This window comes from Picosynechococcus sp. PCC 8807 (assembly GCF_001693295.1).
In the GTDB taxonomy this organism is placed as follows: Bacteria; Cyanobacteriota; Cyanobacteriia; order Cyanobacteriales; family MRBY01; genus MRBY01.
Genome location: NZ_CP016483.1, coordinates 2,048,765 through 2,104,396, shown reverse-complemented (window position 1 = coordinate 2,104,396; position 55,632 = coordinate 2,048,765). Strand labels below are relative to the sequence as shown.

Genomic DNA, 55,632 nt, shown 5'->3' with positions numbered 1-55,632 from the left:
GCTTAATATTGGCGATCGCCCCAGGGATCAAAAAAAATTTTTATGGCAGCCTAACCACTCACAGAGAAGGTATCAGTTTCGCCGTACCAACCCGCTAAACTCTGGCCAGAAGCGACGGTGTAGGGAAGTGGGCAACCTTCTAGGGCTTCACGCTCCGTTAAGGGGGTTTCGTCGATGAGGCTATAGTCTGGCTTCACATAGGCGTGTTTTGTTTCGTCGTAGGCTAACACTTCGCCATTTTCGATGTTGTAGATCCAGCCATAGATTTTCAGCTTGCCCTGGTGGAGCCGCGATCGCACCACGGGATAGGTTTTGAGATTATCAATCTGAACAAGGACATTTTCCGCAACGAGGGTTTCGACCAGTTCTTCCCCTTCGCAGTGGGGGTAAGTATCCCGGACGAGGCGACGGGTGGCTTCGGCGTGCTTGAGCCAATCGTAAACCAAAGGCATATCCGCTTGGAGTTTATTTAATTTAAGCAGCCCTTTCATCGCGCCACAGTGGGAATGGCCACAGACAATAATTTGCCGAATATCGAGGCCTTGGAGAGCATATTCTAGGGTGCCCCCTTCGCCGCCATTGGCCGCACCATAGGGAGGAATAATATTTCCGGCATTGCGGATGACGAAGATTTCACCAATATCCGTTTGGGTAATCAGCGCCGGGTCAACACGGGAGTCGGAGCAACAAATGAACAGAACGCGGGGCTTTTGGCCGTGGGAAAGTTGTTCAAAAAGATCCTGGTGGCTCGCAACATAGCTTTGCTTAAATTTGTCCAGGCCGCGAATAAGTTTTTTCACTGTTCGATCGTCCGATGTCAAAACGAGGTGACTACTGAGGAATCATAGTAAACCAAAATAATCCATTTAGATAAATGAGGATGGCACATATTTTTCATAAGGTAGACCAATCACCTGGGGAGATTTTTGGCGATCGCCGACTCAATAATCCCGTTAATTTCCCCCCTAGATGCCGCTAAAATAAGCTTGATTTAATCGGTCGAGCCTATGGATTCAGCCATCCCCATCCTCAACGTCCAACATTTAACCCGGCGCTTCGGGGGCCTGGTGGCGGTGCATGATGTGTCTTTTCAGGTGGCCCCAGGGGAAATTTTCGGCTTGATTGGGCCGAATGGGGCGGGCAAAACAACTTTTTTTAATCTGTTGACCGGGATGATTCCCCCTTCCCAAGGAAACATTCTGTACCAAGGCCGCAAGATTCACGGTCTGGCTCCCCACCAAATTGCCGCCTCTGGTATTGCGCGGACGTTTCAGAATCTGCGCTTGTTTGGAAATTTGTCGGCCCTCGAAAATGTGGCGATCGCCCGCCATTTGCACCAAAAAAACAATATTTTTGAAGGAATTTTAGGTTTACCCAAAGCGAAAAAAGCTGAGCAAGAAACCTACGACCGGGCGAAGGAATTGCTAGATTTGGTCGGTTTAACCGGAAAATACCGTCAACAGGCGAAAAATTTTTCCTATGGTGATCAGCGGCGTTTAGAAATTGCCCGCGCCTTGGCCCTAGAACCCCAGCTTTTACTCCTCGATGAACCCGCTGCCGGGATGAACCCCAACGAAAAAGGCGCTTTGAGTGATTTAATTCGACAAATTCGGGCGCAATTTGACCTGACGATTCTGTTGATTGAGCATCATATTCCCCTGGTGATGGGACTGTGCGATCGCCTGGCGGTGTTGGACTTTGGCGAACTGATTGCCCTCGGTTTGCCAGAGGATGTAAAGGCAGATCCAGCGGTGATTGAAGCGTATTTGGGAGATGAGTAAATGTTGGAACTCATTGATGTCTCAGTCAATTATGGTGGTATCGAAGCCCTGAAAAATATCCACTTAACGGTCAATGCCGGGGAAATTGTCACCCTGATCGGCGCGAATGGGGCAGGAAAAACCACCACTCTCAAGGCCATTTCGCGGCTGGTCAATCTCCGCCAAGGCCGAATTCTGTATCATGGCACTGAGATCACCAAAAGTGCCCCCCATGCCGTTGTCAGGGCTGGCATTGCCCATAGTCCAGAGGGAAGACGAATTTTAGCGCGGCAAACAGTTTTAACGAATTTGGAATTGGGGGCCTACACGCGCCAGGATCGGTTAGGGATTAAGGCGGATCTCGAAAAACAATTTGCCATTTTCCCGCGCCTCGCAGAACGAAAAAATCAAATTGCGGGCACCCTCAGCGGTGGGGAACAACAAATGTTGGCGATCGCCAGGGCGGTGATGGGGCGGCCAAAACTTTTACTCCTTGATGAACCGAGTCTTGGTTTAGCGCCCCAAATTGTGAAGGAAATTTTTCAGGTAATTCAACAACTCCACGCCGATGGCACCACGATTCTTTTAGTCGAACAAAATGCGAGTCTGGCCCTCGAATGTAGCGATCGCGCCTATGTTTTAGAAGCGGGTTACCTTAAAATTAGCGGCAACGCCCGGGATCTACTCACCGATGAACGGGTTAAAGCAGCCTATCTTGGCTAGGTAGGTGCTCACTTCTTTCCTGCGGTACCCATTGTGAAAGCTGTTCGTTTTGTTCCCCTGCGCCCTAAGGCTTGGCAGAAGGTCATTCGTTTATTTTTCGCCACGGCGATCGCCTTGATCTTAGTGCGAAATGCGTTGCCTTTGATCAGACAGATTAGCTTTTTTGGCCTGTACCAAGTCGCCACCCCAGAGAAAGTTGTTGCTTTGACCTATGATGACGGCCCGGCACCGCCCTATACCGAAGCCATTTTAGAGATTCTCGACGACTACCAAGCGAAGGCCACCTTTTATGTGGTGGGGCAAAATATCGAACTCTATCCAGACACCGTCCGCCAAACCATCGCCGCTGGCCATGAACTGAGCAACCATTCCTACGAGCACAAATACATGGCCTTCCGTTCCTGGGACTACATCACCAACGAAGTGGACAAAACGGATCAACTGCTGCGAAATTTGGGGGTCACGGGCCAGATCGATTTTCGGCCGCCCTGGGGTCGTCGTTTTCTCCTGCTTCCCCTTTATCTCCATCAGCAACAGAAACGCCTCGTGATTTGGGATGTGGATTCTTTTGATTGGGAAATTGAGGCTAGTCCTGTGGACATTGCGGCACGGGTCATTGGGGCTGTACAACCCGGATCGATTGTTCTGATGCACGATGGTGGCGGCGATCGCCAACGCACCGTAGAAGCGACAGATTTGATTTTGAGTCAGTTGACCGAAGCTGGCTATCGCTTTGTGACCGTGGCTGAACTCTTTGAATTGTCCTAAAAAATCAAGCCGATTGCACCGAATCTATTTCCCCCTGCAAAGGACAAACGCAAGTCTCTTGTTCCAACCATTGGGAGCCGACTTGATGGAGGGCGGTCATTACAGGCTGAATTTCTCGTCCCTTTGCTGTTAACGAATATTCCACCCGGGGGGGAATCTCTGCGTAAATGCGCCGTTCCACCAGGCCATGGGCTTCTAGTTCTCGCAAGCGTACCATTAACGTTTTGGTACTGATCCCCGGTAAAGCCTTGAGCAGTTCATTGGTGCGGCGATCGCCTGTAAAAAGCTCCCGCAACACTAAAATTGACCATTTATTTCCCAACAAATCCACCACAAATTGGATCGGACATTGGAAATTAACATCATTACAAGGGTTGGGGTCAGTCATTGGCCAAACATACTTCATTGCTAAAACTTTAACATTTCTTCAATGTCCCCGGAATCCTAACAAAGGCAATATTTTTTTACCCCAGGTAACTATAGGCTAGCCGGAGAAACCCTCTTGAAACTTCAGGATAATTCCGAAAAGATAAGTCCCAGAAAGATTTAAAAAACACCTTTTAATCAGCCTATGGTTACGCTCACTGACCAGCCGAGTCCAGAACTTCTCAGACCAGGGGTTAAAAAACCAGTTCAAGAAACCCTCCTGACACCCCGCTTTTACACCACGGATTTTGATAAAATTGCCAACATGGTGCTCTCTTCCCACGAGGAAGAAATTTTGGCTGCCCTCGAAGAATTGCGGGCCGATTATAACCGCAATCATTTCATCCGTGACGAAAGTTTTGAGCAATCTTGGGATCATTTCGACGAGAAAACCCGCAGTATTTTCATTGACTTTTTAGAACGTTCTTGTACTTCTGAGTTTTCTGGCTTTCTTTTATTTAAAGAGCTGTCCCGCCGCCTCCGCGATCGCAGTCCGATTTTGGCCGAAGCTTTTCACCTGCTGGCCCGGGACGAGGCACGCCATGCGGGATTTATCAACAAATCAATGGTGGATTTTGGTCTCTGTTTAGACCTGAAATATCTCACCCAAAAACGAACCTATACTTTCTTTCCGCCGGAGTGGGTAATTTATACCGTTTACCTGTCAGAAAAGATTGGCTATTGGCGTTATATCCTCGTGTATCGCCACCTGGAGAAACACCCAGAACACAATATTTATCCGCTGTTTAAGTATTTTGAAAGCTGGTGCCAGGACGAAAACCGCCACGGAGACTTTTTTAAAGCCCTATTGCGATCGCAAAAATCCCTGTGGAAAACTTGGCAATCTCGCTTGTGGTCGCGCTTTTTCTTGTTAACGGTATTTGTCACCCATTCCCTGACAACCCTGGAACGGTCTGATTTTTACGAGATGATTGGCCTTGATGCCCACCAATACAATCGGGACGTGATTCGCAACACCAACGAAACGTCTCTACGGGCTTTCCCGGAAGTGCTCGACACAAACCATCCCCAGTTTTTCACCCGCCTAGAAGCCTGCGCCGCCGCCAATGAACACCTAAAGGCGATCGCCACCAACGGCAACCCCAAAGTGATTCAGTTTTTCCAAAAAATCCCCTGGATCACCAACATCGTTTGGCATATGGCTTTGATCTTCTTCACCAAGCCTGTGGATGCCGAAGCCCTACGGGCCGAGGTTCACTAAAAATTCCCCTCAGCATTTTTCCGCTTATTTACCCCATGGAGTAGCCATGACGACCCTATCCCAACGCCTCCGCTTTGGTACCCAAACCTCCCATACCCTCTCAGAAAATACAGCTTTTATGAAGTGCTTTTTGAAGGGCATTGTGGAACGGCAACCCCTCCGGAAATTGATGGCCAATTTGTATGCGGTCTATTACACCCTGGAGACGGCTTTTGAACAGTACAAAGACCACGAAATTCTAGGGGAAATCTATTTCCCGGAGTTGAACCGAGTGCCCCATCTAGAAGAGGATCTTGCCTTTTACTACGGTGAGCATTGGCACAGGCAACTGGAACTACTCCCGGCGGGTAAAGTCTACCAAGCGCGCTTACAAGAACTGGCCGCCACTGATCCGCTGCTCCTGATTGCCCATGCCTATGTGCGCTATATGGGAGATCTGTCTGGGGGTCAGAGTTTAAAGAATATTATCCGCTCGGCTTTAGAGTTACCCGATGGTCAGGGCACCAGATTTTATGAATTTGACTCCTGGCCGACCCCAGGCGATCGCCGCAATTTCAAGTTGCAATATCGAGACGCCCTGGATCGGTTGAATCTAGACGAAGTAACGATCCAGAAGATTATCAACGAAGCGAATTATGCCTTTGCCCTCAACCGGGATGTGATGCACGAGTTGGAGCCAGACGTAAAAGCGGCCATCGGCGAACACACCTTTGATTTGTTAACTCGCCAAGATCGCCCGGGCAGTACCGAAAACCGCGATCGCCAGCCCGATGATCCGGCCCTTATCGCGTCTTCCTAGAACCAGTTTTAATCCTCTATTCCTACGAGTTTCCCCGAGCGCTTTTAAGTGTCGTTTGAAAGCATTATTTCTCACTGAAATTAGAAGTGCTAGGGGATTTTTTTTGAAAAATCAACTTTAATTAATCTCTTTTTCCGATGAATTTAGCCAGTCAAAATGTCCGCTTTAATGGGCCGCTCCTCCAAAAATATAATCAATCGGTTCCTCGCTATACCAGTTACCCCCCCGCAACGGAATTAACCCCTGATTTTGAGGGGGCTCTTTTCCGCCAGGCGATCGCCATGGGGAATTATAAAAAAACGCCCCTTTCCCTCTACTGCCACATTCCTTTTTGTGAAAAGCCCTGCTATTTCTGTGGCTGCAATACGATCATTACCCAGTACAAACCCGCCGCCGCTACCTATCTGGACTACCTGATTCGTCACATTCAACAGGTTGCCCCCCTCGTCCAAGGCGATCGCCTGGTGCAACAACTCCACTGGGGTGGCGGCACACCCAATTATTTAAACTTGGAGCAAGTGACGCGTTTGTGGCAAACCCTCCAGGACAATTTTCAATTTGCGCCCGATGCGGAGATTTCCATCGAGATCAACCCCTGCGAGGTGAGTCGCGAGTATATTTTTGTCTTGCATCAACTGGGTTTTAAGCGGATCAGCTTTGGCATTCAGGATTTTAATCCCCAGGTACAAGCGGCGGTCAATCGCATCCAACCGGAGGAAAAACTCTTTGAGGTGATGGCCTGGATTCGGGAAGCAGGTTTTGAAAGCGTCAATGTGGATTTGATCTACGGCCTGCCCTACCAAACCCTGGCGACGTTTACAGAAACGGTAGAAAAAACGATCCAACTGAACCCCGACCGGATCGCCGTCTTTAGTTTTGCCTATGTGCCCTGGCTGAAACCTCTGCAAAAACGGATGCCCGAAGCGGCGATGCCCCCCACCGCCGAAAAGCTAGAAATCCTCAAGATGACCATCGCCAACCTCACCTACCACGGTTATGTGTTCATCGGCATGGATCACTTTGCCAAGCCCAACGATGAATTGGCGATCGCCCAACAGGCCGGGGAATTGCACCGGAATTTCCAAGGCTACACCACGAAGCCAGAATCCGACCTTTTAGGGTTTGGCATGACTTCGATCAGTATGCTCCAGGATGTGTATGTCCAAAACCACAAACGCTTGAAAGATTTTTACGCGGCCATTGATCAACGGGTTCTCCCCATCGAAAAGGGTGTCCAGCTCACCCAGGATGACCTGATTCGCCGCACCGTGATTATGGAATTAATGTGCCAGTTTCGCCTGTCGGCCCCGACGCTGGAGAACAAATATCACCTGGGCTTTGATTTGGACTTTAACGACTATTTCCAAGCCGAATTGAGTGCTTTAAATGATTTGGAAGCCGACGGGTTGATTCACCGTTCCGGGGATGGCTTCCAGGTGACGCCCAGCGGTCGGCTCTTGATCCGCAATATTGCGGCGGTGTTTGACACCTACCTACAACACAAAACCGAGAAAACTTTCTCCAAGGCGATTTAGCGATCGCCACCGTTTCCCCTGGGACTGATCATCAACCGGGTTCGCCCCATTGTCTTGTTCTATTGTTTGAGAATTCATGACCCAATCTGTGCAATTACCCACCCAAAAACCGACCCTAGACTGGGTTGCCGTGTTCTTTTTTGGCGCGGTTCATCTCCTGGCCCTTGGTTTGGCCCCCTTCTTTTTCTCTTGGTCGGCGATCGCCGTTTGTCTGTTTCTCCACTGGCTCTTTGGCAGTATTGGCATTTGTTTGGGCTACCATCGCCTGTTGAGCCACCGCAGCCTCAAAGTCCCGCAATGGCTGGAATATACCCTGGCGTTTATTGGTGCCCTGGCTCTCCAGGGTGGCCCTATTTTTTGGGTGGCGGGCCACCGGCTGCACCATGCCCACACGGAAGATGAAGTTAAAGACCCCTATTCCGCAAAACGGGGTTTTTGGTGGAGCCATATGCTCTGGATTTTCTACCCCGATCAACAATTTTTTGATGCGGATCAATACAGCCGCTATGCCCAAGATCTCGCGAAACAGCCCTTTTATCGTTGGCTAAATCGCAATTTTCTGTTGCTACAAATTCCTTTGGCGATCGCCCTTTATCTCCTCGGCGGTTGGTCTTGGGTCGTGTATGGGATGCTGGTGCGGGCGGTGTTACTATGGCATAGCACCTGGTTTATCAACTCTGTCACCCATGTGTGGGGCTACCGCAGTCACGCAAGCGACGACAATTCCCGTAATCTCTGGTGGGCGGCAATTCTCACCTATGGCGAAGGCTGGCATAACAACCACCATGCCTATCCTAATGTGGCGAAAGCCGGTTGGCGCTGGTGGGAAGTCGATGTTACCTGGTGGGCCATCTGGCTCCTACAACGGCTTGGTCTCGCCACGAAAGTTATTTTGCCGCCAGCCGTCGTCACAGAATAAATTTGCGTTTGATCATTACCGCCAATTCAAAAAAATAACCCCCCATTTTCCGTTTGGCATGGGGGATTTTTGTAGCATTATTAATCGTGGTTAGCCTAGCGAATCCCAAGCAATTCCACATCAAAGATCAAAGTTGCATTGGGGGGGATCACACCACCAGCACCACGGGAACCATAGCCCAGTTCTGCAGGAATAATCAGCGTGCGCTTACCACCAGGCTTCATGGTAATGACACCTTCGTCCCAACCTTTAATCACTTGCCCAACACCGATCACAAAAGAAAAGGGTTCATTGCGCTTGACGGAGCTGTCAAACACGTCGCCGTTTGTCAGTTTGCCAGTGTAATGAACCGTCACCATTTCCCCTTCCATGGGGGATGCCCCTTCACCGACAACTTCATCGATGTACTGGAGGCCGGATTCGGTTGTGACTGCTTTTGATAAATCAATATCCATATCTTTGAGTTCCTCGGTGGGATTGGCGGCAATTTGTACCACTGGACTGGTCGAGTCGAGTTCAGCGGCGATCGCCGTTTGGCTGGTCCCATTAAAGACCGCAGACAAGATTAACATAACCCCACAGATAACGATGACCCCAAAACTAAGCCAAATTTCTCGCATGGATGTTCATTCACTCCCAGATTTACAAACAGTGTGCATTGCTTTCCTATCTTACCGGGCCTATCGCCACTGCTTATTTTCCAGTTCGCGCACCTGCCGCTCTAAACGATCAATGCGACCGCGCAGTTCATCCATTTCTGACTGACGAGGCACCCCAAGATCCCGCAAAATATTCCGCACCTGCCGCTCGAAATAAGCCTCTGCATTGCCCTGTTCGAGTTTGAGTTGGTTCATCATGTCATCGAGCATTGTTTTGGCCTGCTCTGGGTTGATCGTCCCTTCTTTTACCCACTGGTCACTGGCTTCTTTGACTTTTTCGGCGACGATCGAGGTGGTCCCAATCCCAATCATCAGCATTTGTTGCAGGAAGTTGTTGTTGTCCATGGTTTAGTCTGTCTCGTCTTCAGTATGGGTTTCCCTAAATGGTTTCAACCTTAAGCTAGAATAGCTTAGCGAATTTGAACCTAGTTATATTCTAATGATGCCTGCTTCTTCTGAGTCCCCCCGGATTGCCACCGTTGCCCGGGTGACGGGTGAAACCAATGTGAAAGTAACGGTCAATCTGGATGGAACTGGCAAGTGTGAGGTGAATACTGGGGTGCCATTCCTCGATCACATGCTGCATCAGCTTTGTTCCCATGGTCTATTGGATCTGCACATCCAGGCCCAAGGGGACTATGAGATTGACGACCACCACACCAACGAGGATGTGGGCATTACCCTGGGGATGGCGATCGCCAAAGCCATTGGTGAGCGCAAAGGGATTCAGCGGTTTGGTCATTTTGTCGCGCCCCTCGATGAGGCCTTAGTACAAATCGCCTTAGATTTTTCTGGTCGGCCCCACCTCAGCTATGGTTTAGAAATCCCCACGGAACGGGTCGGCACCTACGATACGCAACTGGTGCGAGAATTTTTTGTGGCGATCGTTAACCATGCCCAAATGACGATCCACATGCGCCAACTAGACGGTATTAATTCCCACCACATCATTGAAGCGACCTTTAAAGCCTTTGCCCGGGCGATGCGCATGGCCCTAGAAATTGACCCCCGTCGGGCGGCAACGATCCCTAGTTCTAAAGGGGTTCTTTAGGGTCTTTTTTAAAATTTTTATGCCCAACATTTGCAAGCAGATTTTCACAGCTAAAGTGTATTGGGGCATTGCTTCGCTCCTCCCCCCTTGCGGAAAGGTTAAGGTACACTTTTCTGAAGAATTGGCTCATTTAATCACTAATGCTCACGGAAAACCCACCCACCTCTAGTCCGAAAGCTACCCGTCGTCTTTGGCTTGCGGCAATTAAACCCCCCATTTATACGGTGGCAGTGACCCCTGTGATCGTGACAACGGCAGCGGCCTATGGGGAATTTGGGGTGTTTAACCCGGTGCGGTTTGGGCTTTTCCTGGGGGCGGCAATTTGCTTAATTGCTTGGATGAATCTCAGTAATGATGTGTTCGACGCGGACACGGGCATTGATGTCAATAAGGCGACTTCGGTGGTCAATCTAACGGGCGATCGCCCATTGGTTTTTGGCATTGCCCTCGGTTTTTTGGGTCTGGGAATCACCGGAATTGCCTTAATCAGCTATCTGCAGCAGGATTGGACGGTGTTTAATTTGTTGCTCCTGGCAACGGCGATCGCCTACACCTACCAGGGGCCACCGTTTCGGTTGGGTTATCTCGGTATTGGCGAGTTCGTCTGTTTTCTCGCCTATTGGATTACGGGTCAGGGAGTCTTTTATAGCCAAGCCCAAACCCTCACGCTCAATGCGGTTTGGGCCTCGGCTTGGGTTGCTTTGACGACGAGTATTATTTTGTTTTGCTCCCATTTTCACCAGGCCGAAGATGACCTAGCCGCCGGAAAAAAATCGCCCATTGTCCGCCTCGGCACCTACCAAGGGGCGCAGGTATTGACCTACAGTTTGGGAGCCGTTTTAGTTTTGACCTGCCTATTGGTGGCTGTCGGCACTTGGTCACCCTGGATGCTCCTCACATTTGCCAGTGCCCCCTTTGCCCTGAGTCTGATCAACCATGTCCGCCTGAACCATGACCAGCCCGACAAGGTGAGTAACTGCAAATTTTTTGCGGTCAAGTTTCACTTTGCCAGCGGTCTATTGTTGGCGATCGCCTACGTTTTATCCTATTACAACCTCGAATTTCTCAGCGTTACGGGCTTGGGTTATTAGCGATAGTTCGTAAACTGAATCGGCATCGGGAAATCTAAATCCCGCACCGCCTGCATTACTGCCTGGAGGTCATCCTTTGACTTGCTCGAAATGCGGACAGCATCTCCTTGGATCGAAGCCTGCACCTTTTTAAAATCTGTTTTGACCATCTTGGTGATTTTCTTCGCATCATCCTTAGAAATGCCCTGGCGCAGGGTGATCACTTGGCGCACGCGGCCACCGCTGGCGGATTCTGCCTCACCATAATCAAAAAGTTTCGGTGACAGGTTCCGTTTAACAGCCTTGGTGACCAGGATAGTTTGCACTGCATCGAGGGTAAAATCGCTGGCAGTATTAATTATGATGGTGTTTTCTCCCAGCTCAATGGTAGTCTTGGTATCCTTGAGGTCATAGCGCGTGTTGATGTCCCGGAGAGCTTGATCAATGGTATTGACCACTTCCTGACGATCAAAATCACTCACCACATCAAAGGAATTTGTAGAAGCCATAAAGATACTTAGCTGAATTCAACAGATGAAAATTTCAAGGTTCACATTTGCCCATAAACGTTGTGCGAGGCCCTGGGGATTTTCCTAGAGGCTCTGGACGGCGATCGCACTCAAGGTAAAAAGCGTAATGTTGGCGATATTCCCCACGGCAAACATCATCGAACGCAATACTGGAATGTTGAGGATGTAAAACAGCGGGTAGAGGGTTCTCGCCACCAAAAAGGCGATCGCCGCAATCTTTGCCCAGGGAGAATCCACCCCCGTTACCAACGCAGACAAACAAGCAACGCCATAAACCGCCAACGCTTCAAAAGCATTCTGGTGCGCCCAATTGGCCCGCTGCGCATAATCTGGCAATAGATCTACCGTTGCCCTGGGCCGCCGAAACATCTCCAGGCGATCGCTCATTTGACCAGCCAGTTTAACCCGCGCATAGCCCACCACCCCATAGGGCAGATAAACCAGAAATACCGCGCCGATCAACGAATAAATAAGGACAGCAGAAACAGACAGATTCATGGATTAATCCTAAACAACTGGGCAAATGGGTAGCACAAAAAAATTAATCGAAATAGAAGAGGGTGACAAGTTTTCGCTGTTCTTCTGCTTCTTGGCAGGTTTGCAGGAGCGTATCGCTGTCATGGAACGCAAAACAAATAAGCTGTTGGCAGCGGGAGATAATTTCACTGTTACACAGGCTGCTGGCTTCTCCCAGAGAAAGTTCATCATTCTCAGGATGCTCTACCAGATGCACGACCTTTTCGAGTTCCACACGGGATTCACGGGGTTGTTTTTCGAGGCTCTGGGGCAGAATTACAGTTAAAAGGCTCGAATCAGCCCGCATTACACCCTTAATCGCCGCTGAGTTTGTCCCCGTTGCGCCGGAGGTGATAATTCGATTTCCCCCTAGGGCTAGGGCATAGCTCATCATTTCGATCAGGTGCTGGTGGGTAATCGGGACATGCCGAGAACCGAGAAGAGCAATGCGCTTAGAGCCAGTTTGTTGAATGGCAGCTAGCTCCTGTGCCAGGGTGTCAAGGGTCGGAATATCTAAAGATTGACTCAAAGATCGTAAGGGGACTCGATAGCCTGAATAATCGATGCCATTTTAATCAAACATCCCTGATAAAGCAATCCTTCTGTTTTTCTTTGCCGAGATGCTTGCATATTCTTAAATGCTAGTGCTACATTTATATACTGTTTGCAACCCGGACGTATAGCTCAGTTGGTTAGAGTACATCGTTGACATCGATGGGGTCACTGGTTCGAATCCAGTTACGTCCATACACAAGAAATAACCCCTAGCCGTTTCCCGGCTGGATGATGGCGAGTTCGGGTCGGGAAATGCCCTGTCTCGTTTTTCTAGCCCATTAGCGCTATGATTTTACGGCACCTAGGGGGCGATCGCCGATCGCCTATGGTCTTTCCCGGTGATTGAGCCGCTGTCTGGCCGATACTGATTCAACCGGAGGAGCTGTGCCCATTGACCTGAGGTTGTGAAAATGGGACTGGTAATTCTCATTCTCAATGCTCTAAATACTGGGGCAGAAATACCGGGATTGACAACATTAGGCTATATTTCTGCATAACAAAATTAGAAAACTCCTTTATTATTCCTTAAGGTCAGGCTCCACAAACTGTTGCGTCCCCTTAGCTTTTGATTTACTGCTTTATGACGTTTCTCCAGCATTCTATCCAGGCACAAGCATCGTTGCTCGATATCCTCAATGAGCGGGCACGCAGCCAACCCAATGCCCAAGCCTATGTTTTTTTAGAAAATGGAGAAACTGAATCTGGTCACCTTACTTACCAAGAATTAGCAACTCAGGCAAAGGCGATCGCCTCCCATCTGACCCCCTGGCGTGGGGAACGGGCATTGTTGCTGTATCCGTCTGGATTGGCGTTTATCACAGCATTTTTGGGGTGTCTTTATGCCGGGGTGATTGCGGTGCCTGTCTATCCGCCGAAGCGCAACCAAAAGTTATCGCGCCTGTTGGCGATCGCCGATAATGCCCAGGCCAAACTTGCCCTAACCACCGAGGCCTTGTTAGGAGATATTCAACAAAGATTTGCCCAAGCAGAGCCGTTTCAGGATCTAACCTTTTTGGCGACGGATACTTTAGAACAAGCTCCCCAAGGCTTCAAGCCCCAGGAGATTCAGGGGGATGATCTAGCATTTCTGCAATACACTTCTGGCTCCACGGGGACACCCAAGGGCGTGATGGTTTCCCACCGGAACATCCTCCACAACCAGCGACTGATTCAAACCGCTTTTGGCCATAGTGAAAAGAGTATCGGGGTCGGTTGGCTGCCCCTTTTCCATGATATGGGTCTCATTGGCCATGTACTCCAGCCGCTTTACGTGGGCTTTCCCAGTATTTTGATGCCTCCGGTGGCGTTTTTGACTAATCCTCGTCGCTGGCTCCAGGCGATCGCCAAGTATCGGGCTACGACCAGCGGTGGGCCAAATTTTGCCTATGATCTATGTGTTGATCGCCTGACGGACAGTGATCTAGCCGATCTGGATTTAAGCAGTTGGAATCTTGCTTACAGCGGTGCAGAACCAGTGCGGGCGGCGACCCTCGAAAAATTCAATCAAAAATTTGCCCCCTGTGGTTTCCGGCCAGAGGCCTTTTACCCCTGCTATGGCATGGCGGAGGCGACCCTATTCATTACGGGGGGTGATAAGCAACAAGCCCCGATCACCACCAGTTCGTCCGAAGAGTCAGACAATTTATTTGTTAGTTGTGGCCAACCCTACCATGACACCCAGGTGGCGATCGTCGATCCGGAATCTTTTACCCCTTGTCCTGAAGGGATGACTGGGGAAGTGTGGGTGCGGGGGGACAGTGTCGCCCAGGGTTATTGGAATGCCCCCATTGCCACCCAAGAAACCTTTACGGCAACTCTCAATCACCATCAAAAATCTTTCCTGCGCACTGGTGATCTTGGTTTTATCGCCGCAGGAGAACTGTTCATTACCGGTCGCCTCAAGGATTTAATTATCGTCCGGGGAAAAAATCACTATCCCCACGACATCGAGCTTACGGCCCAACAGTCCCACCCAGCTCTCCGGGAAAATTGCGGGGCAGCCTTCACGGTAGAAATTGACGGTACAGAACGCCTAATGCTGGTGCAAGAGGTAAAACGAACTTTTCTCCGAAATCTGGATGTCGAGGCGATCGCCCAAAAAATCCGTCAGGCGATCGCCGCAAACCATGAACTACAAACCTATGGCATCATCCTGATTAAAACCGGTAGCATCCCAAAAACGTCCAGCGGTAAAATCCAACGACACCGTTGCCGTCAGGCGTTTCTGGCCGATGAGTTGATGGTTGTGGGCCGCAGCGTCCTGGGTGAAGTAGATCATGCTTCCGCCCAAAGTTTTAATCCTCCCCAGAAACAACCACCCTCCCAGCCGACCACTGACTTAATTAAACCCCTCCGCGAACAATTGGCCCAAGCCCTCTCGCTGCCCCTTGATACTATCCAAGACGATCAGCCCATCGCCGCTTTGGGCCTAGATTCCGTGCAAGTTATTGAAATCAAGCATTACATCGAGCAAAAATTCGATTTAATAGTGCCCCTTGAAAAATTTTTTGAGGATCTTACCGTTGCCCAACTCGCCCAGGATATCCTGACTCTAGCTAATCTCCCCCAAGAATCCCAACATCACCAAAACGGACATCTCCCCCAAGCGACTCAGCTAGAAGCAGAGGGCATTGATCTCGACCAACGGTTGCGCCTCGCTTATAAACCAAGCCGTAATGTCCTTGATAAAGCCAGGGAGTTTAACCTGCCGGATCAATTGCGAGCCAATGATCTACTGCCCTATTTCCGGGCCCTTGAACGCAATGAAGGGGCCACCTGTATTTTTGAAGGGCGACAACTAATTATGTTGGGCTCCAATAATTATCTGGGGCTGACTGCCGATGTCCGAGTACGAGAAGCCACTGCCAAGGCCGCTCTAGAAGAAGGGCCGAGTTTAACGGGATCACGACTACTCAATGGTTCGACCCGCCAACACCGGGAATTTGAGCGAAAACTTGCCGCCTTCGTCGGTCATGAGGATGCTTTAGTCTTTACCACGGGATATCAGGCGAATTTAGGCTTTATTTCCGCCTTGATGAACGAAAATACAACGATGATCCTCGACAGTGAGGCCCATGCTTGCATTTACGATGGGGCGTTTATGAGTCGCTGCCGGGTAGTTCAATACCAGCACAATGACCTGCAAGATTTAGAACAAAAATTGATCCAGGTGACAACGGACTCGGCAACAATGGTCACGATTGATGGTCTGTATTCAATGACGGGGGATATTGCGCCCCTACCAGAAATTCGGCAATTATGCGATCGCCATGGGGCTACCCTCGCAGTAGATGATGCCCATGCTCTGGGTGTTTTGGGAAAAACGGGCCGGGGGACGGAGGAGCATTTCGGGATGATTGGCAGCAGTGATATTCTTTGTGGGACTTTTTCCAAGAGTTTGGCTTCCATTGGCGGTTGGGTCGCCGCCGAAGCAAAGGTGATTGATTGGATTCGTTTTAACGGGCGGTCAATGTTATTTTCGGCTTCCATCCCCCCCACCTCCCTGGCTGCGGCTGCCACGGCCTTGGATATTTTGATTGCCGAGCCCTGGCGGGTACAAAAGCTCCATGAAAATGCCCAATATTGGCAACGGGGGTTACAGTCCCTTGGCTTTACTGTGGGTACCGCCCAAACGCCGATTATTACGGTACATATTGGCGATGATTTTAAATGTATGCAGTTCTGTAAGGCGCTGCTAGAGGCGGGAGTTTATGTGAATGCGGCGGTATATCCGGCGGTGCCTCGTAATAAAGCCGCCCTCCGCACCAGTGTGATGGCGACCCACACCCAGGAACATTTAGACAAAGCCCTCGCAATTTTTGCGGAAGTCGGTCAGCAATTTCTGGCTGAAATCGAGGCTGAATAGATGCGACACGCAATTATTACGGGGGGATCGAGTGGGATTGGTTTGGCGATCGCCTGTCAGTTAGCTCAACAGGGGAATGTCAATCTTTCAATCATTGCCCGCAATCCTGATAAACTCCAGGCAGCTCAAACTCAGATTCAAGAAGCTTTTGCCGATGTCCAGCAGCAATGTTTAACCCTCACGGCGGATGTGGCCCAACGGTTGGAAATTGAACAGGCGATCGCCACAGCCATAGAAAAATTTGGAGCGCCGGATTTATTAATTACCTCAGCAGGAATGGCCCACCCTGGTTATTTTCAGGAACTGCCCCTCGAAATTTTTGAACAAACCATGACGGTAAATTATTTCGGCACGTTGTATGCGATTCGCGCTGCTCTCCCAGCAATGCAGACCCAAAACCAGGGCCAAATTGTAATGATTTCCTCTGGAGCGGGTCTAGTGGGTTTGTTTGGCTATACCCCCTACAGTCCGAGTAAATTTGCCCTGCGGGGTCTGGCGGAATCTCTCCGGGGAGAACTCAAGCAACACGGAATTCAGGTGGCGATCGCCTATCCGCCCGATACCGATACCCCCCAACTGGCCGCCGAAAATTTGACAAAACCGCCGGAAACCAAGTTAATTACAGAGACCGCCCAAATGTGGACAGCAGAACGGGTTGCCGCCACCATTCTCCGGGGTATTCAGCGACAAAAATTCGTTATTACCCCTGGCTTGGAAATGCAACTACTTTATCGCCTCCATAGCCTGCTGGCCCCCGTCCTGCAATGGTATTTTGATCGACTGGTGGCCCGCGCCCGCCAACACTAAATCTTTATCCCTTTCCTTTACCCTGACCCCATGGGATCGCCCACCATGACCCATTCTGCGAAAACCATTGTTGATCTGCTTCGTCACCGCGCTGACAGCACCCCCGACCGCACCGCCTATCACTTTATTTCAGGCGAAGATAACCTCACAACCCTGACCTATGCCCAACTAGAGCACCAGGTAAAGGCGATCGCCGCCCATTTGCAAACCTTTATCGAACCAGGCGATCGCATTTTGTTAGTGTTCCCCTACTCGGCGGGCCTCGAATTCGTCGCTAGTTTTTACGCTTGTCTCTACGCCGGGGCGATCGCCGTCACCATTAACCCCAGTCGCAGTGATGACGCCCTCGAAAAGCTTATGGAAAGGGTAGAAGATTGTCAGGCCAAGGGAATCCTCACAACCCGCGCCCTCATTGACTATTTCCAAAAGAAACTCACTAAAGCCCCCCGCCAGGCCGCTGGTCTTGTGCGCAAATTTAGCCAAGTCAAAGTAATTGCGATGGATGAAATTCCCGCAGATCTCGCAGCAGACTGGCAAGCCCCCAAGATTACCGACGACACCCTCGCCTTTTTGCAATACACCTCCGGCTCCACAGGGAAACCCAAAGGCGTGATGGTCACCCATGGTAATGTGCTCCATAACTCCGCCGTGATTTACAAATCCTTTAGCCACAGTCCCGAAACCCGGATGGCCAGTTGGCTCCCCATGTTTCACGATATGGGCTTGATTGGCGGCGTCCTCCAGCCTTTTTATGGCAACTTTGAGGCCTTTCTGATGTCTCCCATCGAGCTAGTACAAAAGCCCGTCCGGTGGCTAGAGATCATCTCCCAGCACCGCATCACCACCAGTGGTGGCCCGAACTTTGCCTATGATCTGGTTGCTCGCCAAGTCACCCCAGAACAACTCAAAACCCTCGATCTCAACTCTTGGGATGTGGCCTATAGTGGCGCTGAAACTGTCCGGGCTAGTACCCTAGAAAAATTCACCCAGACCTTCGCCCCCTGTGGGTTTCGTCGCGAAGCCTTTTATCCTTGCTATGGCATGGCCGAAGCGACTCTGTTCATCAGTGGTGGCTCCAAGGAAAAAGCGCCAGTGGTGCAATATATGGCCCCCGAAGCCCTCGAACAAAATCAAGCGATCATCAGTACCGATGGCAGTCGGGGTATTGTTAGTTGTGGCTGGACATGGCTTGACGATGAAGTAATTATCGTTGACCCGGAAACCAAAACCAAGCTTCCCGAAGGCCAAGTGGGCGAAATTTGGGCCGCAGGCAAAGGCATTGGTAAAGGCTACTGGGAGCAGCCAGAAATCACAAAAGAAACCTTCCAAGCCTATGTGGATAACCAAGGCCCCTATCTCCGCACAGGGGATCTCGGCTTTTTAAAAGATGGTGAACTCTTTATTACCGGACGTACGAAGGACGTAATGATTCTTTGGGGCCGCTACCGTTATCCCCAGGACATTGAACTGACTGTGGAGCAATGTCACCCGGCTCTGCGTCCCTGTGCGGGTGCGGCTTTTTCCGTTGAGGCCGCCGATGAAGAACGACTGGTGGTGGTTCAAGAATTGGAACGGAGCTATGTCCGTAAATTTGATCTAGAGGAAATTGTTGGGGCAGTTCGCCAGGCTGTGTACGAGGAACATACGGTGGAAGTTTACGGTATTGTCCTCTTGCGAACGGGCAATATCCCCAAGACCTCCAGCGGTAAGATTCAACGGCAAGCCTGTCGTCAGCAATATCTGGCGGGTACCCTCAACGGTTTGGGGGAATGGCAGTTGGCGATCGCCGATAGTGATGTCACGGCCCTGGCCAATAGCCTCTAAAGGGTGGCGATGAAAATTGCGATTATTTCGAGTACCTTTTTGCCTTCCCACGATGGGGTGAGCATCACGCTATTTGAACGTTTAAAATTCCTATCTGCCCAGGGACATCAGGTGCTCTGTTTTGTTTCCAGTTACCAGGAAGTCGCCGCTATTTATCCCCGTTGGGCTGATTATGTGGGCGATTTGTTTGCAAATATCGCAATTGTGCCATTGCCCAGTGTGGCCTGGTTGGGGATTCCCCAGGAACGCAATCCCAAGCGGAGTAGTTTAAGGCGCATCGAAACAGAATTAGCACAATTCCAGCCAGATTTGATTCAAGTCGAAGAACCAGAACGGCTTTGGACGACGCTTTTCGCCTTACCGGGGTTGGATTATGCCCAAGCGCGAAATATTCCCTATATCGGCTGTTACCGGACGAATTTTGTCGATTATCTCCAGGACTATGCCCCGGCTTGGTTAATTGGGCCAGCGAAATGGGCCGCTTTAGCCCTAACCCGTCGGCTCTATGGCAAATGTTCTGTCACCCTGGTGGGCAGTCATTTTATTGAACAGCGCCTAAAGCAATGGCAACTAGAAAATGTGGTTTATATGCCCGTGATTGGCCCGCCGAAAATTGCGAATCCCCAAGCCCTAAAACAGACTAATTTTTTTCAGCAGCATTATGGCTTACCAGACCTAGATCAGCAGGTCAAAATTCTTTTTTTGGGGCGACTGTCTCCCGATAAAAATTGGGCTTTTATTCTGAAGCATTTACCAGAACTTGGTCGAGCAAACATTACTGAAAACTTTACGCTGCTAGTAGCAGGCCGGGGAGAATTGGCAGAGGCGATCGCCGAAAGTAAATTTGCCCAAACCTTACCGACAGTGATTCTGGGCGAGGTGCCCCACGAGCAGGTGCCAGCCCTCTTAGCGAATGTGGATCTTCATGTGACTGCTTCCCTTAAAGAAACCTTTGGCCGCACAGTGCAAGAATCCCTCTATGTGGGGACGCCCGTTTTAGCCCCGGACTGTGACTGGGCGCGGAATCTGATTGAGCCTGGGGTCAATGGTTGTTTGTTTCAACCTGAAGACGGAAAAGATTTTATCCAGCAGCTAGCTCAGTTGATCGACTCTAAAGGCGATCGCCAACGGCTGCAAAACAATATCCAAAAGCAAAACCAAAATCGAGAGGTGCAACTTGATCCCAGTGAACAATGGGTTCGTTATTTAGAAACCCAAATCCGATCAACGGGTTAAATATTCCGGCGTTGGTGTCGAACGTCGTTGCACTTCCCGCCACGTACAGAATAAATTCAGTGAAAACCCAACACCATTGGCAATGAGAGTCGCCATGCCCGCCCCCAAAGCTCCGTAATAGTAAGCCAAAACCACCAGTAACGGCAGATAGAAAAGAAGAATGGCGGTGGCATTATTTCGCAGTGAGATATGGGGCATTTCCATCGCAAACAGGGCTGGTTCAAGCAGATAGTTCCCCATCATCAAAATACCGCCGATAATCAACAAAACTAAGGTGCCATAGGCCGCCGTAAACTCTTCTCCCATCGCGTAGTAGAGTAACCCTTTGCCCCCCAACAAAATGGCAATCAGCAAAATAAAACCAATCCCCTGGAGCACCCGTCCTAGTTTCCACAGCAGCTTTTGAAATTTGCGCCAGCGTCCTTGGGCACTCAAATGGGCCAATTCAGGATAAACCGACTGGGTAAAAATTAAAGCGAGTTCTCGAAACGGGGTCGAAAATTCATAGCCAGCCCGAAATAACGCCACAGCACTGGGGGTCGCCACCGCGCCGACAATCAACGGACTCAGGGTGATCGCCAGCGGTAAAGAAGAATTCAGATTAGAAACAAAGCAAAATTTTAGAACACGGCGATCGCCAAACAAAAAATCCGGCAAAGACCAATCCAAACGACGCAAAATTTGCTTTTTATGGGCTTGCCACAAACCCAAAGCCAACAGCGAAAGACCATTAAGTGCCTCCCCACACAACCAAGCCAGAAGATAGCCCATCAAAGGAGCATCGAGCCAGAGGGCAATGAGAGTGCCCACAAGACGCGTAAGCGGTGGCACCAATTGTTGGGCCGCGAGTAGATCAAAGCGATCATCGAGTCGCAGTAAACCAATAGGGGTTGAGCCAAGGGTACAAAGCATTAGAATACTGGCCTGCTGCACAGCATGAATCGTCTGCGGCTCCCATCCCACGATTGGCCCGACCCACGGCGCCGCCGCAACAGCAACTAGATACCCCCCCAAAGAACCCAGAAGATCCAGGCCAGTGGTTAATTTAAATAACTCGCATAAACCCTTAGAATCCTTGTTTTTTACATAATCAGCGCCATAACGAATTAACGCTTGCCATGACTGAAAAGTCGTCAAGCCAATCAAAAGCTCAATGTAGGCCCGGAGTAAAATTAACCTCCCAAAAGTCTCAACCCCAAGGGCATGGGCCGTGAGACTGAGATAACAGAAGTTGATGATCGCCGTCAGGATTTGACCACAGAGCAACCAACTGAAATTTTTTAAGATTTTGCGGAGAATGCGGTCTGCCCAAAAAAATTTAGCCATTGATTCGTGACGGAAAAAAAATTACGGCCTTCACTGTTGAGACCCAAAGGTTTGCCGGGACAACTATAATACAAAAGTTCACAAATGTTCCCTGGCCCAATCATGGCGAACCGCAAGGGTTGTAGCCAACATAGCCTGTTTACTCTATTGAAGTTTTGCGTGAACTGCAAGTGTGACCTATGGAAATTTTGTTGCCTTTACTCATCTTCAGCCTGGCCTTTATCTTCGGTAGTTTTCTGGAATATTGGATTCACCGAATTTTCCATGCTTCCCCCAAGCATCCCCTGAAGCGCATTTTTCCTAAACTGGGCCAAGGCCATGCCCAACATCATGTTGGCGGTACTGGCCAGGGTTTTCTTTGGGAGTTTCGCAACTATGTTTTCGGGATTAATGTTGTGATGTTGCCTTTTTTTCTCCATTCTCTGACCCTAGGAATCAGTTGGTTTCTGGGCTGTTTTTTCTACGCGGCCTTTGCTGCCTTCGCCCACCAATTGCAACATGACAACCCGATTAAATGTTTTTGGCTACCGATGCCCGTCCATTACGTTCACCATAAATACAATCAGTGGCACCATAATTTTGGGATCGGTGTTGATTGGTGGGATCGGCTTTTTGGCACCTATCGTCCGATGCCCGCTTGGCTCACAGAAAAGGAACAGCGCACGGCAGACCAGAAATTTTGGCAGATTAAATGGCTCTAGAGAATATGTAGTCTGAGCAGCATTTATTCGGACAAAAAAATGGGCTACTTAGAGCCCATCCATTTCAGATTATTTTCCTAAATTTATGGTGCTAACCCAAGGAGCTTATCAATGGAAAGCATCCAATGATTGCTAAAAACGAGGAGCAATCAGGGCCGGCATTTGCGAGCTTAAACCCATTTGCGCTTGGCGATCGCCATTTTGGGGAAGTTGCTCTGCATACAACGGTAAAGCGGCCCGTACCTTCGAGGCGACCTCAACGGTTTTGAGATCATAGGTAGTCGTTGCCAGTTTTGGATAAAGGCCGATGGCAATAATCGGGGCCAGCAAACAAACTGCCACAAAGATTTCCCGCGGTTTGGCATCTTCCCCCGCCGCAAGGCTGAGTGTAGCCTGGGAGCCTTTGCCGTAGAATACTTCCCGCAGCATTGAAAGCAAGTAAATGGGCGTTAAAATCACCCCAACCGCCGTTAAGAAAATGGCGATCGCCTTAAAGCCATAGCTATAGGCATCACTATTGCTTAAACCGAGGAAGACAGTCAGTTCACTGACGAAACCACTCATCCCTGGCAGTGCCAAAGACGCCATCGCCGCCGCCGTAAACATCGCAAAGGTTTTGGGCATCAACCGCGCAATACCGCTCATTTCGTCCATCATCAAAGTATGGGTGCGTTCATAGGTGACCCCAGACAGGAAGAACAGGGCCGCCGCAATGAAACCATGGGACAACATCTGTAACACGGCACCATTCATTCCCAAATCGGTGAATGAAGCAATCCCAACGAGGACAAAACCCATGTGGGAGATAGAAGACGAAGCCAAACGTCGCTTTAAGTTGGTCTGTCCAAAGGCGGTCAGCGCCCCATAGACAATGTTGACAATCCCTAGAACAATCAGTAGGGGAGCAAAACGAATATGGGCATCCGGCAACATTTCCATGTTTAACCGAATCAAACCATAGCCACCCATTTTTAAGAGCACACCAGCAAGGATCATGGAGACCGGCGCAGAGGCTTCACTATGGGCATCCGGCAGCCAAGTGTGGAGCGGGAAAATAGGCAATTTAACGCCAAAACCAATGAGAAATCCAGCATAGGCCAGTAATTCTAACGCCAGCGGATAATCCTTTAATCCCAAGGCTTGCATATCAAAGGTCACGTCACCGCCATAGAAAGCAAGGGCTAAGGTAGACGCGAGGATGAAAACAGAACCCAGGGCCGTGTAGAGAATAAATTTAGTGGCCGCATAGAGGCGTTTTTTTCCGCCCCAAATGGAAATGAGCAGATACACAGGAACTAGCTCTAATTCCCACATAATAAAGAACAGCAGCAAATCCTGGACGGCAAAAACACCGATTTGCGCACTCAGCATCACGAGGATGAGGCCCGCAAAGAGTTTCGGCTTCTTGGTGACGTTCCAGGCCGCGAGGGTCGCCAAGGTGGTGATCAGGGTCGCCAAAATAATTAAAGGCATTGACAAACCGTCAACGCCTAGGGACCAGTTCAACCCCAATTGGGGAATCCATACAAAATTTTCAGTGAGTTGAAATTCTGTGCGACCGAGATCGTAGTTTTGCCAAAAAGCAGTGACTAAAAGGGCAAAATCGGTGAGGGCAACGCCTAGGGTATACCAGCGGATGGTTTTACCTTCTTTGTCGGGGATGAGGGGAATGACAAGGGCGGCCAAAAGCGGAAAGGCGATCGCCGTAGTGAGCCACGGGATTTGCAAGCTATCCATAGGACTAGGAAAAAATACTTATTATTGCGTTCGCCTCCGATTATATGAATTTTTGTTACAACCTGCCAAGGGGTTAAAGTAAAAACTTTTTATGGTCATGTTTATTTTTTGGGTTGTCTGTCTATCAGAAGACAGAATCCTGGTTTTGTGATGGAAAAAAGAAAAAAAATAATGCTTTTTTTACATCGAAATTCCCCCCAAACAAAAATCCACGGCGAGACAGCTCACCATGGACGATGTGGGCAAAACTTAACATCAACCGAAACATTAGGGCGACTCTGTGGTGGCCAGTTTGGGAATTTGTAAAACCGGGCGATTTAGAGCGACCACAAGGGCTTCTTCTCCCTGGGGAGAGGTTTCGACTAGGGCAGCGGTGGGTTGCTGATCGGGGTCATTTTTAGCAAAGCGATCAAAGTTAAGGCGCGGCATCTGACCCATAACCCCAGCCACAAAGAGAGCGGCGATCGCCCCGCTGCCCCAGAGGGAAAGGGTGCGTAACTGGGAACGACGCAACCGCGCCAATACCCGTTGACCGAGATATTGGGCCGAAATGCTGGTGGGAATGGGCAGCAACTGTAGCGCTTGTTTGAGTTGCCGTAGCTGTTGATATTGCTGTTTGACCTGGGGGTCAGTATCCAGGAGGTGCTGAATTTCCTTGCGTTCTGCTGGGGTGGCCTCCCCGTCAAAATAGGCGCTCAGGCGCTGGAACTGCTCAAAATTGTGGCCCATAGGAGTTTCAGAATAGGTGTGGTGTTGGTGAGAAGTGTGTTTTTTTTTCATTTCTAGGTCACCCCCTCTTCGGCGATCGCCATCGGTTTGCCGCTGAGAAAAGCTTTCATTATCTAGTCCGCCAAATAGGGCTGGAGCATTTCCTGTAACTTGGCTCGGGCCCGGGCGATCCTTGACTTGACGGTGCCGAGAGAAACCCCGGTGATTTCCGCAATTTCTTCGTAGGCGAGCCCTTCAATTTCCCGCAGCACGATTGTTGTGCGGAAGACTTCCGGCAGTTCGGCGATCGCCTCCCGTAAATGTTCGTAAAATTCCTGGGTTGCCAGATCATCATCGGGGCTGGGATCATCAGAGGCTACGTCCCAAGCCACTTCTCCATCCTGGGTCTGAAACGGATTGTCCAACGAGAGGGGACGACGAACCCGTTTACGTTTGCGTAGCTCGTCATAGAAGAGGTTTGTAATAATTCGACTCAGCCAACCCTTAAATTTTTGGGGATCATTCAAACGCTGAAGATTGCGATAGACCCGAATCCAAACTTCCTGGGATAAATCGGACCGATCCTGCCAATCCGGAGCGAGGTGGTAGAGGAGCCGATCCACATGGGACTGGTAACGTTTTAATAATTCCACGAAAGCAGCCCGCTCAGGCTTACTACCCGCCTGGCAACGGAGAATTAAATCATAGTTAGAGAGTTTTTCCGGAGACACACCACTTTTGGGAACGACTCCCTGCTGGGAAGGAATGGGGATAGAAAGGGATCGGTTCATGCTCTCTTCACAAAGAACTCATAACGGGACTTCTTCTTGTAAAGACCCTACGGCCCAGAAAAAAGTTCCAGCTCCTAGCTCTAAGTGTCAGCCCCCAGTCCTAGGAAAACACATTCTCTTCCTGTTCAAAGCCCGGTGCATAGCCTTCCAGGAGCTTACTGACCTGGGCTAACATGCTCTTGTCTTGGTTCGGAGAGGCGATCGCCTGGCGCTCAGGGAAAAAGTCCGGTCGGTCTAGATAACGAGACAGGGCAGCATCCACCTGTTCATTAATTAAACCCTGCAATTCCTCACGGGCCTTTTGACGCTGATAGTTCGCTCCCTCTTCCGTCGTTGCGTAGAGCGGTGGCAAACGGTTTAGGGCATAGGCCGCAATATCCCCTACATCCAAACTTTGGGTGCTACTCGCCTCGATCTCAGCGACCCGGGCAATGGAGCGGCTAATAACTAGCTCCTCCATGACATTGATGAATTGTTTCCGGGGGACAGCAATCACTTCCCCCGTGAGCAAAGCCCCCATCAGGCGATCTAGCGCCATATATTCCTCAATGGAAAGCTCAGAGGACATATCGCAAATGCGTCCAACTTCCGCTTCCATGCTTGGGGTGAGATAGCCGTCTTTTAGGGCTTGTTCAACAATTTGATCAATACTCATAGGTTTCTTGGAAAATTCCGGGACAAGGGGGCCAATCACTTCACTATCTTTGCGTAAAAATCGGGGAAAAACCACGATTCTCTAAGAAAGTACATCCCATTACTATCATTCCAATTTATAGCAAGGGAATGGGCAATCTTTTTGCTTGACTTACACAGATTTACAAATGTTTTACTTCCCGTATGGGTAATGTAGTTTACTCTAAAGGATTTTTGTCAATTTGCTACTGCTTATTTTGCCGCGACTAACGCCTTTGTTCTAGGCACTCATCTCTAGCATTTTCTGAATCGGTTTCAAGGCAGCCGTCGCAATGTCGGGGCTAAGAGTGATTTCCGGGGCTTTATGTTTCATGGCCAAATAGAGTTTTTCTAAGGTGTTGAGGCGCATATGGGGACATTCATTGCAGGCACAGTTACTGGTAGAAGGGGCCGGAATAAAAGTTTTACCGGGGCTTGCCTTTTCCATTTGATGGATGATGCCCGGTTCGGTGGCGACAATGAAAGTCTGGCTGGCACTCTCTTGGGAGCGCTTTAGGAGGGCGGTCGTGGAGCCGATAAAGTCGGCATGGTTTAACACAGGAGTTTCACACTCAGGGTGAGCGAGCACCTCCGCGTCGGGATGTTCGAGTTTGAGTTCGATGATACGTTTTTCGGAAAAGGTTTCGTGGACAATGCAACTGCCCTGCCAGAGGAGGAGATCCCGTCCGGTTTGTTCACTCACGTAACGGCCGAGGTTTTTATCCGGGGCAAAAATGATCGGTTGGTCGGCGGGAATTTGGTTGACGATTTTGACGGCGTTGGAGCTGGTGCAGATGATGTCGCTCATCGCCTTGATCTCGGCGGTGCAGTTGATATAGGAAATGACGATGTGGTCTGGGTGCTTGGCTTTAAATTGAGCAAATTCGGCGGGGGGGCAACTGTCGGCGAGGGAACAACCGGCATCGAGATCGGGCAGAAGCACAAGTTTATTGGGATTGAGAATTTTGGCAGTTTCTGCCATGAAATGCACCCCAGCGAAAACAATCACTTCGGCATCGGTTTCGGCGGCTTGGCGGGCTAAACCTAAGGAATCACCAATGTAGTCGGCAATGTCTTGGATGTCATTTTCTTGGTAGTAGTGGGCGAGGATGATGGCGTTGAGGTCTTGTTTGAGATCAGCGATCGCCCCAAAGAGGTCTTGGGGAATGGCGGGTGTTGTCGGGCGGGCAGCGGCAGCAGCAAACATGGTCGTTTTTCCGTGAGAGATGGATCGCGGCAAATATGGAAATTCAGTCTAGCAAGGATTGGCAGGGAGCAAAACTTAGAGGGTGAGCTGGGCAGTGGGGTTAAAAAATTGCCGATAAAGGCCCTCAGTCACCAGGGAAGTACAGATGAGGTTAATGGTCACAATCAAAAAGAGAATCAAAATTTGATAGGAGGCAGCATTAAGCGGATCAATGCCCGATAAGACTTGCCCCGTAAACATCCCCGGCAAACTCACTAAACCTACTACCATCATAGAATTGATCGTCGGGATTAGGCTGGCGCGGATCGCTTCGGTACGGTAGCTGGCGATCGCCTGTTTGGGAGTTGCACCGAGACAAAGCTGGGTTTCGATTTCCAAACGACTGGTTTTAATCCGACTGCTGAGCCGTTCTCCCGCCAGGGAAGCACTATTCATCGCATTCCCCAAGACCATCCCTGTCAACGGAATCAAATACTGGGGGTCATACCAAGTCTCTGGCTGCACAATCACCAGTAGGGTATACGCCAACGGCACACTGAAACTGATAAAAATTGATCCCCAGATCAATGGCAATTTAACCCGATCATTAATCCGATTTTTCGCGGCGATCGCCGCAATGGTCAACATCACCAAAACAATCCCTAACACCGCCAATGGGTGCGCCAAGGCAAAGACCATTTCCAGGGCATAGCCCACCACCAACAATTGCAAAATTGTCCGTCCCGTTGCGAGTAAAAGCTGCCCCTCTAGCCCCAACTTTTGCCACCGGGCCAGGGCGATCGCCAAGGCAATTAGTCCCAACGCCCAGCCCAAATCTCCCGGATCTAAGGCAATAAATTCACCCATGCGCTTTTTTTTTTCACTCCCATAACCTATAACATTTATATTTACGCTTTTATGCGAATTCCTACCCAAAAAATCACCGTCACCCATGAGCCAAATTCCTCCCGTTGATCTAGGGCGCCAGTATGCAACCATTGCCGATGAAACCAATGCCGCCGTCTTGGAAGTGCTCAGTTCCGGTCGCTATATCGGGGGGACAGCAGTAAGCGAATTTGAAAAACATTTTGCCGCTTATCACCAGGTTGACTCTGCCATCGGCTGCAACTCCGGCACCGATGCCCTTTATCTTGCCCTAAAAGCCCTTGGGATCGGCGTTGGCGATGAAGTGATCACCTCTACTTTTACTTTTATCGCCACCGCAGAAGCCATTGCCATGTGTGGCGCAACCCCTGTCTTTGTTGATATTACCGCCGCAACCTTCAACCTCGATCTCGATCAACTAGAAGCGGCCATTACTTCCCGTACCAAGGCCGTGATCCCCGTTCATTTATTTGGACAACCTGTGGATATGACCCGTCTTGGGGAAATAGCCCAAAAACATAGCCTGCTTATCGTTGAAGATTGTGCCCAGGCCACGGGAGCAAAATGGGGAGATCGCCAGGTGGGAGCCTGGGGAGATGCTGGCTGTTTTAGCTTTTTTCCGACGAAAAATTTAGGCGGTTGTGGCGATGGTGGTGCTGTGACGACCAACAATCCTGATCTCCATGGGCAGATCAAAATGCTCCGGGAACACGGCTCCAAAGTCCGCTACCAACATGAAGTGCTGGGGGTAAATAGTCGGTTAGATGCAGTGCAGGCCACGATTCTCGCCGTTAAATTGCGTCACCTCGACCTTTGGAATCAACAACGTCAGGCGATCGCCCACCGTTACCATGAATTGCTGGCTGGGATCGAAGGCATTCAACTCCCCCAAGCGACCCCTGGTGGAACCCATGTCTGGAACCAATACACGATCCTCGTTCAAGCCGGCGATCGCGATACCCTCCGTAGCCAGCTACAAGCCGAGGGCATCATTGCGATGGTGTACTATCCCAAACCCCTACATCTCCAGCCCGTGTTTGCAACCTTTGGCTACCAATCCGGAGCATTTCCCATTGCTGAGCAATGTTCTCACCAGGTGCTGTCTTTGCCTATGTTCCCCGACCTCAGCATCCCAGAACAAGAACAAGTGGCCACAACCCTCAAGCGTTTATTGGCGGCTTAACAACGCAGTAATATCGATCAGTCAAAAAATAAAAAAGCCCAGAGAGTCAACGTTGTGACCATCTAAGCCTCCGTACACATTTTTAGTTTGTCCGACCAAAGCCAACTTCTATTTAGGGGCAACCATTTCCTTAAACTGTTTACCAGCAGAAAATGCGGGCACTGTGGTTGCTGGAATTTGCATTTTTTCGTTGGTCTTGGGATTGCGACCTTCTCTCGCTTTGCGGTGGCGGGGTTCAAAGGAGCCAAAACCGACGAGGGTTACTTTGTCACCATTGGCAACGGTTTCCATGATTGCCTCTACGGTGGCACTAATCACAGAATCTGCCTGCTTTTTGCTGATACCAGCTTTCTCAGCGACTAAATCGACTAATTCGCCTTTATTCATTAAAAATCTCCTGAATTTTAGATATTGTGAGAAGTATAGGTAAAAAAACCAGGCAAAACAAGAATCCCAGAAGAGATATTTTGCACTGTTGCGGGTCAAACTTATCTTGTTGCAAGGTTTTCCTGCATTATTCTAAGCGTTCTTTGCTCAATATGGATCGCTGAAAGCATTAATTTACATAGATTTCAACAATTTTTCCGTTTCAAAACTTTAAAAATAGAACAAGGGAGAGCAAATTTGTCAGAGAACGCCAAAATAATTGCTGCCTAGACTTGATTTTTCTCAGATTTATGGCTGTCGGACAGGGACGGAGTCGCCGTTGAGGTGAGGGACACGGGTAATGGTTTTGTTTTGAGGTAAAGATTATCGAGCAGTACAGCGGCTCCCGCAACCCAGGGTGGCACAATCACCGCGCCTAAAATTCCCAGCACCTGGGCCCCTCCCAAAACCGCCAACAACTGATAAAGCGGGTTCACTTTGACCGAAGAACCGACTAATAACGGATCTAATACATAGGTTTCGAGGTTTTGGATCAAGGTAAAAAGCAGTAGGACGGATAAAAATGTCCATCCTCCCTGGGCGATCGCCACAATTAAAGCCGGCACAGCACCTAGCACAGGCCCAAAAAACGGAATTAAATTTGTCACCGCCGCGATCACCCCCAAACCGAGGGCTAATTCTGAAATCCCCAGCAGCCTTAGGCCAATGGTGATGACAATGCCGAGAATCCCCGAAACCACGATCCGACCTTGAATATAACTTCCCATCCGCTCGCTCATGGGCTGCACCTGTTCCAGAAGTTGTTCATCCCAGGGAGCCGGAAAAAGACTGACAAAGCCTTTAATTAATTTGTCAGAACCAGACAGCATATAACCAGAGAGCATAAACGCCAGAATCAAGCTTAAAATGCCCCCAATGACCCCCCGCGTAATGCCGTAGGAACGAATCAGCAGCTCTTGGGAAGAACGGAAGGCCCAGGCTGTCAACGCTTGCAAATCAAAAAGACGGTTCAATTGTTCTAAAACTTGTGGCTCTGTCATGCCCAAGCGCACGGCCCAGGATTGAACCAAAACCCCAACAATTTCTAAATACAGGGGTAGCTTCCGGATCAACTTTTGAATTTGATCAACTACCGTGGGGCCAATGAGTAAAACTACCCCCGTGAGAATTGAGATCAAGCCGAGGTACACACCGATCACTGCCAGCCAGCGGGGCACCCGGAAAGATTCAGCGATGGTAATCACTGGTGCAAGGGTCGCTGCAATGACGACGGCAATCATGAGCACAACCAGCAGACTACGTAATTGCCAGAGTAAAAATAGCAATAGCACTGCCCCGACAATCAACAGCAGCGTTGAAAAAGATACTGTAATTTTCCGCTCAGACATACTGAATTTTGCTATTGGTCAGAATTGTTCCCATTGTCGGGGCAAAGTTGCTTGAATGTCACACAAAAGCTATTTTTCTTTTGAGAATACGTCGTTAATACGCAACTAGCCAAGAAATTATTTTTAGAGATTTAAGTGCCCACTTTTCGGGGAGCGCCCACCACTTCTGCAAAGGCAAAATCTGGAGCGGCGAGAACAAACACGGTGCTTGGTAAGTTCTGGGCTCGTTGGGAAAGGCTTTTGTAATAATCCTGGAAATCGGCAGGCTCGTGGGGGCGGGCCATGCCAAGGAAAACAAGATCTGCACTCGCAGAGGATTGGTACAGGATATCTTCAAAGGAGCGATCGCCAGCGATAATAACCATTGGTTCTGCTTTGATGCGGGCACTACTAATCAGGGACTCTAGGTTTAAACGGGCGGCCTGGGCGGCTGTGGCATCCTGTACCACCAGCTTGAGGTAAATCTGGGCACTGCGCCACCGGATATCGGTACGGAGCAAATAAGCCAGCATCAACATTAAGCCGCCATTGCTCTGAACCCCACCCCACCAGATATCAATCCGTTTTTTACGACCAAAAACCCGCTCTGGATTTTCATGGAAGATAATGATATTGCGTTGGGCAATGTGAACCTGCTGCAAAAGATGACAGTAGGCGGCAAATCGTTCAGGTGATTCTGTACTGCCCAGCAAAACCGTGTTGGGGGTTAAGTCCCCTAGGCCATAGGTTTCAATTAAATTTAAGGCACCAACAAAGGGATCATCGGCGGTACTGAGACGTACCAAGGCTTTTACACCCCGTTTTGCCAAATAATCGCGGATTGTGGTTTCCATTTTTACCTGTTGGCCAGGGTCACGGGAGCCTTCGGGGAGCACTGTGGCCACCGTCATCAAGGCCCGATTATGACTAAAACCATCTGCTAGCTCGATTAAAGACCAACGTTTTCGGGGTGCCCCAGAAAGCACCAGGAGATGAGGCCGCCAGTTTTTGCTATCTTCGGCCCCTGCCACTTGATAAATCGCTTTACTAATCAGGGCCATCCACAAACCACGCCGAACATCTCCCCAGGTGACTTGGAGTTCCCGCCGCTGTAGCCAAAAGTAAATGATCGTCACGATCAAGGCTGCAACGACCGTGGCGATCGCATTGATTAAAAACATCACCCCAAGGCAGCCCACAGCCCCCAAAAGGGAAAGCGCCCAGTGCACCCTAAAGGTCGGTCGGAAGGAAGGACTTTGGAGGAGAGTTTCAATACCGGCGGAAATATTGAGGACGAGATAGGTGGTCAAGAAAAACATCGTCAACACCGGCGCAATGATGTTGAGATCACCAATACAAACAGCGGCGATCGCCACCCCCAAAGTGACAATGGTGCCAATACGCGGCTCATCCTCCGACCCACTACCAGATCCCAGAAAACCTAACCATGGCGGCAACACGCCATCCCGGGCGAGGGCTTGTAAAACCCTAGGGGCACCGAGGATACTCCCAATTGCGCTACTGAGCGTTGCTCCCCAGACCCCCAATAAAATCGCTGGCCCCCAAACAGACAAGCGTTGCATCACCAGGGGATCCTCAATGAGACTGGCTGTATCTCCCCGTTGGGCCAACAGCAACGGAATGAGCATATAGATCACATAGCCAGTACCCACGGCAGCCAGAGTACCAATGGGAATTGCTTTAATCGGATCCTTGAGATCACCGGACATATTTACGCCAGACATAATCCCCGTAACTGCCGGAAAAAATACTGCGAAAACTGTCCAAAAGGGGACTGTCACCTCAGCGCTAGAACCCCATAGGAGAATATCTCCAGCTTCGGGCAAGGGGCGACCCAGCACCAGGGAAAAAAGAGAAAGGGCGATCGCCGCCATGATGAAGTACTGGGCTTTAATGGCAATGCTGGCGGAAGTGAGGGCTAAAATTCCCACTAAAATTGTCACAATCAAAGCCACATAAAGCTGATTTAAGCCACCAAAAACCTGGACAACACTCTCCGCAAAACCAATGGTGTATAGGGCCACCGAAAAGGCCTGGGCGAAATACAACGGGATTCCCACCGCCCCGCCGGTTTCGAGTCCCAAAGAGCGACTAATCATGTAGTAAGCGCCCCCCACACGAACCACCTTATCCGTGGCGATCGCACAGATCGAAAGGGCCGTTAAAAAGGTAATGGCATTGGCGAGGGTAACAATGGCGAGGGAGCCTAACAATCCTGCATTACCCACAACCCAACCAAACCGGAGATACATGATCACCCCAAGGATGGTCAAAATAGAAGGGGTGTAGACCCCCCCAAACATTCCTAACCCAGATTTTTTCTCACTCGCCATAAAAATTCTAAGCTTGCCAAGTTTGTGTCCAGCATAGCGTTATTTTTTCCTTCCTTTGTGCAGAAACAAACTATTTCCGCCTTTTCTAGGATATTTGGCCCATTGTTCTAGGGTTTTTTTCATCGCAAAGCAAAAACCCCCTGCCGAAAAGACAAGGGGTGAGATTTTAGCAGGTTAATTTTCAGAAGAACTTAATCAACCAAACTTACCTGACGTCGAGGCAATCAGGAAGGCCGCGTAGGTGAGGACGTAACCCACCGTGAAGTGAGCGAGACCAACCAAACGAGCCTGAACGATGGATAGCGCAACGGGCTTGTCCTTCCAACGAACAATGTTCGCCAGGGGAGTGCGCTCGTGGGCCCAAACGATAGTTTCGATCAGCTCTTGCCAGTAACCACGCCAAGAGATGAGGAACATGAAACCAGTTGCCCAAACAAGGTGTCCGAAGAGGAACATCCAAGCCCAGACGGAGAGATTGTTTACACCGTAGGGGTTGTAGCCGTTGATCAACTGTGCGGAGTTCGCCCAGAGGTAGTCACGGAACCAGCCCATCAGGTAGGTGGAGTTTTCGTTGAACTGAGCAACGTTACCTTGCCAAATGCCGAGGTGCTTCCAGTGCCAGTAGAAGGTCAACCAGCCCAGGGTGTTCAGCATCCAGAACATTGCGAGGTAGAAGGCATCCCAAGCGGAGATATCACAAGTACCGCCACGACCGGGGCCATCACAGGGGAAGCTGTAGCCGAAGTCTTTCTTATCGGGCATTAGCTTAGAACCACGGGCATCCAACGCACCTTTCACAAGAATGAGAGTGGTGGTGTGAAGACCGAGGGCGATCGCGTGGTGAACGAGGAAGTCACCAGGACCAATGTTGAGGAAGAGAGAGTTAGAACCGCTGTTGATGGCATCTAACCAGCCGGGAAGATAAGCCGCACTTGCATTGGAAGCGATGCTATCAGCGTTGGAAAGAAGTACATCAAAGCCGTAGAGTGCTTTACCAGAAGCCGCTTGGACAAACTGAGCAAAGACAGGTTCGATGAGGATTTGCTTTTCAGGGGTACCGAAGGCAACTACTACATCGTTGTGGACATAGAGTCCGAGGGTGTGGAAACCGAGGAAGAGAGATACCCAGCTGAGGTGGGAGATCAGGGCTTCCTTGTGCTCCAACATGCGATAAAGAACATTGTCTTTGTTCGCTTCGGGATCGTAGTCACGGACGAAGAAAATCGCACCGTGGGCAAACGCACCGACCATCAAGAAACCAGCGATGTACTGGTGGTGGGTGTACAGTGCTGCCTGGGTAGTGTAATCCTTGGCGATGAACGCATAGGAAGGCAGAGAGTACATGTGCTGTGCAACCAAGGAGGTGATTACACCCAAGGATGCAAGCGCCAGACCCAACTGGAAGTGGAGGGAGTTGTTAATGGTATCGTAAAGACCTTTATGGCCGGCACCAAGCTTACCGCTGGGGGGCTGGTGGGCATTGAGGATCTCTTTGATGCTGTGACCAATCCCGAACTTGGTGCGATACATGTGACCCGCGATGATAAACAGCACGGCGATCGCCAAGTGGTGGTGGGCAATATCAGTCAACCAGAGAGACTCCGTTTGGGGGTGGAAACCACCAAGGAAGGTCAGAATCGCAGTACCTGCACCTTGGGATGTGCCAAACACATGACCCGCAGTATCAGGGTTTTGCGCATACACACCCCAGTTCCCAGTGAAGAAGGGCATCAAACCAGCGGGGTGAGGCTTCACAGAAAGGAAGTTATCCCAGCCAACATGAACACCGCGAGACTCAGGAATTGCAACGTGTACGAGGTGACCTGTCCAAGCCAAAGAACTGACACCAAACAAACCAGCTAAGTGGTGGTTGAGGCGAGATTCAGCATCCTTGAACCACGCAAGACTAGGACGGAACTTGGGTTGCAAGTGCAGCCAGCCTGCGAACAAAAACAGAGAAGAGAGGATCAGAAGAAATACTGCGCCTTGGTAGAGGTCAGCATTGGTGGTCATCCCAATGGTGTAGAACCAATGGTAAACCCCAGAATATGCAATGTTTACAGGGTTAGAAGCGCCCGCTTGGGTAAAGGCATCAATTGCGCCTTGACCAAAGTGGGGATCCCAGATCGCATGGGCGATGGGACGGACGTTCAGGGGATCTTTGATCCACTGCTCGAAATTGCCTTGCCAAGCAACGTGGAAGAGGGTGCCGGAAGTCCACAGGAAGATGATTGCGAGGTGACCGAAGTGGGAAGCAAAGATCTTTTGGTAAAGATTCTCCTCAGTCATCCCGTCGTGGGTCTCGAAATCATGTGCTGTAGCGATTCCGTACCAAATCCGACGCGTAGTGGGATCTTGAGCAAGGTCTTGGCTAAATTTTGGAAATTTAGTTGCCATAACTATGCTTGAGGTTCTCCTCGTTAAACAAATGAGGGTGAGGTCGTCAAATGTAACCTCTGTATTTTCCCGCAGGGAAAGATACTAGGAGCCAATTGGGAGGGAAGGTGAATCGAGTGAAATACAACTCTTACAACTCCCCCTGAAATTGGCGATCGGTAAACCATTTCAGAGTTAACCGATGGACAAGCTTCTCGCTAGGAAGAAGGCCCAGGTTGTCACGATCCCACCGAGGAGATAGTGAGCAACACCAACCGCACGACCTTGAACGATGCTCAAAGCACGGGGTTGAATCGCAGGAGCCAACTTGAGCTTATTGTGTGCCCAAACGATGGACTCGATGAGTTCTTGCCAATAGCCACGTCCACTGAAGAGGAACATGAGACTGAAGGCAAACACAAAGTGACCCGCCAGGAACATGATGCCGTAAGCCGACAGTGCAGAACCGTAGGAGTTGATCACCTGAGAAGACTGTGCCCAGAGGAAGTCACGGAGCCAGCCGTTAATGGTAATTGCGCTTGTGGCAAAGTTACCACCAGTGACGTGGGATACGCTACCGTCTGGGAGGATTGTGCCCCAAACATCGGATTGCATCTTCCAGCTAAAGTGGAAAATCACGATAGAGAGGGAGTTGTACATCCAGAACAGGCCGAGGAAGACATGGTCCCAACCAGAAACTTGGCAAGTACCACCACGACCAGGACCGTCACAGGGGAAGCGGAAGCCCAGTTGACCCTTATCGGGTACGAGACGGGAGCTGCGGGAATAGAGAAGACCCTTCAGCAGAATAAGTACAGTGACGTGGATGGTAAACGCATGGATATGGTGAACCATGAAGTCAGCAGTACCGAGGGTGATGGGCATTAGGGCAACTTTGTTACCGATTGCCACTACATCACCGCCGAAAACTTGACTCGCAGAGGCAATCGCATTGGGAGCGGTGCCACCGGGAGCAAGGGTATGGATGTTTTGAATCCACTGCGCGAAGATAGGCTGCAACTGAATCGCAGAATCAGAGAACATATCTTGGGGACGACCCAACGCACGCATGGTGTCATTGTGAATGTAGAGACCAAAGCTGTGGAAGCCAAGGAAAATACAAACCCAGTTGAGGTGAGAAATAATCGCGTCACGGTGACGAATTACGCGGTCTAAGAGGTTGTTAACGTTCTTAGCAGGGTCGTAATCGCGAACCATGAAAATTGCGCCGTGGGCACCAGCACCAACAATGAGGAAGCCGCCAATCCAAGTGTGGTGAGTGAACAGAGACAGCTGAGTGCCGTAATCTGTTGCCATGTAAGGATAGGGAGGCATGGAGTACATGTGGTGCGCGATGACGATGGTTAAAGAACCAAGCAGCGCGAGGTTAACCGCCAATTGAGCGTGCCAAGAGGTGGTTAGAATTTCGTAAAGACCTTTGTGACCTTCGCCAGTGAAAGGGCCTTTGTGGGCTTCGAGGATCTCTTTCATGCTGTGGCCAATACCGAAACCAGTCCGGTACATGTGACCCGCGATGATGAAGAGAACAGCGATCGCCAAATGGTGGTGAGCCACATCGGAAAGCCAGAGGCTACCAGTAGTGGGATTCAAGCCACCCTTAAAGGTTAAGAAATCAGAGTATGCAGCCCAATCTAAAGTGAAGAAAGGCTTCAGACCCTGGGCAAAGCTGGGATACAGTTCCGCCATTACCGAAGCATCAAAGAACTCGTGGGGTAAAGGAATATCCTTTGCAGCCACACCAGAATCTAGGAGCTTGTTTACCGGTAAAGAAACGTGGATCAAGTGGCCAGTCCAGCCCAAAGAACCACAACCTAACAATACGGATAGGTGGTGATTCATCATGGCTTCAGCATTCTGGAACCATTCCAGTTTCGGAGCTGCTTTATGGTAGTGGAACCAACCGGCAAACACCATTAGGGCTGCCATAACAAGACCGCCAATGGCAGTCACATAGAGCTGATAAGAGTTGGTAAAACCAGCAGCACGCCAGAGGTAAAACAGACCAGAGGTAATTTGAATACCGCTGAAGCCGCCACCGACGTCTCCGTTCAGAATGCCTTGACCCACAACGGGCCAAACCACTTGTGCACTTGGCTTAATAACAGTGGGGTTATTTAACCAAGCTTCATAGTTAGAAAATTTTGCGCCATGGAAGTACATGCCGCTGAGCCAAACAAAGACTACAGCAAGGTGACCGAAGTGGGCGCTAAAGATTTTGCGCGAAATATCTTCGAGATCACTTGTTTGGCTATCGAAATCATGTGCATCAGCATGGAGGTTCCAAATCCAGGTGGTGGTTTTTGGACCCCGTGCCAGAGTTCGGTCAAAGTGACCCGGTTTGCCCCACTTCTCAAAGGAAGTTGGTACCGGATCCTTATCAACCTTTACTGCCATGAGGATTCTCCTCTCTAGACAATCGACGTAATAAAGGTTCTATCTAAATAGATGTATTCAAATAGATAAGCTGTGAGCGAATCACCAGCTTGCAAGGTTTCCAGTGATTTAGGACTGCTCTAAAACCCATTAGGCAAAAAGCATTGATGTAAATGATAGGGCCTACTTTCCAAGGATGTTGGGGGACATTAACAATATTTAAAACTCCCTGAAATCATTACGGCACAATGGCTGAAATCAATTGAATTCCGCCGAAAAACTGAAAACTCAAACGGTTTTTTGTAACAAAAAGCAATGTAACGTTACCTTTCATTATGGGAAGTTCTCTGGCGATCGCCCCCAGGAACGACGGCCATGATTCCAAGGGTGCCCCTTCGTTTTTCATGGAACCTCCAATATAAACACCAAGGTTAGGTGAAATGATGGTTGTTGGCGATCGCCTTAAGTCATTTTTGTCACGCATCCCAAACCTGTTCTCCGTAAACCTCTCCCCTCAAATGCGGAGCTATGCTACCCTGATAAGGTTGTTTAAAACTCGCACATCTGGGATTCTTTCGGGTGTTTCGCACAGATGAAATGTCCCCAGATGAAGGTTTAACCCGAAAAGGAGTAAACAGAATATGCCCGTTGTATCTCTCGCTGAGCTACTAGAATCTGGTGTCCACTTTGGGCACCAAACCCGCCGCTGGAACCCCAGAATGGCACCTTACATCTACACATCCCGTAACGGTGTCCACATCATTGACCTGGTTCAAACTGCGCAACTCGTTGAACAAGCCTACACCTACATGAAGGAAGCTTCCGAAAACGGTAAGCACGTCCTTTTTGTCGGCACCAAACGTCAGGCCGCTGGCATCATTGCCCAAGAAGCAAAACGCTGTGGCGCTTTCTACATCAACCAGCGTTGGTTGGGGGGAATGCTCACCAACTGGGAAACCATCAAGACCCGTGTTGAGCGCCTCAAAGAATTAGAAGCCCTCGAAGAAAGCGGTAACCTTGCTCGCCGTCCGAAAAAAGAAGCCTCCATGCTTCGTCGCGAACTGGACAAGCTGCAAAAATACCTCGGCGGCATTAAGAATATGCGCAAAATCCCTGACATTGTGGTGATCATTGACCAACGTCGGGAGCACAATGCCATCCAAGAATGCCAAAAATTAGGGATTCCCATCGTTTCTCTCCTAGATACCAACTGCGATCCCCAAACCGTTGATTTGCCAATTCCGGCCAACGACGATGCAATTCGTTCCATTAAATTGATTGTGGGTAAATTGGCCGATGCAATTTATGCCGGTCGCCACGGTCAGCCCGTTGATGATAACGGTGACTACGGAGACTTCGATGAAGCAATCGATGAGTACGCCGATGAGACCGATGCATCTGAGTCTGAATAAGCGTAATATCTTCTTGAATTGACCTGATAATTTTTTGGTGAACAGCAACATGGCACAAATTTCTGCAAAGCTTGTCAAGGAACTGCGCGATAAAACTGGCGCAGGGATGATGGATTGCAAAAAAGCGCTTGGTGAAACCAATGGGGACATCACTAAAGCGATTGAGTGGCTCCGTCAGAAAGGGATTACCTCTGCTGAGAAAAAAGCAGGTCGGGTAGCAGCCGAAGGACTGATCGAAAGCTATATTCACACCGGTGGTGGCATTGGTGTTCTCGTAGAAGTGAACTGCGAAACGGATTTCGTTGCCCGTGGTGATATCTTCAAAGATCTGGCCAAAGGGATTGCGATGCAAATCGCTGCTTGTCCTAATGTTCAGTATGTGAAAGTCGATGACATTCCGACTGAAATTGCCGACAAAGAGCGCGAAATTGAAATGGGTCGCGATGACCTGGCCGGTAAACCCGATAATATCAAAGAAAAGATTGTTGAAGGCCGCATTGCTAAGCGCCTCAAAGAGCTTTCTTTGATGGATCAGCCCTACATCCGTGATCAGAATATGACGGTTGAAGAGCTTGTGAAGCAGTCGATCGCCACCATTGGTGAAAATATCCAAATTCGTCGTTTCCAACGGTTCGTCCTGGGCGAAGGCATTGAGAAAAAAGAAGAAGACTTCGCCGCAGAAGTCGCTGCGCAAATGGGTCAATAGGAACTCTCATTTCTGATTTGATTGTGTGTGCTTAAATATTGTCCCGCCTTCTCCATGTTATGGGGGAGGTTTTTTCTATGGTTGATGGTCAAGGTTTGCCTGGGCATTACGTCGCCACATGGCTGGTTTAATACGCCGCAGCGCCGATCCTGTGAGTCTTTGATCCCATTCTGTTTCGGATAAGGTGGCAAGTTCGGCTAACTTTGGTGCAAGGTGTTTGGGGTAAGGCTGAAAATCTTCAATATTGGTGGGTTGGGCAAAGCGCTGGTTCCAGGGGCAGACATCCTGACAGATATCACAACCTGCCACCCAATTTTGTAGGTGTGGGGCAATGTGAGGGGGCAGTTGTTCGGCTCGATTTTCGATGGTGTGATAGGCGATGCAACGGTTCGCATCAACGGTAAAGGGAGCGGCGATCGCCTCTGTTGGACAAGCCTCGATACAACGGGTACAGGTACCACAATGCTTTGTATGGGGCTGATCCGGCGTCAAAGCTAAAGTGGTGAGGACTTCCCCCAAAAAGACCCAACTACCGTACTCTCTGGTAATGACATTGCTATTTTTGGCAATCCAACCGAGGCCAGCTCGTTCTGCCCAAACCTTATCCTGGACAGGCCCGGTATCCACATAGAAACGGTGGTGTTCCTCCGGAAATTCTTTGGTGAGCCACTGGCAGAAAGCTTTTAGACGTTTGCCTAAGACACGATGGTAATCTCGGCCCCAGCCGTACCGGGAAATCTTACCTACGCCTGGTGCCTCAGAATGGGCATGGGGTGTGTAATAGTTGAGGGCCACACAAATGACCGACTGCACCCCTGGTAAACAGGCTTGGATATCCTGGCGTTTCGGGTTAGCCATCCAGGCCATTTCCGCCTGATACCCGGCCGCCAACCAAGCTTGTAACTGCCGTTGATTGTGAGCATTGTCCACGGTAGCATCGGCAATGCCCACCAAATGAAATCCTAAACTTAGAGCATAATTTTTGACTCGGATAGTCCTATCTGTTTGCAACTGCGACATTTTGAATAATTTGATGAATCTCCGCCAAGGCGCTTTTTAACCGACCAGACCAGAACGAAGGGCACGCACAGCAGCCTGGGTACGGTCATCGGCACAAAGCTTATTGAGAATATTGCGGACATGGGTTTTAACGGTACCCACGGTGATAAATAAATGCTCGGCAATTTCGGAGTTGCTGCAACCATCAACAATCAATTGGAGTACTTCCAATTCTCGATCCGTTAAGGGACAGCTTTCTAGGAGTTGTTGATCTTCTGGGGAAGTCGCTTGAATCGTAACTGTAGAGCCAGAAAGGGATTCTCCCCCTTGCACTTGATTGAGGACAATGCGGGCGATCGCCGGATCAATCCAACTGTTGCCTGAGTCTGTCGTTTTGACCGCCTCTACCAAGTGATCAAACGTAATATCCTTCATACAATAGGAATCAGCCCCTGCCGCAAAGGCTGCTAAAACAGCCGCATCATCATCCTGCAACGTCAAAATCAAAACCTTTGTTTGCGCCTCGTGGGACTGATCCTTGAGCTTTTCCTGTTTCAAAATCCGGGTCAACTCAATCCCATCAAGCTCAGGCAAACCAATATCCACAATCGCTAAATCAGGATGAATCTCTTCTAACAAACGCAATCCATCCGCTCCATTGGCCGCCTCTGCTAAAAGTTCAATGTCCGCACATTGTTGTAGAGAAGTTCTTAGCCCGATGCGCGTTAAATCATGATCTTCAATTAGAACAACCCGAATTTTTTTCATGGTTTTCCCGGAGACTTTCCAAAATATAGCATGATCGATATACATTTATATGCAGTGAATCTTCAAGCCCTCCTTGTAAAAACCGTGTTAGAACAATCCGTAATCACCTCGACCCTCCTCCTTACATTGCTCTTGATGGTCGGTCTGTTTTTCTTCATTCGCGCTTCCATCAAAGATCGCACCGAACAAGTAGAGCTATTGGCAAAAGAGCCTGAAGAATCCATCTTTGAGCGTCTCCAAACCTACTTCGAACAGCGAGCCTATCGGATTACCACCGTTGATGGTGTCAATAATATTGTCACCTATGAAGGCTTTGTTCCTCCCAGTGGCTTTATTGCTGTTTTTTTAAGCCTATTAGCAGCCCTCGGTTTAGTTTGTATTGCCCTGGTCTTAGCACTGCTCTATCCCAATATTGGCTTTGCCTTCCTTGGTATTTGTCTCCTGGCTCCCTTGGCAGGTCTCTTTTACTGGCGTAAGGCAGGGAAGGTAGAAAAAGTTATTTTACAGATCACCACACAAACACCGATTACTGAGACTCCCACCCAATTAATTACGGTGACCGCCCACCGGGATGAGTTGATCCAACTGCGTCAGGTGATGCCTTACCAGCTCCATGAAGCTTAGGAAATGTCCCCAACAAAACTAATTGAGCTATCCATTAACACCATGGCAAAAACGCGACAAAAATAGCCCCGACCCGAAAATGGGTGGGACTAGGGAGTATTGAAATTGATAGAAGGGGATTAGAGATCACCTAAACGTTAGGTTAAGTGATATATTTTTGAAGGAACTTTAAGCTTTGCTAGAAACAGTCGCTTTTTCAGATACTTCCTCATCGGCGTTGCTACAAAGTACCCGTAGACTGGGGAATAAAAAGTGATTCTCCTCTACATATTGGGCACCAAATAATCCTTTTTCTGCCCAAAAGTACCGATCAGTGGTATGCTCATTACGCTTAACTACAACGACTGCTGGGGGCATAATCCCATTCGCAGCGATATGCTTGCGGGCTGCAGTCACGGGTTTGTCATCACCGCTTTCGATATTGTATTGTGGGACAATCTCTAAAATTTTTCTTCCTTCTTGCCGACGCCGACTCTTGCGTTTACGCTTTCTTGCCAACCCAGTACCTCCTCTTCTTTACTTTTTTAGAACAGCTGTAACAGGAGTTACAGAATGTCGAGCAAAGTATATCGGCTCCATTGAAAAAAATCAAGTGAAAATTGACTGGTTTTCGCGATGGGTTGGATTTTTTGTATTAAGAAATCTACTACAATCCAATGAAGGTAGGCGATCAATCCAAAAGTAAAAAAAGAATTAAGTTTTTTGTCAAAACCCCTGATTTATCAAGGTTTCCTGGGAAATATCCCCTAGGGATTGCGGCTTGGGAGGATGAAATTCATGACGACATTACCGCAACTGTTGCCAGTTAGCCCAGAGTATTTGTCCCTGTGCCAAGGGCAGTTGCAATTGTTAGCCCAAGGCGTTGGGGCAGAGTGGGGGATCGTTTATTTGGCCCAGCCAGATCAAGAGAATCAAGAAATTACGCTCCAACCCATTAGTGCCTTTCCCGATCGTTTGCTGGCGGCGGGGAGGCAGAGGTCAACGGAGATAGCGACGATGGTTCCGGATCAAGAGGAATGGCTTGATGTCTCGATGGGTGAGGAAGCGGCTGCTTTGCCGGATGATCTTGTGGGTTTGTTGGGGGAACCGGCTCGGGCATTTCCCCTGTGGCATGGTGATTTAATTTTGGGAATTTTAGCGACGGGACGCCGAGATCGGGGTTGGCGATCGCCAGAGGTGACCCAGATTGAATTGATCGCCGAAAGTTTGGTGCTGGCCTGTGTGTTGGATCAGCAAAAGAGTTGGGCTACTGAGCGGCTCACCCAACAGCAACATCTCCAGGCCCTAGAGCAAGAGCATTTCCATGATCTGCTACACCAGCTCCGTAATCCAACGATGGCGATTAGTACCTTTGGTAAGTTGTTGTTGAAGCGATTGCTGCCGACGGAGAAAAATTATCCGGTCGCTGAAGGCATTGTCCGGGAAAGCGATCGCCTGAAAGGATTGCTCACCCAATTTAGTGAAGAGGTGGATCTCTTAACGGCCCAAATTCACCAGTTGGAGGGAGGGCCAAGTTTGGCTTTACCGCCCAATGGTGAACCGAGTTTTGCCCCAGACCGTTCCCTCTCCGTAGAACCGTTACCCGTAGCAGAAGTGGTACTTCCCCTCGTCGCTTCCCTGGGGGCGATCGCCACCGAGCGGGGAATCACTTTAAATTATGGGTTGCCAGAACCGTCTCCTTGGGTTTTAGGGAATCACACAGCCCTAATGGAAGTTTTGAATAATCTTTTAGAAAATGCGCTGAAATATACACCATCCGGGGGACAAGTGTTCTTGCAGGTAGAAGCCCAGGCCCAGGAACTCACCATTGCTGTCCATGATACGGGCTACGGTATCCCCCCAGCGGATTTGCCCCATGTCTTTGAACGGCATTACCGGGGAGTGCAGGCGGAAAGTGCTATTGAAGGTACTGGGCTGGGGTTGGCGATCGCCGCTGATCTTGTGGGAAAAATGGCCGGGGACCTTGAAGTATATAGCCCAACCATTGGCTTACCCCATACCGAAGCTCTCCCCGGTAGCACTTTTATGTTGTGGCTTAAAGTCGCGTCAAATCCTCATCAAGTTACCTCTACTGAGTCTCCCCAAGGCAATTGATTTGATTATTTAATTTTTGACATTTAGAATGCTGTTTTTGCATTAAGTAACTTTTCGGTATTTCAGACAATTTCCCAGTACAGTGGGGACGATAAAAATAGTTGAGGTTTTACATGGGACAACTAGAAGCCCTGATTTTTGATGTGGATGGCACCCTGGCCAATACAGAAAAGGATGCCCACCGCGTTGCTTTTAACCGCGCCTTTGCGGATGTCGGTTTGACCTGGGATTGGTCGGTGGATCTTTACGGTCAGCTCCTGAAGGTGACGGGGGGTAAAGAAAGAATTCGTTTTTACATTGAATCTTGGCAGCCACAAATGCCATCGGTCGGTGATCTGACTGCTTTTGATCTGACTGCTTTTATCAAGGATCTCCATGCCCGCAAAACCCAGCACTACTGCGATTTGTTAGCCAATGAAGTTTTACCACTACGCCCCGGCGTTAGACGACTGATCCAAGAAGCACGGGATCAAGGCATTCGTTTGGCGATCGCCACCACCACTACCCCAGCCAATGTCACTGCCCTATTGACCCATTCCCTCGCCCCCGATGCCATGGATTGGTTTGAAGTTATTGCCGCTGGCGACATGGTCCCCCAGAAAAAACCGGCCCCCGATATCTTTTTCTATGCCCTCGAAAAAATGAATCTCCGGGCCGATCAATGTGTCGCCTTTGAGGATTCCGGTAATGGCTGGCTTTCATCACGGGATGCGGGCCTCACCACCGTTGTCACAGTGAATAACTACACCGCTAACCAAGATTTTACGGGGGCTGACCTGGTACTCAGTGATCTAGGGGAACCGGATCAACCCTTTACGGTGCTAGCCGGAGAGGTGGGGACTTGGCCTTATTTTGATGTGACTTTAGCCGCCGAATTACTCAAGCGAAAAAGTAAAAGTTGATTTACCTGATCGGTACTGAAATTATCATCGCTGATCAATAGTAAACTTTGGCTGCCATCGGCAAGCTGTGGCCCTAGGGTCATACCTTCTAGGTTATCGAGACCAATCCCCAACTGTCGCAGATCCAGCAATAGGGTTTTCTGCATGGGGACAACGGTCTCTGGATTTCCGGCGAGGGATTCGATGCGGGCAGTGTCGGTGGCATTACCAATGGTCACCTGGAACAGTTTCGCACTAACACCCCCAAGGCCATAGCTGCGCTCCAGGCTGAGAAAATAACCTTCCTGGGGGAGGGCAATCATTTCCACAAGGCCATTGGAAAAGGTTCCTTGGGGCGCAGGTTCTAAAGGATAGAGGTGTTCGGCAATTAACACAGGTTCGCCGATGGGATTGATGACGTAATGCAGTAGACGAATGGGCGCACCCACATTATCAGAGCGCGTGTCTTGATGAAGAGATGATTCTGGAGCGACAAAGATCCGAAAGGGGTCAACGGCGGCTTGGGAAGGGGCAGAAATGGCCAAGGATTCAAATCCTAAATTATTGCGCACACCCCGCTGGCGATCGCCTGTTAGAAAACGTTGGGGAATTCTGAGGGACGTTAATTCACGACCTTCGCGATCAAATTCTTTTACAAACGGGTCAATGGCAGCGTCGGTATCTCCCTCGCTGGAAATAAATAACGTATTGCGGGGCGAGAGCACCAATCCTTCTGGGTCAAGGCTCCCTGGGGCAAAAGTTTCACCGTCAGGGGTGGTTAAAGGTGTCATTGTCTGGAGGTTGAGCTGCTGGATTTGGGGGATGGCTCCGGTTTCGTCGATGTCCAGATCGAAGGTATAAAAGCGGGCCGGGGCAAACTGGGAGCGGTCATCACTCAGGGCATAATAATCACCGGTCTGGGCATCGTAATAGAGAGCCGATAGGCCGCCGACCGTTGTCCCTTGAAACTCTGTTTTGGGTAACCAATATTCGTCTAGAAACTCTACGCTCAGGGGGGCAAAGGTGCGGGGATTGCTTTCTGCCGGGGGCACAACGGGGGCACAACCGATCAGTAAGCTGCCAATCAGACAAAACTTGATCCACAAAATTTTTGGCGATCGCCACCAGGTATTTTTCGGCTTCATCACGGCTTTTGGCTTTCCCACAACACAACAAAAAAGAGAGGTGATTTTCCTCCCTTAAACTAGCAGATTATCAAAATTTGCCTGGTAATGGCTGGTTTTAGATTTCTCCATAGGCGCGGTCAATGAGCCGCCGGGCAACGGTTTGGGTGCCTGTGTGTTCGTAATAGTTGGTACTGAGATCCAAGAAGGCCGCCACATAATCGAGCTTGTTATCGGAAACTTCCACAAACCCTTGGATATGATCCATGATTTTTTCGGGGGTCAAACCACGGGCGCTCACAAAGCCGCTCATCCAGCCCTGCATGGAGCTAAAACTGCGGTTAATAAAGGCCAATTTCCCCGCAGGATTCCCACCCGGCAAGAATTCTCCGACACGACCAAAGGCCGGATTATTGCTGAGTTCTCCCGCCGAAAGATTATTTAAGGTGCGGTCAATTTTTTGGAGGAAATCTGGCCCCAGGGGAATTAAACCATCCACACAAATCAGGGTTGCAATCCGCATCAATTCTTCGCCACTGTAGTCGGCGATCGCCTTCATGAAATCCCCTAGACTATCCCCCGGAATGCCGTTAATCTGACAAAAACAGGTAATTTCGGCGACCAGCTTTAGACACAAATCAATCGCCTGAGCTTTATCAGCGTTGGGGGTCACTTTCTGCATCAAGCCACCCACCAAGGGGATTTTGTCGCCCACTTTATTCGCCAGGGCTGCCGCCGCCAATGCTTTATCCGCCTGGTCAACGGTTTGGTAGATCCACATCGCCCGCTGATAACCCTGGGATTTGTCGCTGTAGAGGACAATGGCGCGATCGCGCACCGCTTGGATGATTGCCGGATCGGTTTCCCGCGTTACGGCTTTGACCATATTGTCGAAGCCAACAATGTTCGTCCATTCCCCAGGCACCACAAAATCCAGACCATTTAAAAGCATGGTCGTGAGATTTTTTTCGGGTAACTGATCCATCAACTCCACAATTGAAGCACTCATGAAAAACCTCCTAATTTAGTCAATATCTGGAAAATTACGGCTGTGGTTTACGAAAAACTGACCTATAAACTCGCTAAACCCTGTAGATTCACCTTGGCGAGCCAAGCCTTGCGCTCATCGGGGCCAAAACTAGGATCTCGGGACATCACTTTCACTTGATAGCGATCGCCCACTAAAACCGCATGGGCATTTGCTCCCTGGGCCACGAGGGGGAACCCATCAACCGTTTCTTCGGCTTCAGCAAATTTACTGCGGGCAGCGAGATTGGTGGCGGTATCTGAGATGGAAATTTTTGCCATTTCCGTACCATTGAGGGTTAATTTAATTTCCGCGAAACCCTCTTTTTCTTGGGTAAAGACCCGGTCATAGCCCTCGGTTTTGTCCGCCGGGAAAAATTGATTAAAAGCACTGCCCTTTTGGGGGGTTTGGGCCGTCTCCGTTGCCGGGGCGGTGACTTCAGTATTAGCCCCAGGGTTCGGGTCAGGAGGAGGCACCGGGGCATTGCCGCCACAGGCTGTCAAGAACAGTAGACTCGCCAGGAGAAAGGGGGCGATCGCCCGATAGATAGATTGAACACGCATGGGATGATTGGGAAATTTACGCTCACTTGGTTTCAATTCTGAACGCAAATCCCCAGAATCTCCCGAAAAATTAACAATCTAGCAAGAAAGTTACGCCAAAATGCGGGGTTGACGGCCCTTTTGTCCGGTCATGAGCTTGAGCCCAAACAGACGCAAAGGGCTAAATTTCGCCATGATCACCAAGCCCAGCCGGCGCACCCAAACCACAGGCCAAATGCGGTTGGAAAAGAGGCGGTTGAGGAAATCCGTAAAGCCCAGGATCACGAGATTTTCCCGCTTGCGCCACCGTTCATAGCGTTTCAAAACAGCCAAACTCCCTAGATCTTGGCCCCGTTGCTGGGCTTCGATTAAGGTTTGGGCAAGGGCCGCAGCGTCACGGATCCCTAAATTGAGACCTTGACCCCCCACAGGGTGGCAGCAATGGGCCGCATCTCCCACCAACGCGAGACGCTGATCCACATAGCGATCGCCTTGCATCAGTTGCACCGGAAAAACCTGGCGATCGCCAAGCAATTTCAAGCGGCCTAACTGGGGGCCTGTATGTTGTTCTAAATATTCCAGGAAAACGTCAGGGGGCAATTCCTTGAGGCGCTGGGCTTCAGCGTGGGGATTCGTCCAGACAATTTGACAACAATTTTCTGTTAGGGGCAAAACTCCCATCGGCCCTGTGCCCCAGAACCGTTCAAAGGCAACGTCATTGCGGGGGGCTTCATGTTCGACAACGCAGGTGACACAGGACTGCCAATATTTCCAACCCCTCGTTTTAATACCAGCCCCTTGGCGCACGAGGGAGCGTGGCCCGTCGGCTCCAACCACCAAAGCTCCTTGAATCTTGAGACTTCCTTGGGTTTCGCTGGATAATTCTACGATCGCCTGATCGGACTGATAGTGAATGGCGGTGACTTGGGCCGGACAAAACCAACGGATATTGTCATAGCCCCGCAGAGAAGCCTGGAGGGTTTCAAGGACGACTTGGTGCTGCCCCGAAAAACCGAGAAAGTCTGTTTTGAGATCTTGGCGGGAAAATTTAACGACACCAGAAAAATTTTCGTCTGACAATTGAATGTTGCGGTATTTGCCACTGCGGGCGGCGATCGCCTCCCAAACCCCTAATTCCTGAAAAAGCCGTTGGGAAAGCAGCGACATTGCATAGGCCCGCTGCCGTTGGGTCACCACATCAAGGGGTTGTGCTTCCACGATGGCGATCCGTAGATCTGTTTGCTTGAGGCAGGCCGCGAGGGTGACCCCGACAATACCGCCACCGACAATGATCACATCAAACCCAAGGTGAGATTTTTCCATTACTGAGCGCGAGAAACTAAAGACCGTAGGACGTGGCTTGTCCTAAACAAAAGGTAACATTTTCGCGAGAGAGAAGGCTATGGCGTGACTACCCCTGGCGCAGTTGGCTGCGCACCTGCATTAACACTTTGCCAAGATAATTGTGCCCGCTGCCATCGGCACCACAGCCCCAGTAATAGTCCACCGGGGAATTTTCAATAATTGCTGCGTCCCCCGTTGCCAGCAAAATTTGGGCAATGTCAGGGTGGGTTTTAAATTTTGTCCAAACCCCTTGCCACATCACGGTTCGTTTAATCTCTTCCCAATCGGGGCGTTTGGGGTGCTGGGGATCGCGGCCTAGGGCGGCGGCAATTTCTGGGGTCGGGGCAGCGCGAATTTTGTCGATGAGATCTTGTTGGTGGGTAGGGAGAAATTTATGAGCCTGGTAAAAATGCTCAACGGTAGGCCAATCTAGGGCTTCGCAGTGGATCGGATGCAGGGAAAAGTTCGAGAAACAGCCATAGGGGTCATTCGCCTTATAAAAATAAATTGGCTCGGTGTTTGACTCCATCATGACTCCTCTGCACAAGCAAAACCTCAGTCATTATAAATTCTCCTCTGGTTGTCTGGCGCTGGGGGCGATCGCCTGGGTAGGGATCTGCGTTAGGGTTTGCCATTCGCGGCCTGTTTCGCCGGTGACTACCCAGAGGATTGAGCGGAGCCCATCACGGATACATTTCATCGTCGTTTCCGGGGGATTATCCGATGGGACAGGCACTGGTTTAATGGCAATATCACGGGTGCCGAAAACAATGCTGGCCACGAGCTTGGCGCGGTTCATGTGGTTTTCGGAAGTGATGAGGTAGACGCTATCGATATTTTCTTGTTTAAATTCGTCTACGAGGCTGGTGAAGTTGGTGACGGTGTCTTCGGCCTGGTAATCGAGCTGGAGGCGATCGCCTTCGATTTGATAGTTCGCAAAGATCTGGCGGGCATATTCCGGTGGGCTACCGGAGGAAACCCAAACTTTTAACTCCGGATGTTCCTGGGCAAACTGGGCCGCAAACCGCTCCCGTTCTTCGTGGCCCCCAAGGACAAAAATGGCTTTGGCTGGACGTAAAGCGCCTTGGATACGTTGGTAGGCGATCGCCCCACAGGTTAGGCCAATTAGACCCAAAACAAACCAGCGCCGTCGGAAAAACGTTGTTTGCTGCTGACGGGGCGATCGCGGTCGCGCCACTTTTCTAGAAGAAATAGCCATGCCAAGGGAAAAAGAGGAAGCGAAACATCGCCAATTATAGGCAATGGGTAGAAAAATTTACGGAGAGCATAGCCCCATCTTAGCCCCGCCGCTGGAAGGGTTGTCCCCAGTAGCGCCAACATTCTTTATTAAACGGCGATCGCCACTTCAAGATTAAATCCCGTTCTAGGGCGAGCCGTTGGGAACGGTCTGTGGGGACTGACACATTAAACGCTAAATTGATCGCCACATTCAAGCCATACTGACGGTGCAAGCTGATGTAAGCATCAATGTAATCTTTACAATCGTGAACCCCTTTCCAGCGTTGCTTAATCGATAATTTTGTTTCCCCCACATAGAGCAGCAACGGCACCGCATGGTCGAGGACAAAGTAAATATTCGCTTGACCTTCCTGGAGGGGATCATAGCGCTCTCGATAGAAATCCCAGGGCTTCGGCGGCAGGGTAAAGGGGTCAATTTTTTCGGCGTCCCAGTGGTCTGGCTTCGACTGGGTCTCAAAAAGTAAATTGGTTTGGCTTGCGCCTGGATTTTGACGAACCTTGTCCTGAAAGTTTTGCAGTCGTTGCTTCCATTGCAGAAGGCTTTCTTTGCCCATGGTAAGCCTGGGGGGGCGTTCGACGCGGTAAGGATTGGGGGCATCGGCCACAGAAAAAAGCTTGAGTTGTTCGTCGGTCATGGGCGAGAAAAAATTCACAGGCTCTCCAGTGTAGCAAAGGCAAATCCTAGGCCCGTGCTCCCTGATACCGGATAAATTCGAGGGGCAGCCCATCGGCATCGGCAAGGAACATCACCTCATAAATGCGATCGCCAATCATCTGCTGTTGGGGTTTTAGAAGAACCGTGATCGGTTCCGGGGCATTTTGTTGCAAATCGGCGAGCCAAGTGGCTAAATCTGGCGTGATTTCCGTCAGGTCAAAGGATAAATGATAGTAGCCGACATAATGTTCATCACCAAAGGCATCGGGGGCGGGCTTTGGTTGGGGGATTTGGATGAGTTCCAAACGTCCAAGGGGGCCTTTAAGCCAACAGGCGAGAGTGTACCCTGTGGTGAACTGGGTTTCCATGGCAAAACCGAGATGTCCGTAAAAGGCGATCGCCCGGTGGATATCGGCAGTGCGAATTGAAGCGTGGTGCATGGTTGACTGGTTTGGGTAGAGGACAGATCAATTTTCCCCCAGGGCTAAATCTGTCGCCAAAAATCCCCTGCGTTACTATAGCCATAGTTTTTTGAGTTCTCTTTGTTTTCTAAAAAAAGATTTGTGGGGAAAAGTTTATGGGAGCATGGCGCAGTGCTTGGGGTTGGCTGTTGTGGGGAAGCATTTTTTTCTATGGCTCCTTCGCCTATGCCGATGACAGTTTCGGCAATACCTTAGACGCAATCACTGTCAAAACCGCGCCCACAACCGACGCCAGGGCTGCCCTCGCCACCCTGAAAACAGCACAATTTATTTACCTCGGTGAACACCACACCAGCGAGGCTGACCACATCGCCCAGTTAGAAATCATCAAAGCCCTCCACGACCATCATCCCCAGGTGGCGATCGCCATGGAAATGTTTCAACGGCCTTTCCAATGGGTTTTAGATCAATACATTGCCGGGGAAAGTAGCGAAGCTGACCTTGTCGCCCAAACGGAATATGAAACCCGGTGGGGTTTTGACTGGGAATTGTATGCGCCCATTCTTCGTTTTGCCCAGGAAAAACAGATTCCAGTGATCGCCCTCAATGCCCCCAATGAAGTGGTACGTCAGGTATCCTCAGTTGGTTTGGCTAGTTTAGAGGCGGCGGATTTTGAATATTTACCGCCCCGTGAAGAACTGGATCTAAGCAACGAAAGTTACCAAGCCCTCCTTCAGGAGGCCTTTACGGGCCATGGTCAGCATGGCAACTTTGACTTTGACAATTTTTTTGCCGCCCAGGTGGTCTGGGATGAAACCATGGCCGAGGCGATCGCCAATTTTGCTCAACGCAACCCCAATACCCAAATTATTACCCTCGCGGGTCAAGGCCATGTCATTTATGGCTACGGCATTCCTGATCGGGTGCAACGTCGCCTCGGACAACACCTAAAACAGGAGATCGTATTGCTCAATCCAAGTTCTGATCTCACCCCGACGCCAGAGGTTGCCGATCTTTTCTGGTGGACGGAAGCGCCGACCATTCCCTAGCCACCGCTAATTTTCGCCTTGTAACCTTGGTCAAGGAGGAATGCGAGAATCGGCTGGCGCTGATCCCCCTGGATTTCTAGGGTATTGTCCTTGAGGGTGCCCCCGGAGCCACATTTATTTTTCAATTGCTTTAAGAGTTTTTGTAACGTCTCTGGGGAATGTTGTAGTCCCGTAATTACAGTTACCGTCTTGCCTTTACGGCCAGAACGGCTCGTTTGGATGCGGGGACTTTGTTGTTGGGGCGGCAGATCAACGATTTCCGGAATATCGTCTGGGACGGTGTTACCAAATTCTTGATAGACAACTTTTTTACGCGTCATCGTTCAAATTCAATCGATTGGGTGTACTTTTCCCTAGCTTACGGGTTTTATGGGATCTTGGATTACAAGCTACTTTTTTTGAAATTTTAAATGCCTACAAAAAAGAGCGACAGGGCCGCCCTTGGTTAACTTGATTCCATCAATATCCTTGTGGTGGGCCAGGTACAGCCCGAGAAAACTTGACCAAAACTGCTTTCAGGAAAGAGAAAAATGGTGCGGTAAAACCCAATAAAGAATTGGGGTCAAAATTATAAACGCAACCGTAAAAATCCCAATAATCTCAACAGCGAGAAGTCCTTCATTCATGGCGATCGCCTCTTAAATGTGATTGATCCATCACATCTTTAGTGTAGCCTGACTTCCTTAGCCGCCAGACCAGACCCCTAACCGGAGATCAGCACCGTGACACCGATGAGGGTCGCCACAAGTACGCCTCCTAGAACACCAATAACCAGCAAATTTTTTTGTTCTTTCGCTGTTTTTGCCTCTGCTTGGTACATTTTGGGCTCTTGGGCAAAATTATTCAGCTTACCGTCTTCATCTTCCATGTAGCGCATGGTGGCTCCTTCAAATTTGTCAATCTTTAAACCCCCTGGGGGTTCGATCATCATAGGAACCGGACTTTATAGCTATCAATAAAACTCAACAAAAGTTAAGCTTCCTACGCACCCATGCCGGAATAATGTTTCAAACCTTTACGCCAAAAGTAGCGATTTAGACCATAGAAAATCAAACTCCAGACGCCCATGACAATGAAGCCTTCGGTGAGACGCACCGGTAACCCCATCAAGATCGCCGAGGGGAAGTACACCACATAGGGGAAGGGGGTCAGCAGGGCAATTTCTTTCATGAGGGGCGGAAAGGTTTCCAGGGGAGCGATATAGCCAGAGAGGAAAATATAAAACAAAAACCAAATTTGTTCGATGGCGCTGGCCCGTTCCACCCAAAAGGCCGCCATCGCAAAGGTGTATTGCAGGAGGAAACGCAGACCAAAGGCGATCGCCGCCGTAAGAATACAGAGCAGTACCTGGGTCAAGCTCGGTACCCAAAATGCCTGGGGATAAAGGGCAAAAAACAAGAGCACCAGGGCAATGCTAAAGGGCAGGCGCGCAAATCGTTCCGACACATGGCTCGCAAAATGTCGCCAAACGGGATCAATAGGTTGGAGTAGGGCAAAGGACAATTTTCCCTGGGAGACTTCCTTTTCAAATTCCCAGATCACCCAGACGAGGGTCAGTTGGCGAATAAAAAAGACGGCGATAAAGTAGCGGGCAAATTCAATCGCAGACAGGGGCAACTCCACTTGGTTCGAGGCTTCTGTCCAGACCCCCAACAGGATAATCGGTAGGGACGAGTTGAGTACCCAAAAAAATAGCTCGGCCCGATATTCGACCATGTAGGCGTAGTAGGTAGTGAATAAAACCTGTGCTTTTCGAAACGGCGATCGCACCATAATCTCCTAGAAAAAAGTCGTTTTTATCATAGGCTGAAAGTCTAACCCATGGCTGAGTTTTAGGCCGCGCAGAAAAATCTAGACTATTTGTGTTATTGTCGAAAAAAGAAGTTCAGAAAATTACCATTAATCCGATGCGCATCAAAAGTTGGGAAAGTCCCCGGCGTCGGGGTCGTAACGACAAAGGCAAAGGCGGCGCGGCCCGTCAACGGCAACTAAAAAAACGCAATAAAATGCTCAAAAACAAGCTCAAAGGCAATGACCACGGAGGGGAAATTAATCCCCTCTTTTTTATGGCTTCTACGACCCACTCAGATAACAATTAACGAGGCGATCGCCCCCAGTTAATTTCACCAGTCTTTGTCCGGGGCTATCCTTTTCAGCCAGATTAAATTTACTTAAAGGCAACAGATCGAGGTTTTCTTGGAAATCTTTTACCAACAGGGATTCCTGCTGATCGGGAACGAAAAGTGTGAGAAGCAGATCGGTTTTTGATTCAAAGCGCATCACATGATTGCCCATATCACCCCGTTTACCGAGCCGTAAGCTGCTGGCGGCTAATTTTTTGCCGTAGCCTTCCTCGGAGATTAAGTAAAGTTCGCTGTGCCGTTGGCAGGGAA

General features: G+C 49.8%; 59 protein-coding genes and 1 tRNA gene (2 of these 60 only partly in view). 24 read left to right on the top strand and 36 right to left on the bottom strand.

Annotated elements, in window-relative coordinates:
• On the top strand, positions 1-6 hold the 3' end of the coding sequence (locus AWQ24_RS10245; RefSeq protein WP_065716755.1) for a PIN domain-containing protein. Its footprint begins 393 nt before the window's first position; the window shows 6 of its 399 coding nt (coding positions 394-399); the start codon falls outside the window, past its left edge; its stop codon occupies positions 4-6.
• A 44-nt stretch (positions 7-50) separates the two neighbouring features.
• Here AWQ24_RS10245 and AWQ24_RS10240 read toward each other — a convergent pair whose 3' ends face one another.
• Positions 51-800: a carbonic anhydrase gene (locus tag AWQ24_RS10240; protein WP_012307606.1), complete on the bottom strand. Its 750-nt coding sequence runs from the start codon at positions 798-800 to the stop codon at positions 51-53.
• A gap of 207 nt (positions 801-1,007) precedes the next feature.
• Between AWQ24_RS10240 and AWQ24_RS10235 the strand changes: the two genes are divergently transcribed.
• Genes AWQ24_RS10235 through AWQ24_RS10225 form a run of 3 tightly spaced genes read left to right on the top strand, consistent with a single transcriptional unit; the run spans position 1,008 to position 3,251 of the window.
• The gene (locus AWQ24_RS10235) at positions 1,008-1,781 is read left to right on the top strand and encodes an ABC transporter ATP-binding protein (protein ID WP_065716754.1); all 774 of its coding nucleotides are present in this window, start codon (positions 1,008-1,010) and stop codon (positions 1,779-1,781) included.
• Positions 1,782-2,483, top strand: a complete 702-nt coding sequence (locus tag AWQ24_RS10230) for an ABC transporter ATP-binding protein (protein WP_012307604.1) — start codon at positions 1,782-1,784, stop codon at positions 2,481-2,483.
• A 33-nt stretch (positions 2,484-2,516) separates the two neighbouring features.
• Entirely contained in the window at positions 2,517-3,251 is a 735-nt protein-coding gene (locus AWQ24_RS10225; RefSeq protein WP_012307603.1) for a polysaccharide deacetylase family protein, read from the top strand.
• Positions 3,252-3,255: 4 nt separating this feature from the next.
• Here the strand turns inward: AWQ24_RS10225 and AWQ24_RS10220 are convergent, their stop codons facing one another.
• The gene (locus AWQ24_RS10220; RefSeq protein WP_030007861.1) at positions 3,256-3,657 is read right to left on the bottom strand and encodes a helix-turn-helix domain-containing protein; all 402 of its coding nucleotides are present in this window, start codon (positions 3,655-3,657) and stop codon (positions 3,256-3,258) included.
• Positions 3,658-3,822: 165 nt separating this feature from the next.
• Here AWQ24_RS10220 and acsF point away from each other — a divergent pair, with 165 nt between their 5' ends.
• From acsF to AWQ24_RS10200, 4 genes are all read left to right on the top strand, one after another.
• Positions 3,823-4,899 (top strand): magnesium-protoporphyrin IX monomethyl ester (oxidative) cyclase, encoded by a 1,077-nt coding sequence (acsF, locus tag AWQ24_RS10215; RefSeq protein WP_065716753.1) that lies wholly within the window; start codon positions 3,823-3,825, stop codon positions 4,897-4,899.
• 46 nt (positions 4,900-4,945) lie between these two features.
• Positions 4,946-5,698, top strand: coding sequence for a heme oxygenase (biliverdin-producing) (locus tag AWQ24_RS10210; RefSeq protein ID WP_065716752.1), 753 nt, complete (start codon positions 4,946-4,948; stop codon positions 5,696-5,698).
• A gap of 137 nt (positions 5,699-5,835) precedes the next feature.
• The gene (hemN, locus tag AWQ24_RS10205; protein ID WP_065716751.1) at positions 5,836-7,233 is read left to right on the top strand and encodes an oxygen-independent coproporphyrinogen III oxidase; all 1,398 of its coding nucleotides are present in this window, start codon (positions 5,836-5,838) and stop codon (positions 7,231-7,233) included.
• A gap of 76 nt (positions 7,234-7,309) precedes the next feature.
• The gene (locus AWQ24_RS10200) at positions 7,310-8,152 is read left to right on the top strand and encodes a fatty acid desaturase (protein WP_065716750.1); all 843 of its coding nucleotides are present in this window, start codon (positions 7,310-7,312) and stop codon (positions 8,150-8,152) included.
• 95 nt (positions 8,153-8,247) lie between these two features.
• On the opposite strand, the gene AWQ24_RS10195 is transcribed toward AWQ24_RS10200, so the two are convergent.
• Both AWQ24_RS10195 and AWQ24_RS10190 read right to left on the bottom strand, forming a co-directional pair.
• The gene (locus AWQ24_RS10195; protein WP_065716749.1) at positions 8,248-8,772 is read right to left on the bottom strand and encodes an FKBP-type peptidyl-prolyl cis-trans isomerase; all 525 of its coding nucleotides are present in this window, start codon (positions 8,770-8,772) and stop codon (positions 8,248-8,250) included.
• A gap of 60 nt (positions 8,773-8,832) precedes the next feature.
• Complete coding sequence (locus AWQ24_RS10190) at positions 8,833-9,156, bottom strand: phasin family protein (protein ID WP_012307595.1); 324 nt, start codon at positions 9,154-9,156, stop codon at positions 8,833-8,835.
• 94 nt (positions 9,157-9,250) lie between these two features.
• Between AWQ24_RS10190 and hisB the strand changes: the two genes are divergently transcribed.
• Together hisB and menA are read left to right on the top strand one after the other, a co-directional pair.
• Entirely contained in the window at positions 9,251-9,862 is a 612-nt protein-coding gene (gene hisB / locus AWQ24_RS10185; RefSeq protein WP_065716748.1) for an imidazoleglycerol-phosphate dehydratase HisB, read from the top strand.
• 140 nt (positions 9,863-10,002) lie between these two features.
• Positions 10,003-10,953 carry a 2-carboxy-1,4-naphthoquinone phytyltransferase gene (gene menA / locus AWQ24_RS10180; protein ID WP_065716747.1) on the top strand — a complete coding sequence of 317 codons (951 nt, stop codon included), beginning with the start codon at positions 10,003-10,005 and terminating at the stop codon, positions 10,951-10,953.
• On the opposite strand, the gene AWQ24_RS10175 is transcribed toward menA, so the two are convergent.
• The 3 genes from AWQ24_RS10175 to AWQ24_RS10165 all read right to left on the bottom strand — a co-directional run bounded on the left by AWQ24_RS10175 (position 10,950) and on the right by AWQ24_RS10165 (position 12,507).
• Positions 10,950-11,441, bottom strand: a complete 492-nt coding sequence (locus AWQ24_RS10175) for a YajQ family cyclic di-GMP-binding protein (protein ID WP_065716746.1) — start codon at positions 11,439-11,441, stop codon at positions 10,950-10,952. The genes menA and AWQ24_RS10175 overlap by 4 nt on opposite strands.
• Positions 11,442-11,525: 84 nt before the next feature.
• Complete coding sequence (locus tag AWQ24_RS10170) at positions 11,526-11,960, bottom strand: MAPEG family protein (RefSeq protein ID WP_065716745.1); 435 nt, start codon at positions 11,958-11,960, stop codon at positions 11,526-11,528.
• 43 nt (positions 11,961-12,003) lie between these two features.
• Positions 12,004-12,507, bottom strand: coding sequence for a hypothetical protein (locus tag AWQ24_RS10165; RefSeq protein ID WP_012307590.1), 504 nt, complete (start codon positions 12,505-12,507; stop codon positions 12,004-12,006).
• Positions 12,508-12,651: 144 nt separating this feature from the next.
• On the opposite strand from AWQ24_RS10165, the gene AWQ24_RS10160 reads away from it, so the two are divergent.
• Positions 12,652-12,725, top strand: a tRNA-Val gene (locus tag AWQ24_RS10160).
• A gap of 109 nt (positions 12,726-12,834) precedes the next feature.
• On the opposite strand, the gene AWQ24_RS16670 is transcribed toward AWQ24_RS10160, so the two are convergent.
• A complete protein-coding gene (locus tag AWQ24_RS16670; protein WP_255355990.1) occupies positions 12,835-12,963 on the bottom strand; it encodes a hypothetical protein in 129 nt (42 codons plus the stop codon).
• 150 nt (positions 12,964-13,113) lie between these two features.
• On the opposite strand from AWQ24_RS16670, the gene AWQ24_RS10155 reads away from it, so the two are divergent.
• The 4 genes from AWQ24_RS10155 to AWQ24_RS10140 are packed head-to-tail and all read left to right on the top strand — an operon-like array spanning position 13,114 to position 20,265.
• Positions 13,114-16,398, top strand: a complete 3,285-nt coding sequence (locus AWQ24_RS10155; protein WP_065716744.1) for an aminotransferase class I/II-fold pyridoxal phosphate-dependent enzyme — start codon at positions 13,114-13,116, stop codon at positions 16,396-16,398.
• Entirely contained in the window at positions 16,399-17,205 is an 807-nt protein-coding gene (locus tag AWQ24_RS10150; protein ID WP_065716743.1) for an SDR family oxidoreductase, read from the top strand.
• A 45-nt stretch (positions 17,206-17,250) separates the two neighbouring features.
• Complete coding sequence (locus tag AWQ24_RS10145) at positions 17,251-19,029, top strand: fatty acyl-AMP ligase (protein WP_012307587.1); 1,779 nt, start codon at positions 17,251-17,253, stop codon at positions 19,027-19,029.
• Between the two features lie 9 nt (positions 19,030-19,038).
• Entirely contained in the window at positions 19,039-20,265 is a 1,227-nt protein-coding gene (locus tag AWQ24_RS10140) for a glycosyltransferase (protein ID WP_012307586.1), read from the top strand.
• Here AWQ24_RS10140 and AWQ24_RS10135 read toward each other — a convergent pair.
• Entirely contained in the window at positions 20,254-21,591 is a 1,338-nt protein-coding gene (locus AWQ24_RS10135; protein WP_012307585.1) for a lipopolysaccharide biosynthesis protein, read from the bottom strand. The genes AWQ24_RS10140 and AWQ24_RS10135 overlap by 12 nt on opposite strands.
• 179 nt (positions 21,592-21,770) lie before the next feature.
• Here AWQ24_RS10135 and AWQ24_RS10130 point away from each other — a divergent pair, with 179 nt between their 5' ends.
• The gene (locus AWQ24_RS10130; protein WP_062434941.1) at positions 21,771-22,292 is read left to right on the top strand and encodes a sterol desaturase family protein; all 522 of its coding nucleotides are present in this window, start codon (positions 21,771-21,773) and stop codon (positions 22,290-22,292) included.
• Between the two features lie 132 nt (positions 22,293-22,424).
• Here AWQ24_RS10130 and AWQ24_RS10125 read toward each other — a convergent pair whose 3' ends face one another.
• The 6 genes from AWQ24_RS10125 to AWQ24_RS10100 form a co-directional block, all read right to left on the bottom strand.
• Positions 22,425-24,029 carry an NAD(P)H-quinone oxidoreductase subunit 4 gene (locus tag AWQ24_RS10125; RefSeq protein WP_065716742.1) on the bottom strand — a complete coding sequence of 535 codons (1,605 nt, stop codon included), beginning with the start codon at positions 24,027-24,029 and terminating at the stop codon, positions 22,425-22,427.
• A gap of 267 nt (positions 24,030-24,296) precedes the next feature.
• Positions 24,297-24,758 carry an anti-sigma factor gene (locus tag AWQ24_RS10120; RefSeq protein WP_157096855.1) on the bottom strand — a complete coding sequence of 154 codons (462 nt, stop codon included), beginning with the start codon at positions 24,756-24,758 and terminating at the stop codon, positions 24,297-24,299.
• A gap of 113 nt (positions 24,759-24,871) precedes the next feature.
• Entirely contained in the window at positions 24,872-25,528 is a 657-nt protein-coding gene (locus AWQ24_RS10115) for a sigma-70 family RNA polymerase sigma factor (RefSeq protein WP_012307580.1), read from the bottom strand.
• A 100-nt stretch (positions 25,529-25,628) separates the two neighbouring features.
• On the bottom strand, positions 25,629-26,183 hold the full coding sequence (locus AWQ24_RS10110) for a late competence development ComFB family protein (RefSeq protein ID WP_030006461.1): 555 nt from the start codon (positions 26,181-26,183) through the stop codon (positions 25,629-25,631).
• 258 nt (positions 26,184-26,441) lie between these two features.
• On the bottom strand, positions 26,442-27,407 hold the full coding sequence (gene nadA / locus AWQ24_RS10105) for a quinolinate synthase NadA (protein ID WP_065716740.1): 966 nt from the start codon (positions 27,405-27,407) through the stop codon (positions 26,442-26,444).
• A 75-nt stretch (positions 27,408-27,482) separates the two neighbouring features.
• Positions 27,483-28,253: an ABC transporter permease gene (locus AWQ24_RS10100; protein WP_065716739.1), complete on the bottom strand. Its 771-nt coding sequence runs from the start codon at positions 28,251-28,253 to the stop codon at positions 27,483-27,485.
• 85 nt (positions 28,254-28,338) lie between these two features.
• Here AWQ24_RS10100 and AWQ24_RS10095 point away from each other — a divergent pair, with 85 nt between their 5' ends.
• Entirely contained in the window at positions 28,339-29,454 is a 1,116-nt protein-coding gene (locus AWQ24_RS10095) for a DegT/DnrJ/EryC1/StrS aminotransferase family protein (RefSeq protein WP_065716738.1), read from the top strand.
• 108 nt (positions 29,455-29,562) lie between these two features.
• On the opposite strand, the gene AWQ24_RS10090 is transcribed toward AWQ24_RS10095, so the two are convergent.
• The 6 genes from AWQ24_RS10090 to AWQ24_RS10065 form a co-directional block, all read right to left on the bottom strand.
• Complete coding sequence (locus tag AWQ24_RS10090; RefSeq protein WP_012307575.1) at positions 29,563-29,841, bottom strand: HU family DNA-binding protein; 279 nt, start codon at positions 29,839-29,841, stop codon at positions 29,563-29,565.
• Positions 29,842-30,107: 266 nt separating this feature from the next.
• Entirely contained in the window at positions 30,108-31,229 is a 1,122-nt protein-coding gene (locus tag AWQ24_RS10085) for an AI-2E family transporter (protein WP_065710989.1), read from the bottom strand.
• A 131-nt stretch (positions 31,230-31,360) separates the two neighbouring features.
• The gene (locus AWQ24_RS10080) at positions 31,361-33,562 is read right to left on the bottom strand and encodes an amino acid permease (protein WP_065716737.1); all 2,202 of its coding nucleotides are present in this window, start codon (positions 33,560-33,562) and stop codon (positions 31,361-31,363) included.
• Between the two features lie 195 nt (positions 33,563-33,757).
• Positions 33,758-35,959, bottom strand: a complete 2,202-nt coding sequence (gene psaB / locus AWQ24_RS10075) for a photosystem I core protein PsaB (protein WP_065716736.1) — start codon at positions 35,957-35,959, stop codon at positions 33,758-33,760.
• A 174-nt stretch (positions 35,960-36,133) separates the two neighbouring features.
• Positions 36,134-38,353 carry a photosystem I core protein PsaA gene (gene psaA, locus AWQ24_RS10070; RefSeq protein ID WP_012307571.1) on the bottom strand — a complete coding sequence of 740 codons (2,220 nt, stop codon included), beginning with the start codon at positions 38,351-38,353 and terminating at the stop codon, positions 36,134-36,136.
• 217 nt (positions 38,354-38,570) lie between these two features.
• Positions 38,571-38,816 carry a hypothetical protein gene (locus tag AWQ24_RS10065; RefSeq protein WP_065716735.1) on the bottom strand — a complete coding sequence of 82 codons (246 nt, stop codon included), beginning with the start codon at positions 38,814-38,816 and terminating at the stop codon, positions 38,571-38,573.
• A 157-nt stretch (positions 38,817-38,973) separates the two neighbouring features.
• On the opposite strand from AWQ24_RS10065, the gene rpsB reads away from it, so the two are divergent.
• Complete coding sequence (gene rpsB, locus AWQ24_RS10060) at positions 38,974-39,744, top strand: 30S ribosomal protein S2 (protein ID WP_012307569.1); 771 nt, start codon at positions 38,974-38,976, stop codon at positions 39,742-39,744.
• A gap of 49 nt (positions 39,745-39,793) precedes the next feature.
• Entirely contained in the window at positions 39,794-40,450 is a 657-nt protein-coding gene (gene tsf / locus AWQ24_RS10055; protein ID WP_012307568.1) for a translation elongation factor Ts, read from the top strand.
• Between the two features lie 75 nt (positions 40,451-40,525).
• Here the strand turns inward: tsf and queG are convergent, their stop codons facing one another.
• Both queG and AWQ24_RS10045 read right to left on the bottom strand, forming a co-directional pair.
• A complete protein-coding gene (gene queG, locus AWQ24_RS10050) occupies positions 40,526-41,470 on the bottom strand; it encodes a tRNA epoxyqueuosine(34) reductase QueG (RefSeq protein WP_065716734.1) in 945 nt (314 codons plus the stop codon).
• A gap of 36 nt (positions 41,471-41,506) precedes the next feature.
• Positions 41,507-42,217 (bottom strand): response regulator transcription factor, encoded by a 711-nt coding sequence (locus tag AWQ24_RS10045; RefSeq protein WP_030006454.1) that lies wholly within the window; start codon positions 42,215-42,217, stop codon positions 41,507-41,509.
• Between the two features lie 30 nt (positions 42,218-42,247).
• On the opposite strand from AWQ24_RS10045, the gene AWQ24_RS10040 reads away from it, so the two are divergent.
• A complete protein-coding gene (locus AWQ24_RS10040; protein WP_030006453.1) occupies positions 42,248-42,841 on the top strand; it encodes a cofactor assembly of complex C subunit B in 594 nt (197 codons plus the stop codon).
• A 168-nt stretch (positions 42,842-43,009) separates the two neighbouring features.
• Here AWQ24_RS10040 and AWQ24_RS10035 read toward each other — a convergent pair whose 3' ends face one another.
• Positions 43,010-43,339 carry a DUF3155 domain-containing protein gene (locus tag AWQ24_RS10035; RefSeq protein ID WP_030006452.1) on the bottom strand — a complete coding sequence of 110 codons (330 nt, stop codon included), beginning with the start codon at positions 43,337-43,339 and terminating at the stop codon, positions 43,010-43,012.
• A 279-nt stretch (positions 43,340-43,618) separates the two neighbouring features.
• On the opposite strand from AWQ24_RS10035, the gene AWQ24_RS10030 reads away from it, so the two are divergent.
• Together AWQ24_RS10030 and AWQ24_RS10025 are read left to right on the top strand one after the other, a co-directional pair.
• Complete coding sequence (locus AWQ24_RS10030) at positions 43,619-44,935, top strand: cell wall metabolism sensor histidine kinase WalK (protein ID WP_065717354.1); 1,317 nt, start codon at positions 43,619-43,621, stop codon at positions 44,933-44,935.
• Positions 44,936-45,048: 113 nt separating this feature from the next.
• On the top strand, positions 45,049-45,837 hold the full coding sequence (locus tag AWQ24_RS10025; RefSeq protein ID WP_065716733.1) for an HAD family hydrolase: 789 nt from the start codon (positions 45,049-45,051) through the stop codon (positions 45,835-45,837).
• Here the strand turns inward: AWQ24_RS10025 and AWQ24_RS10020 are convergent.
• The 8 genes from AWQ24_RS10020 to AWQ24_RS09985 all read right to left on the bottom strand — a co-directional run bounded on the left by AWQ24_RS10020 (position 45,783) and on the right by AWQ24_RS09985 (position 52,208).
• The gene (locus AWQ24_RS10020; protein WP_065716732.1) at positions 45,783-46,961 is read right to left on the bottom strand and encodes an esterase-like activity of phytase family protein; all 1,179 of its coding nucleotides are present in this window, start codon (positions 46,959-46,961) and stop codon (positions 45,783-45,785) included. The genes AWQ24_RS10025 and AWQ24_RS10020 overlap by 55 nt on opposite strands.
• A 97-nt stretch (positions 46,962-47,058) precedes the next feature.
• Positions 47,059-47,949, bottom strand: a complete 891-nt coding sequence (locus tag AWQ24_RS10015) for a hypothetical protein (protein ID WP_012307561.1) — start codon at positions 47,947-47,949, stop codon at positions 47,059-47,061.
• Positions 47,950-48,011: 62 nt separating this feature from the next.
• Entirely contained in the window at positions 48,012-48,530 is a 519-nt protein-coding gene (locus tag AWQ24_RS10010) for a hypothetical protein (RefSeq protein ID WP_065717353.1), read from the bottom strand.
• Positions 48,531-48,620: 90 nt separating this feature from the next.
• On the bottom strand, positions 48,621-49,832 hold the full coding sequence (locus tag AWQ24_RS10005) for an FAD-dependent hydroxylase (protein WP_065716731.1): 1,212 nt from the start codon (positions 49,830-49,832) through the stop codon (positions 48,621-48,623).
• Between the two features lie 88 nt (positions 49,833-49,920).
• Positions 49,921-50,385 (bottom strand): NADAR family protein, encoded by a 465-nt coding sequence (locus tag AWQ24_RS10000; RefSeq protein WP_065716730.1) that lies wholly within the window; start codon positions 50,383-50,385, stop codon positions 49,921-49,923.
• A 30-nt stretch (positions 50,386-50,415) separates the two neighbouring features.
• Positions 50,416-51,072, bottom strand: a complete 657-nt coding sequence (locus AWQ24_RS09995; protein WP_065716729.1) for a YdcF family protein — start codon at positions 51,070-51,072, stop codon at positions 50,416-50,418.
• A 79-nt stretch (positions 51,073-51,151) separates the two neighbouring features.
• Positions 51,152-51,748 (bottom strand): hypothetical protein, encoded by a 597-nt coding sequence (locus AWQ24_RS09990; RefSeq protein WP_065716728.1) that lies wholly within the window; start codon positions 51,746-51,748, stop codon positions 51,152-51,154.
• A 46-nt stretch (positions 51,749-51,794) separates the two neighbouring features.
• Positions 51,795-52,208: a VOC family protein gene (locus tag AWQ24_RS09985; protein ID WP_065716727.1), complete on the bottom strand. Its 414-nt coding sequence runs from the start codon at positions 52,206-52,208 to the stop codon at positions 51,795-51,797.
• A 137-nt stretch (positions 52,209-52,345) separates the two neighbouring features.
• On the opposite strand from AWQ24_RS09985, the gene AWQ24_RS09980 reads away from it, so the two are divergent.
• A complete protein-coding gene (locus AWQ24_RS09980) occupies positions 52,346-53,239 on the top strand; it encodes a ChaN family lipoprotein (protein ID WP_065716726.1) in 894 nt (297 codons plus the stop codon).
• On the opposite strand, the gene AWQ24_RS09975 is transcribed toward AWQ24_RS09980, so the two are convergent.
• The 3 genes from AWQ24_RS09975 to AWQ24_RS09965 all read right to left on the bottom strand — a co-directional run bounded on the left by AWQ24_RS09975 (position 53,236) and on the right by AWQ24_RS09965 (position 55,012).
• Entirely contained in the window at positions 53,236-53,559 is a 324-nt protein-coding gene (locus AWQ24_RS09975) for a translation initiation factor (protein WP_065716725.1), read from the bottom strand. The two genes, AWQ24_RS09980 and AWQ24_RS09975, sit on opposite strands and share 4 nt — an antisense overlap.
• A gap of 383 nt (positions 53,560-53,942) precedes the next feature.
• The gene (gene psb34, locus AWQ24_RS09970; protein ID WP_041443557.1) at positions 53,943-54,170 is read right to left on the bottom strand and encodes a photosystem II assembly protein Psb34; all 228 of its coding nucleotides are present in this window, start codon (positions 54,168-54,170) and stop codon (positions 53,943-53,945) included.
• A 50-nt stretch (positions 54,171-54,220) separates the two neighbouring features.
• A complete protein-coding gene (locus tag AWQ24_RS09965; protein ID WP_065710975.1) occupies positions 54,221-55,012 on the bottom strand; it encodes an ABC-2 family transporter protein in 792 nt (263 codons plus the stop codon).
• A gap of 134 nt (positions 55,013-55,146) precedes the next feature.
• On the opposite strand from AWQ24_RS09965, the gene AWQ24_RS09960 reads away from it, so the two are divergent.
• On the top strand, positions 55,147-55,338 hold the full coding sequence (locus AWQ24_RS09960) for a hypothetical protein (protein WP_030006439.1): 192 nt from the start codon (positions 55,147-55,149) through the stop codon (positions 55,336-55,338).
• Here AWQ24_RS09960 and AWQ24_RS09955 read toward each other — a convergent pair.
• Positions 55,313-55,632: the 3' end of a DNA topoisomerase (ATP-hydrolyzing) subunit A gene (locus tag AWQ24_RS09955; RefSeq protein WP_065716724.1), read on the bottom strand. Its footprint extends 2,197 nt past the window's final position; the window shows 320 of its 2,517 coding nt (coding positions 2,198-2,517); its start codon lies beyond the right edge, outside the window; its stop codon occupies positions 55,313-55,315. The genes AWQ24_RS09960 and AWQ24_RS09955 overlap by 26 nt on opposite strands.

Bases quoted from the DNA above. Each gene is read 5' to 3' on its own strand.
- AWQ24_RS10235 (WP_065716754.1), top strand. From the start codon at position 1,008: ATGGATTCAGCCATCCCCATCCTCAACGTCCAACATTTAACCCGGCGC.
- AWQ24_RS10230 (WP_012307604.1), top strand. From the start codon at position 1,782: ATGTTGGAACTCATTGATGTCTCAGTCAATTATGGTGGTATCGAAGCC.
- AWQ24_RS10220 (WP_030007861.1), bottom strand. From the start codon at position 3,657: ATGAAGTATGTTTGGCCAATGACTGACCCCAACCCTTGTAATGATGTT.
- acsF (WP_065716753.1), top strand. From the start codon at position 3,823: ATGGTTACGCTCACTGACCAGCCGAGTCCAGAACTTCTCAGACCAGGG.
- AWQ24_RS10210 (WP_065716752.1), top strand. From the start codon at position 4,946: ATGACGACCCTATCCCAACGCCTCCGCTTTGGTACCCAAACCTCCCAT.
- hemN (WP_065716751.1), top strand. From the start codon at position 5,836: ATGAATTTAGCCAGTCAAAATGTCCGCTTTAATGGGCCGCTCCTCCAA.
- AWQ24_RS10200 (WP_065716750.1), top strand. From the start codon at position 7,310: ATGACCCAATCTGTGCAATTACCCACCCAAAAACCGACCCTAGACTGG.
- AWQ24_RS10195 (WP_065716749.1), bottom strand. From the start codon at position 8,772: ATGCGAGAAATTTGGCTTAGTTTTGGGGTCATCGTTATCTGTGGGGTT.
- AWQ24_RS10190 (WP_012307595.1), bottom strand. From the start codon at position 9,156: ATGGACAACAACAACTTCCTGCAACAAATGCTGATGATTGGGATTGGG.
- hisB (WP_065716748.1), top strand. From the start codon at position 9,251: ATGATGCCTGCTTCTTCTGAGTCCCCCCGGATTGCCACCGTTGCCCGG.
- menA (WP_065716747.1), top strand. From the start codon at position 10,003: ATGCTCACGGAAAACCCACCCACCTCTAGTCCGAAAGCTACCCGTCGT.
- AWQ24_RS10175 (WP_065716746.1), bottom strand. From the start codon at position 11,441: ATGGCTTCTACAAATTCCTTTGATGTGGTGAGTGATTTTGATCGTCAG.
- AWQ24_RS10170 (WP_065716745.1), bottom strand. From the start codon at position 11,960: ATGAATCTGTCTGTTTCTGCTGTCCTTATTTATTCGTTGATCGGCGCG.
- AWQ24_RS16670 (WP_255355990.1), bottom strand. From the start codon at position 12,963: ATGAGAATTACCAGTCCCATTTTCACAACCTCAGGTCAATGGGCACAG.
- AWQ24_RS10155 (WP_065716744.1), top strand. From the start codon at position 13,114: ATGACGTTTCTCCAGCATTCTATCCAGGCACAAGCATCGTTGCTCGAT.
- AWQ24_RS10150 (WP_065716743.1), top strand. From the start codon at position 16,399: ATGCGACACGCAATTATTACGGGGGGATCGAGTGGGATTGGTTTGGCG.
- AWQ24_RS10145 (WP_012307587.1), top strand. From the start codon at position 17,251: ATGACCCATTCTGCGAAAACCATTGTTGATCTGCTTCGTCACCGCGCT.
- AWQ24_RS10140 (WP_012307586.1), top strand. From the start codon at position 19,039: ATGAAAATTGCGATTATTTCGAGTACCTTTTTGCCTTCCCACGATGGG.
- AWQ24_RS10135 (WP_012307585.1), bottom strand. From the start codon at position 21,591: ATGGCTAAATTTTTTTGGGCAGACCGCATTCTCCGCAAAATCTTAAAA.
- AWQ24_RS10130 (WP_062434941.1), top strand. From the start codon at position 21,771: ATGGAAATTTTGTTGCCTTTACTCATCTTCAGCCTGGCCTTTATCTTC.
- AWQ24_RS10125 (WP_065716742.1), bottom strand. From the start codon at position 24,029: ATGGATAGCTTGCAAATCCCGTGGCTCACTACGGCGATCGCCTTTCCG.
- AWQ24_RS10120 (WP_157096855.1), bottom strand. From the start codon at position 24,758: ATGGGCCACAATTTTGAGCAGTTCCAGCGCCTGAGCGCCTATTTTGAC.
- AWQ24_RS10115 (WP_012307580.1), bottom strand. From the start codon at position 25,528: ATGAACCGATCCCTTTCTATCCCCATTCCTTCCCAGCAGGGAGTCGTT.
- AWQ24_RS10110 (WP_030006461.1), bottom strand. From the start codon at position 26,183: ATGAGTATTGATCAAATTGTTGAACAAGCCCTAAAAGACGGCTATCTC.
- nadA (WP_065716740.1), bottom strand. From the start codon at position 27,407: ATGTTTGCTGCTGCCGCTGCCCGCCCGACAACACCCGCCATTCCCCAA.
- AWQ24_RS10100 (WP_065716739.1), bottom strand. From the start codon at position 28,253: ATGGGTGAATTTATTGCCTTAGATCCGGGAGATTTGGGCTGGGCGTTG.
- AWQ24_RS10095 (WP_065716738.1), top strand. From the start codon at position 28,339: ATGAGCCAAATTCCTCCCGTTGATCTAGGGCGCCAGTATGCAACCATT.
- AWQ24_RS10090 (WP_012307575.1), bottom strand. From the start codon at position 29,841: ATGAATAAAGGCGAATTAGTCGATTTAGTCGCTGAGAAAGCTGGTATC.
- AWQ24_RS10085 (WP_065710989.1), bottom strand. From the start codon at position 31,229: ATGTCTGAGCGGAAAATTACAGTATCTTTTTCAACGCTGCTGTTGATT.
- AWQ24_RS10080 (WP_065716737.1), bottom strand. From the start codon at position 33,562: ATGGCGAGTGAGAAAAAATCTGGGTTAGGAATGTTTGGGGGGGTCTAC.
- psaB (WP_065716736.1), bottom strand. From the start codon at position 35,959: ATGGCAACTAAATTTCCAAAATTTAGCCAAGACCTTGCTCAAGATCCC.
- psaA (WP_012307571.1), bottom strand. From the start codon at position 38,353: ATGGCAGTAAAGGTTGATAAGGATCCGGTACCAACTTCCTTTGAGAAG.
- AWQ24_RS10065 (WP_065716735.1), bottom strand. From the start codon at position 38,816: ATGCGTGACAAAAATGACTTAAGGCGATCGCCAACAACCATCATTTCA.
- rpsB (WP_012307569.1), top strand. From the start codon at position 38,974: ATGCCCGTTGTATCTCTCGCTGAGCTACTAGAATCTGGTGTCCACTTT.
- tsf (WP_012307568.1), top strand. From the start codon at position 39,794: ATGGCACAAATTTCTGCAAAGCTTGTCAAGGAACTGCGCGATAAAACT.
- queG (WP_065716734.1), bottom strand. From the start codon at position 41,470: ATGTCGCAGTTGCAAACAGATAGGACTATCCGAGTCAAAAATTATGCT.
- AWQ24_RS10045 (WP_030006454.1), bottom strand. From the start codon at position 42,217: ATGAAAAAAATTCGGGTTGTTCTAATTGAAGATCATGATTTAACGCGC.
- AWQ24_RS10040 (WP_030006453.1), top strand. From the start codon at position 42,248: ATGATCGATATACATTTATATGCAGTGAATCTTCAAGCCCTCCTTGTA.
- AWQ24_RS10030 (WP_065717354.1), top strand. From the start codon at position 43,619: ATGACGACATTACCGCAACTGTTGCCAGTTAGCCCAGAGTATTTGTCC.
- AWQ24_RS10025 (WP_065716733.1), top strand. From the start codon at position 45,049: ATGGGACAACTAGAAGCCCTGATTTTTGATGTGGATGGCACCCTGGCC.
- AWQ24_RS10020 (WP_065716732.1), bottom strand. From the start codon at position 46,961: ATGAAGCCGAAAAATACCTGGTGGCGATCGCCAAAAATTTTGTGGATC.
- AWQ24_RS10015 (WP_012307561.1), bottom strand. From the start codon at position 47,949: ATGAGTGCTTCAATTGTGGAGTTGATGGATCAGTTACCCGAAAAAAAT.
- AWQ24_RS10010 (WP_065717353.1), bottom strand. From the start codon at position 48,530: ATGCGTGTTCAATCTATCTATCGGGCGATCGCCCCCTTTCTCCTGGCG.
- AWQ24_RS10005 (WP_065716731.1), bottom strand. From the start codon at position 49,832: ATGGAAAAATCTCACCTTGGGTTTGATGTGATCATTGTCGGTGGCGGT.
- AWQ24_RS10000 (WP_065716730.1), bottom strand. From the start codon at position 50,385: ATGATGGAGTCAAACACCGAGCCAATTTATTTTTATAAGGCGAATGAC.
- AWQ24_RS09995 (WP_065716729.1), bottom strand. From the start codon at position 51,072: ATGGCTATTTCTTCTAGAAAAGTGGCGCGACCGCGATCGCCCCGTCAG.
- AWQ24_RS09990 (WP_065716728.1), bottom strand. From the start codon at position 51,748: ATGACCGACGAACAACTCAAGCTTTTTTCTGTGGCCGATGCCCCCAAT.
- AWQ24_RS09985 (WP_065716727.1), bottom strand. From the start codon at position 52,208: ATGCACCACGCTTCAATTCGCACTGCCGATATCCACCGGGCGATCGCC.
- AWQ24_RS09980 (WP_065716726.1), top strand. From the start codon at position 52,346: ATGGGAGCATGGCGCAGTGCTTGGGGTTGGCTGTTGTGGGGAAGCATT.
- AWQ24_RS09975 (WP_065716725.1), bottom strand. From the start codon at position 53,559: ATGACGCGTAAAAAAGTTGTCTATCAAGAATTTGGTAACACCGTCCCA.
- psb34 (WP_041443557.1), bottom strand. From the start codon at position 54,170: ATGATGATCGAACCCCCAGGGGGTTTAAAGATTGACAAATTTGAAGGA.
- AWQ24_RS09965 (WP_065710975.1), bottom strand. From the start codon at position 55,012: ATGGTGCGATCGCCGTTTCGAAAAGCACAGGTTTTATTCACTACCTAC.
- AWQ24_RS09960 (WP_030006439.1), top strand. From the start codon at position 55,147: ATGCGCATCAAAAGTTGGGAAAGTCCCCGGCGTCGGGGTCGTAACGAC.